The organism is Embleya sp. NPDC008237 (assembly GCF_042956465.1).
Classification (GTDB): Bacteria; Actinomycetota; Actinomycetes; order Streptomycetales; family Streptomycetaceae; genus Embleya.
The window spans coordinates 1-57,671 of the sequence record NZ_JBIBGL010000035.1; the positions used below are offsets into that span (position 1 = coordinate 1).

At 72.4% G+C, this 57,671-nt stretch carries 42 protein-coding genes and 2 pseudogenes (1 of these 44 running past the window's edge); 22 read left to right on the forward strand and 22 right to left on the reverse strand.

The genetic code is table 11. The annotated features are described in order from the left end of the window. From ACFZBU_RS46185 to ACFZBU_RS46195, 3 genes and pseudogenes are all read right to left on the reverse strand, one after another. A pseudogene (locus ACFZBU_RS46185) lies at positions 1-877 on the reverse strand (peptidase M28); the annotation flags it as partial. Positions 878-1,195: 318 nt separating this feature from the next. Beyond that, positions 1,196-2,833, reverse strand: a complete 1,638-nt coding sequence (locus tag ACFZBU_RS46190; RefSeq protein WP_391589842.1) for a CocE/NonD family hydrolase — start codon at positions 2,831-2,833, stop codon at positions 1,196-1,198. Positions 2,834-3,223: 390 nt separating this feature from the next. Further along, positions 3,224-4,264 carry a P1 family peptidase gene (locus tag ACFZBU_RS46195; protein ID WP_391589843.1) on the reverse strand — a complete coding sequence of 347 codons (1,041 nt, stop codon included), beginning with the start codon at positions 4,262-4,264 and terminating at the stop codon, positions 3,224-3,226. Positions 4,265-4,615: 351 nt separating this feature from the next. Here ACFZBU_RS46195 and ACFZBU_RS46200 point away from each other — a divergent pair, with 351 nt between their 5' ends. Further along, complete coding sequence (locus ACFZBU_RS46200; RefSeq protein WP_391589844.1) at positions 4,616-5,347, forward strand: spermidine synthase; 732 nt, start codon at positions 4,616-4,618, stop codon at positions 5,345-5,347. A 123-nt stretch (positions 5,348-5,470) separates the two neighbouring features. Here ACFZBU_RS46200 and ACFZBU_RS46205 read toward each other — a convergent pair whose 3' ends face one another. After that, a complete protein-coding gene (locus ACFZBU_RS46205; RefSeq protein ID WP_391589845.1) occupies positions 5,471-6,373 on the reverse strand; it encodes a serine hydrolase in 903 nt (300 codons plus the stop codon). A gap of 49 nt (positions 6,374-6,422) precedes the next feature. Further along, the gene (locus ACFZBU_RS46210; RefSeq protein ID WP_391589846.1) at positions 6,423-7,268 is read right to left on the reverse strand and encodes a M55 family metallopeptidase; all 846 of its coding nucleotides are present in this window, start codon (positions 7,266-7,268) and stop codon (positions 6,423-6,425) included. Positions 7,269-7,524: 256 nt separating this feature from the next. On the opposite strand from ACFZBU_RS46210, the gene ACFZBU_RS46215 reads away from it, so the two are divergent. The 7 genes from ACFZBU_RS46215 to ACFZBU_RS46245 all read left to right on the forward strand — a co-directional run bounded on the left by ACFZBU_RS46215 (position 7,525) and on the right by ACFZBU_RS46245 (position 17,241). Then, positions 7,525-9,000, forward strand: a complete 1,476-nt coding sequence (locus tag ACFZBU_RS46215) for a serine hydrolase domain-containing protein (protein WP_391589847.1) — start codon at positions 7,525-7,527, stop codon at positions 8,998-9,000. Continuing rightward, positions 8,997-10,568 carry an ABC transporter substrate-binding protein gene (locus ACFZBU_RS46220; RefSeq protein WP_391589848.1) on the forward strand — a complete coding sequence of 524 codons (1,572 nt, stop codon included), beginning with the start codon at positions 8,997-8,999 and terminating at the stop codon, positions 10,566-10,568. The genes ACFZBU_RS46215 and ACFZBU_RS46220 overlap by 4 nt, the downstream gene beginning before the upstream one ends. Beyond that, positions 10,565-11,566, forward strand: coding sequence for an ABC transporter permease (locus ACFZBU_RS46225; protein ID WP_391589849.1), 1,002 nt, complete (start codon positions 10,565-10,567; stop codon positions 11,564-11,566). The genes ACFZBU_RS46220 and ACFZBU_RS46225 overlap by 4 nt, the downstream gene beginning before the upstream one ends. Before the next feature lie 2 nt (positions 11,567-11,568). Continuing rightward, positions 11,569-13,425: a dipeptide/oligopeptide/nickel ABC transporter permease/ATP-binding protein gene (locus ACFZBU_RS46230; protein ID WP_391589850.1), complete on the forward strand. Its 1,857-nt coding sequence runs from the start codon at positions 11,569-11,571 to the stop codon at positions 13,423-13,425. Continuing rightward, positions 13,422-14,294, forward strand: coding sequence for an ABC transporter ATP-binding protein (locus ACFZBU_RS46235; RefSeq protein WP_391589851.1), 873 nt, complete (start codon positions 13,422-13,424; stop codon positions 14,292-14,294). The genes ACFZBU_RS46230 and ACFZBU_RS46235 overlap by 4 nt, the downstream gene beginning before the upstream one ends. Continuing rightward, complete coding sequence (locus ACFZBU_RS46240; RefSeq protein ID WP_391589852.1) at positions 14,291-15,220, forward strand: GNAT family N-acetyltransferase; 930 nt, start codon at positions 14,291-14,293, stop codon at positions 15,218-15,220. The genes ACFZBU_RS46235 and ACFZBU_RS46240 overlap by 4 nt, the downstream gene beginning before the upstream one ends. 353 nt (positions 15,221-15,573) lie before the next feature. Beyond that, on the forward strand, positions 15,574-17,241 hold the full coding sequence (locus tag ACFZBU_RS46245; RefSeq protein ID WP_391589853.1) for a PucR family transcriptional regulator: 1,668 nt from the start codon (positions 15,574-15,576) through the stop codon (positions 17,239-17,241). A gap of 106 nt (positions 17,242-17,347) precedes the next feature. Here ACFZBU_RS46245 and ACFZBU_RS46250 read toward each other — a convergent pair whose 3' ends face one another. From ACFZBU_RS46250 to ACFZBU_RS46280, 7 genes are all read right to left on the reverse strand, one after another. Beyond that, the gene (locus tag ACFZBU_RS46250) at positions 17,348-17,590 is read right to left on the reverse strand and encodes a LapA family protein (protein ID WP_391589854.1); all 243 of its coding nucleotides are present in this window, start codon (positions 17,588-17,590) and stop codon (positions 17,348-17,350) included. Between the two features lie 75 nt (positions 17,591-17,665). Beyond that, complete coding sequence (locus tag ACFZBU_RS46255; protein ID WP_391589855.1) at positions 17,666-18,478, reverse strand: SpoIIE family protein phosphatase; 813 nt, start codon at positions 18,476-18,478, stop codon at positions 17,666-17,668. Positions 18,479-18,856: 378 nt separating this feature from the next. Further along, positions 18,857-19,489, reverse strand: coding sequence for an AAA family ATPase (locus ACFZBU_RS46260; RefSeq protein ID WP_391589856.1), 633 nt, complete (start codon positions 19,487-19,489; stop codon positions 18,857-18,859). Between the two features lie 107 nt (positions 19,490-19,596). Next, positions 19,597-20,793, reverse strand: coding sequence for a type III PLP-dependent enzyme (locus ACFZBU_RS46265; protein ID WP_391589857.1), 1,197 nt, complete (start codon positions 20,791-20,793; stop codon positions 19,597-19,599). Next, complete coding sequence (locus ACFZBU_RS46270; protein WP_391589858.1) at positions 20,790-22,541, reverse strand: IucA/IucC family protein; 1,752 nt, start codon at positions 22,539-22,541, stop codon at positions 20,790-20,792. The genes ACFZBU_RS46265 and ACFZBU_RS46270 overlap by 4 nt, the downstream gene beginning before the upstream one ends. 78 nt (positions 22,542-22,619) lie before the next feature. Continuing rightward, positions 22,620-24,332 (reverse strand): IucA/IucC family protein, encoded by a 1,713-nt coding sequence (locus tag ACFZBU_RS46275; RefSeq protein ID WP_391589859.1) that lies wholly within the window; start codon positions 24,330-24,332, stop codon positions 22,620-22,622. Further along, positions 24,329-25,537: an acetyl-CoA carboxylase biotin carboxylase subunit family protein gene (locus tag ACFZBU_RS46280; RefSeq protein ID WP_391589860.1), complete on the reverse strand. Its 1,209-nt coding sequence runs from the start codon at positions 25,535-25,537 to the stop codon at positions 24,329-24,331. Before ACFZBU_RS46280 ends, ACFZBU_RS46275 begins: the two co-directional genes overlap by 4 nt. 390 nt (positions 25,538-25,927) lie before the next feature. On the opposite strand from ACFZBU_RS46280, the gene ACFZBU_RS46285 reads away from it, so the two are divergent. Then, a complete protein-coding gene (locus ACFZBU_RS46285; RefSeq protein ID WP_391589861.1) occupies positions 25,928-26,746 on the forward strand; it encodes a siderophore-interacting protein in 819 nt (272 codons plus the stop codon). Positions 26,747-26,830: 84 nt separating this feature from the next. Here the strand turns inward: ACFZBU_RS46285 and ACFZBU_RS46290 are convergent, their stop codons facing one another. Beyond that, positions 26,831-27,037 (reverse strand): hypothetical protein, encoded by a 207-nt coding sequence (locus ACFZBU_RS46290; protein WP_391589862.1) that lies wholly within the window; start codon positions 27,035-27,037, stop codon positions 26,831-26,833. A 403-nt stretch (positions 27,038-27,440) separates the two neighbouring features. Here ACFZBU_RS46290 and ACFZBU_RS46295 point away from each other — a divergent pair, with 403 nt between their 5' ends. Continuing rightward, positions 27,441-27,728, forward strand: a complete 288-nt coding sequence (locus tag ACFZBU_RS46295) for a hypothetical protein (protein ID WP_391589863.1) — start codon at positions 27,441-27,443, stop codon at positions 27,726-27,728. A gap of 76 nt (positions 27,729-27,804) precedes the next feature. Next, positions 27,805-28,755 carry a D-2-hydroxyacid dehydrogenase family protein gene (locus ACFZBU_RS46300; RefSeq protein ID WP_391589864.1) on the forward strand — a complete coding sequence of 317 codons (951 nt, stop codon included), beginning with the start codon at positions 27,805-27,807 and terminating at the stop codon, positions 28,753-28,755. A 75-nt stretch (positions 28,756-28,830) separates the two neighbouring features. Here the strand turns inward: ACFZBU_RS46300 and ACFZBU_RS46305 are convergent, their stop codons facing one another. From ACFZBU_RS46305 to ACFZBU_RS46320, 4 genes are all read right to left on the reverse strand, one after another. Further along, the gene (locus ACFZBU_RS46305) at positions 28,831-29,622 is read right to left on the reverse strand and encodes a class I SAM-dependent methyltransferase (RefSeq protein WP_391589865.1); all 792 of its coding nucleotides are present in this window, start codon (positions 29,620-29,622) and stop codon (positions 28,831-28,833) included. Positions 29,623-29,665: 43 nt separating this feature from the next. After that, on the reverse strand, positions 29,666-30,898 hold the full coding sequence (locus tag ACFZBU_RS46310) for an ABC transporter substrate-binding protein (protein ID WP_391589866.1): 1,233 nt from the start codon (positions 30,896-30,898) through the stop codon (positions 29,666-29,668). Between the two features lie 242 nt (positions 30,899-31,140). Continuing rightward, entirely contained in the window at positions 31,141-31,653 is a 513-nt protein-coding gene (locus ACFZBU_RS46315) for a hypothetical protein (RefSeq protein ID WP_391589867.1), read from the reverse strand. Continuing rightward, positions 31,650-34,298, reverse strand: a complete 2,649-nt coding sequence (locus ACFZBU_RS46320; protein ID WP_391589868.1) for a nitrate- and nitrite sensing domain-containing protein — start codon at positions 34,296-34,298, stop codon at positions 31,650-31,652. The genes ACFZBU_RS46315 and ACFZBU_RS46320 overlap by 4 nt, the downstream gene beginning before the upstream one ends. Before the next feature lie 1,195 nt (positions 34,299-35,493). Between ACFZBU_RS46320 and ACFZBU_RS46325 the strand changes: the two genes are divergently transcribed. Beyond that, the gene (locus ACFZBU_RS46325) at positions 35,494-35,988 is read left to right on the forward strand and encodes a DoxX family protein (protein ID WP_391589869.1); all 495 of its coding nucleotides are present in this window, start codon (positions 35,494-35,496) and stop codon (positions 35,986-35,988) included. A gap of 31 nt (positions 35,989-36,019) precedes the next feature. Here ACFZBU_RS46325 and ACFZBU_RS46330 read toward each other — a convergent pair whose 3' ends face one another. Continuing rightward, complete coding sequence (locus tag ACFZBU_RS46330; RefSeq protein WP_391589870.1) at positions 36,020-37,609, reverse strand: PucR family transcriptional regulator; 1,590 nt, start codon at positions 37,607-37,609, stop codon at positions 36,020-36,022. 353 nt (positions 37,610-37,962) lie between these two features. On the opposite strand from ACFZBU_RS46330, the gene ACFZBU_RS46335 reads away from it, so the two are divergent. The 6 genes and pseudogenes from ACFZBU_RS46335 (at position 37,963) to ACFZBU_RS46360 (ending at position 45,121) form a co-directional block, all read left to right on the forward strand. After that, positions 37,963-39,576 (forward strand): purine-cytosine permease family protein, encoded by a 1,614-nt coding sequence (locus ACFZBU_RS46335; protein ID WP_391589871.1) that lies wholly within the window; start codon positions 37,963-37,965, stop codon positions 39,574-39,576. A gap of 1 nt (position 39,577) precedes the next feature. Next, positions 39,578-40,861 carry a nitrilase-related carbon-nitrogen hydrolase gene (locus tag ACFZBU_RS46340; RefSeq protein ID WP_391589872.1) on the forward strand — a complete coding sequence of 428 codons (1,284 nt, stop codon included), beginning with the start codon at positions 39,578-39,580 and terminating at the stop codon, positions 40,859-40,861. Then, entirely contained in the window at positions 40,858-41,820 is a 963-nt protein-coding gene (speB, locus tag ACFZBU_RS46345) for an agmatinase (RefSeq protein ID WP_391589873.1), read from the forward strand. Before ACFZBU_RS46340 ends, speB begins: the two co-directional genes overlap by 4 nt. Positions 41,821-42,148: 328 nt before the next feature. Continuing rightward, positions 42,149-43,120, forward strand: coding sequence for an aldo/keto reductase (locus ACFZBU_RS46350; RefSeq protein WP_391589874.1), 972 nt, complete (start codon positions 42,149-42,151; stop codon positions 43,118-43,120). A gap of 631 nt (positions 43,121-43,751) precedes the next feature. After that, positions 43,752-44,006 (forward strand): annotated as a pseudogene (locus tag ACFZBU_RS46355) (NADP-dependent oxidoreductase); the annotation flags it as partial. Between the two features lie 275 nt (positions 44,007-44,281). After that, a complete protein-coding gene (locus ACFZBU_RS46360; RefSeq protein WP_391589875.1) occupies positions 44,282-45,121 on the forward strand; it encodes an SAM-dependent methyltransferase in 840 nt (279 codons plus the stop codon). Positions 45,122-45,244: 123 nt separating this feature from the next. Here the strand turns inward: ACFZBU_RS46360 and ACFZBU_RS46365 are convergent, their stop codons facing one another. Together ACFZBU_RS46365 and ACFZBU_RS46370 are read right to left on the reverse strand one after the other, a co-directional pair. Then, complete coding sequence (locus tag ACFZBU_RS46365; RefSeq protein ID WP_391589876.1) at positions 45,245-47,563, reverse strand: glycosyl hydrolase family 18 protein; 2,319 nt, start codon at positions 47,561-47,563, stop codon at positions 45,245-45,247. Between the two features lie 349 nt (positions 47,564-47,912). Beyond that, entirely contained in the window at positions 47,913-48,704 is a 792-nt protein-coding gene (locus tag ACFZBU_RS46370) for a dienelactone hydrolase family protein (protein WP_391589877.1), read from the reverse strand. 454 nt (positions 48,705-49,158) lie between these two features. Between ACFZBU_RS46370 and ACFZBU_RS46375 the strand changes: the two genes are divergently transcribed. Then, the gene (locus tag ACFZBU_RS46375) at positions 49,159-49,737 is read left to right on the forward strand and encodes a hypothetical protein (protein ID WP_391589878.1); all 579 of its coding nucleotides are present in this window, start codon (positions 49,159-49,161) and stop codon (positions 49,735-49,737) included. A gap of 191 nt (positions 49,738-49,928) precedes the next feature. Here ACFZBU_RS46375 and ACFZBU_RS46380 read toward each other — a convergent pair whose 3' ends face one another. Beyond that, a complete protein-coding gene (locus tag ACFZBU_RS46380; protein ID WP_391589879.1) occupies positions 49,929-51,101 on the reverse strand; it encodes a MalY/PatB family protein in 1,173 nt (390 codons plus the stop codon). A gap of 235 nt (positions 51,102-51,336) precedes the next feature. Here ACFZBU_RS46380 and ACFZBU_RS46385 point away from each other — a divergent pair, with 235 nt between their 5' ends. After that, on the forward strand, positions 51,337-53,892 hold the full coding sequence (locus ACFZBU_RS46385; protein WP_391589880.1) for a CRISPR-associated endonuclease Cas3'': 2,556 nt from the start codon (positions 51,337-51,339) through the stop codon (positions 53,890-53,892). Between the two features lie 173 nt (positions 53,893-54,065). Continuing rightward, a complete protein-coding gene (locus tag ACFZBU_RS46390; protein ID WP_391589881.1) occupies positions 54,066-55,298 on the forward strand; it encodes a styrene monooxygenase/indole monooxygenase family protein in 1,233 nt (410 codons plus the stop codon). 104 nt (positions 55,299-55,402) lie between these two features. Here ACFZBU_RS46390 and ACFZBU_RS46395 read toward each other — a convergent pair whose 3' ends face one another. Then, the gene (locus ACFZBU_RS46395; protein ID WP_391589882.1) at positions 55,403-56,932 is read right to left on the reverse strand and encodes a flavin-containing monooxygenase; all 1,530 of its coding nucleotides are present in this window, start codon (positions 56,930-56,932) and stop codon (positions 55,403-55,405) included. Positions 56,933-57,380: 448 nt separating this feature from the next. On the opposite strand from ACFZBU_RS46395, the gene ACFZBU_RS46400 reads away from it, so the two are divergent. Continuing rightward, a protein-coding gene (locus ACFZBU_RS46400) for a chitinase (RefSeq protein WP_391589883.1) crosses the window boundary here: on the forward strand, positions 57,381-57,671 show its start. It continues 807 nt past the right edge of the window; 291 of the gene's 1,098 nt are visible here — the first part of the coding sequence; the start codon lies at positions 57,381-57,383; its stop codon lies off the right edge, out of view.

The window sequence follows — 57,671 nt, forward strand, 5'->3', positions numbered from 1 at the left end:
TGACCGGCCAGCTCCCGCCGTTGCCGTTGTGGCCGTTGCGACCGAGCCAGTCGCGGAGCATGTTCCATTCCTTCTGCGCCGCCCACATGACGTCGGCGCAGCCGGTCTCCTTGCTGGACGCCTGGCCGTTGCCCCACGAGTCGCTGGACTTGGAGAACACCTGGCCGGTGCTGTAGTCCGCGCAGGTCAGACCGGGACGGTTCGGGTCGCGCAGCGAGTAGGTGCCGTTGTTGTTGGTGGTGTCGATGGCCAGCGGACTCGGGCCGTTCCATTGGCTGTTCGCGCTGCCGGCCTTGACGTCGTCGACGGTGTCGAGCACCGTGCCCGTGCTCGCATCGACGAAGACGTGCAAATGGCTGGGCGCGGACGTGGTGCGACCGGCCAGGACGGTTTCCCAGGCCAGGGTGCTCTTGCCGTCCTTGACCCGGACGACCAGGCGGTGCGATTCGACCTTGTCGACCGCGGCGAGCCTGGTCCTGGAGGTGGCCTCGGCCGCCGCGGCGTCGATCCGCGCCGTGGTGTTCGCCGAGATCCGGGTGCTGGTGGCGGATTGGGTCGCGCGGACGCGGCCCTGGCCGTCGGCGAGCACGACGGCGTCGCCGCCGACCACCGGGATGCCCCGGTAGGTGCGCTCGTAGGCGACGGAGTAGAGGCCGTTGACCCAGGGGGTCACCGCTTGGCGCTGGTACTCCTCGTCGGGACCCTTGGCGAGGGTGTCCAGACCACTGGCAGCGGCCCGGTCGGCGGCGGAGACCGCCAGGGCCTGCGAGCCGGAAGGGGAAGGCGGATCGGCGGAAGCCGACTGCGCGGTCGTGGAGACCGCCAACCCGGCGAGCACGGCCAGGACAGTCCCGGCCGTCACCGTTTTGCGATTCATCGAGGCTCCTTGAGTGGAAGGTAGACCTCGACCACGAATCCGGCTTCGCCATGCGTGTCCGCAAGGAGAGCGAACCGCCGACGAGCGTGGCCGCCGGGTTCGTGCCCGATCGGCAAACGCTCACACGGTCGGCCTGCCCCGTTCAATGCGCGTTCGAGCGGTCGGCAAAATCTGTCAAACTCCGTGTTGTGCACGAGAGTTGCCCAGGACGGAGAATACCGGGACAGGGAACCGCGCGACGGGGCTGCCCGGCGTGGGGCGCGACGACCGGAGCGTCGCACCGGCGCCGGGCAGCAGGCACGATCGACTACCGCATCGTCAACTCACCGGCAGTTCCAGGTAGGACGGGTCCTCCTCGGAGGGGGAGACGGTGATCGTGCCGCCCTCGACCGGCGCCGACCCGTAGAAGGGGTCGAACGTGTCCAGCACCAGCATCACCCGGTGGCCGGCCGCGACGTCGTAACCGGTGGCCTGAAGTGCGATGTCCAGGGCGACCGGCTGTCCGGCCGTGCCCTCGACGTCGGTGAACGGCGCGTGCGTGACGATGTTGGCCCTGCCGTCGGCGTCCACGTCGAAGAGGTGCGCGATCAGCGTGGGCGTCGGCCCCTGCGCCGTGTAGGTCAGATGCAGTCGGGGGACACCGCGCAGCTTCATGGCGACGGGCAACGGTGCCGTGCTCCAGACGCCCGCGTGCGCACGGTCGATCTCGTCGGTCGGGTAGACCTTGGGCAGGCCGGCCATCTCCGCGTAGCCGGAGAAGATGATCTTGTTCGCGACGGTGGCCGGCGTGTCCGCGCCGGACCGGAAGACCACGTCCGTGTCGAGTCCGGGCTTGTCGGCGAGCGTGCCGTCGCCGCCGTTCGAGGGGCCGGACAGGTAGAGCCGTTCGGTCCGTCCGGTGACCGCACCCCACGTGGGCTGCTCCTCGATCGGGCCCTTCCACATGATCTGCGTGACCACCTGGCCCTCGGTGTCGATGCCATTGGCAACGTCCTTGAGGTGGTGGTCGAACCACCGGTGCGCGTCCGCCCAGATCCGGTTCGGCAGCCCGATGATGCCCGGCGACTCCGGCCCGGAGTGGTCGCCGATGGACAGCAGGAGGCGCTTGGGGCCGGTCAGCGCGTTGAACATCTTCAGCGTCTGGTTGGTGGGGAACAGCGTCTCGTGCCACGCGTTCGCGTACAGGATCGGCACGCCGCGGCGGTTGATCTTGCCGACGTGGTGGTGCGGCGACCGCGGCAGCGCCCACTCCAGGGACGGGCGCACATCCGGGTTGGACAGGACGTCCTCGAACGCCTGCCGGGTGCGTTCGCTCAACCGGGCCTCGGCCGCGGCGCCCAACAGCGTGGAGACCGCGGCGAGATGCCGGGTGCCGTTCTCGTAGAACGCCTCGCCCAGGTCGCCCCACGTGCTCAGCGCCACCACCGCGTCCACCCGGATGTCCTCGGCGGCGACCAGTTGGCTGATGCCGGAGCCGTAGGAGTCGCCGAGGAAGCCGACGGCGCTGATCTCGCCCCGGGCCCGGCCCGCCACGAAGTCGATCGCCGCGCTGCCGTCCGCGATGTCCTCGGTGCCGGCCACCTCGACCTCGCCCTCGGACGCGCCGAACCCTCGTGCGGTGTAAGCCAGTACGTGGTAGCCCTTGAGGGCGAACAGGGTCGCCTGGACCACGTAGACGACCCAGCCCAGATTCACCCACGGCGACGGCATCACGATCAACGGCCTGGACCGGTCGTCCCGGTGCAGCCAGAGGCCGCCGTCCAGTCCGACACCCCCGTCGCCGGGCACGGTGACCCTGCTGAAGTCGGCCTGGGCCCGGGCCTCCTCGATTTCGGCCGCCCGGGCCGGGGCGAGGCGCCCGACCTGCCCGGTCTCCAATGCCTCGACGACCTGCGTCAAGGTCGCCTCGTCCAGTTCGGGGTACAGGCTGATCGGCTGCGGTTGCTGTGAACTCACGTCGGTCCCTTCCCACTTCATCGGATCGCGCGAACAACGCCGACACCCGCCGGTGATAGCGGTAGGTATCGACTCGTGAACACAGTGTCATTACGCGGTTCGTTCCGGTGGGAAAATGGGAGGAAAATCCGAAGTGGGAAACAGTCGTTCCGGTGCGCCGACCCCTCCGCTACCCTCGGCCGACCTGTCGGCATCGACGCGGCATGCGTGCGGTTCGCCAAGACCGGGGACCCGGGGTGGAGCCGTGGGATGTCCGGCGCCCGGTACGGATGTTCGACACCCCCGAGCCGAGGACGGTGTTCGCCCCACGCGAGGACGAACGCGCCCTCCGGCCCTGATCGGCGCCGCGCCCGTCCCGTCCGGCGCACCGGGCCGGGCGCACCGCGTCGCTCATCCGAGGGCGCGGCGGACGGCCGCGTGCGGCAGCGCGTACGCCCGGTGCCCCGCCGGGTCGTGGACCGTGTCCGCGGCCAACAGGGCGTCCAGGACCGCCTCTTCGACGGCGTCCATGGTCGCCGCGAACACCGTGTCGAGCAGCGCCGAGGGCAGCGGCGCGGCCGCGCCCGCCGGTGCGGTGGAAAAGGCCATCCCGTAGTCGCCGCTGCCGTGCGCGAACGCCGCGCCGACCCGGGCCAGGGCGAACACACCGCGGCCGGCGATCCGGGTCAGCTCGCGCGTGGAGCAGGGCAGGTCGGTGCAGACCACGACCACGCACGAACGCTCCTCGCGGGCCGGCCCGGCGGTCGGCAGGCCCAGCGAGGCGGGCCGCATCACCTGGCCGCCCAGGCGCAGTTCACCGGACATATCGGCCCGGACCAGGACGCCCACGGTCGCCTCGCCGGCATCCGTCGGCACCCGGCGCGACGCGGTGCCGATGCCCGCCTGGTAGCCCAGTGCGCAGGCACCGGTGCCGGCACCCACGTTGCCCTGCGGCACCGGGCCGGTCGAGGCGCCGGCGAGCGCGGCATGCACATGCGCCGCGGTCAGCGGTCGCGGGCCGGCCCGGGACGGCCCCATGTCGTCGATCCCGCCGAACACCGGATCGACCTGGATCGGCGCCGGTTCGGCCCGCCCCGGCAGCCGGGTCGCCGGGGGGTCGACCCGGAAGGCGGACGGCGTGGAAGTGAGCAACAACGGAGTCTCCAGTTCGCCGGGTTCGACCGGTCGGGTGGCTCCGACGAACCTTCCGTGGCCGCCGCCGGCGAACCGCCCGGCGCGCAGCGGGCCGTGCGTGTGCAGCGCGTCCGGCACGATCGCGGTCACCCCCGAGTACGGCCCCGCCTCGGCGTCGCACAGCGTGGTGTGGCCCACGCGGACGCCCGGCACGTCGGTGATCGCGTTCCATGTCCCCGGATCCAGTGGCCCCAGTGCGTGGCCGAAGTCGCGGATCCGCGGGCGCATCCCGGGGCGGTCGGTCGCGAGTGCGGTCATGGTCGGGCTCCAGAGGTCGGTTCCGCCGGCAATCGCATGGCGTCACTCTCCGCCTGCCCACCCCGAGCCGCACCGTCGCCGCCGACGAAAGATCGGCCCCGACTCCGTGGCCGCCACCAACCCGGTCACGGCTCCGCCGGGCCGCTCGAACGCCGCCCCTGCGCGCCGGACCGCCGGGATCCGCGCGGGTGTCCGGTCGCGAGCCCGGCCGCCCCGCCCGCCGGGAGTCGCGACACGACCGCTGCCGGGTCCCGCCACCCCTCGCGCCCGGCGGCGGCGGTGCCGTGCGCTCTATAGGCTGACCACCCACTGGCGCCGGAGAGCGGCACCGACACGGTTGAGGGTGCACGGATGAGCGCGCGTTTCGAGGAACTCGACTGGCGGCCGACGCCGATGGGCGAGATCAGCCTGCGCCGCAGGCGGGACCCGGCCACGGGCGAGGACGTGTACGAGGTCAAGCTCGGCGACGAGTTCCTGATGTCCAGCCTGTTCACCGCGGGCGAGATCGCCCTCACCCGACTCGGCTTGGCCGCGCTGCCCGATGCCGAACTCGACGTCGTGGTGGGCGGGCTCGGGCTCGGGTACACCGCAAAGGCGGCGCTGGACGATTCCCGCGTGCGCAGCCTGATCGTGATCGACGCGCTCGGCGAGGTGATCGACTGGCATCGGCGTGGCCTGGTGCCGCTGGGCGCCGCGCTGGCGGGCGATCCCCGCTGTCGGCTGGCTCGGGGCGACTTCTTCGCGTTGGCGGGTGATCCCCGGGGGTTGGATCCACAGGCACCGGGTCGGCGCTTCCACGCGATCCTGCTGGACGTGGACCACTCGCCGCGGCACGTGCTGCACCCCAGCCACGCCGCGCTCTACCGGCCCGCCGGACTGCGCGCGCTGGCCGATCGGCTGCACCCGGACGGCGTCTTCGCGCTCTGGTCGAACGACCCGCCGGATGCCGAGTTCGGCGCGGTGCTCGCCGAGGTGTTCGCGGACTCGGCCGCGCACGTGGTCGACTTCGACAATCCGCTCCAGGGCGGTACGGCGACCAACACCGTGTACGTGGCCCGCAGGGCGGGAGACCCCGCGTCCTGACCCGGCGGGACGGCAAGCCGGGTCGAGGACGCGGGGTCCCGGGCGTGTTCCCGAGCCCCCTCCGGAACACGCGCTGATGCCGTACCCGGCGACAGGGCACGGGTCGCCGGGTACGGCATCGGATCAGGCGCGCAGGTGGTCGATCGCGGCCCGCGCGGCCAGGCCGATCGCGGCGTCGGCGCGCGGGAGGCGGAAGCCCATCGACTCCGAGCGCAGGAACACGCCGACGGCGTAGCGCTTGCCGTCCGGGTATTCCACGACGCCGGCCTCGTTGCGCACACCCCACAGGGTGCCGGTCTTGCCGGAGACCCGGATCTCGTCCCCGAACGTGCAGGACAGTCGGTGCGGCCAGATCTGCCGGCCCATGATCTCGCGCACCTCGGCACACGCCTCGGCGGGGCCGGCCTCGTCGCGCCAGATGGCGGCGAGCAGCTTGGTGATCTCGCGCGGGGTGGTCGAGGCGGTGTGCAGGGGGTCGCGTACCGCCAGCGTGCGGAGCCGGTCCGGGGTGACCTGTGCGAGCTGCTCGTCGGCGTCCGCGGCGTCGCGGTCGATACCCAGGTCGCTCATCACGCTCGCGAACAGTTCCTTGCAGCCGGTGACCGAGGTGGCGTGGCAGCCCAACTCGTCCAGCGTCGCCCGCACGTTCTTGCGGCCGACCAGGCCGAGCACCACGTCGGTGGCCGCGTTGTCGCTCATCGTCATCATCATGTAGGCGAGGTCGCGCGCGCTCATCTCGACGTCGTGCATGCAGCCGTCGGTGCCGATGCCGTCGCCTTCCTTGTCGGCGGCGGTGACCAGGTGCCGCCCGGCCCGGTCCAGCCGGCCCGAGGCGGCCTGACGGGCGTACTCCAGGGCGATCGGGATCTTGAAGACCGAGGCCAGGACGACCGGGGTGTCGGCCCGGTAGTCGACCTCGTCGTCGCCGTCGAGGTCGCGTACGTGCAGGTAGCCGTCGACCTCGGCCGCGTCGAAGATGTCCCGGATGGTCTTGGCGGGCTCGATCGGCTCTTGGCCGGTGCTCATGTGCGCTCCGTGAATCGTCGGGTGGGCCCGCAGGGCCCGGTGGGGATGCTCAGCGCTTGCCCGTGTTCGGCAGGTGGTTGGCGGCGGAGTGCGCGGCCACCGAGTACCAGAGGTTGATCACGTCCATCAGCGTTTCGGGATCCGCCACGGTGCACTGCACCGTGAGCAGGTCCAGGCGTTCCGCGCCGGGCACCGAGGTGGCGAACTCGGCGGCCAGGGGGAGTTGGAAGCCCACCTCCAGCACCAGTTCCTCGGGCATCGGCAACGCGCGCAGCGAGGACGCGTTCGCGACCGCCAGGGCGGCCTTCTCCCGGATCAGGTCCCGGGCCAGGGAGGGGTGCATGGTGTCCGCCGCGGCCCATCCCTCGGCGGACTTGACCTGCGCGGTGACCACGCCGGGGAACGCCTGCTCGGCGACCGAGCACACGTGGTTGTCGCCGGTGACCAGCCCGATCGGCACGCTGTGCCGGGCCGCGAGCAGGGCGATGACCTCGGCCTCGGTGACGTGCCGGCCGTTCAGCTTCACCGAGGTGAAGTTGCCGGAGAAGGTGTGCGAGAGCACGCCCGGCTTGCCGGCCGCCGCGTGGTAGCCGACGAACAGGGCCACCGCGTGCTGCGGGCCCAGGCCGTGGGCCATGCACTGGGCCTTGGGCGAGCCGAGGATCATCCGGGCCCGGGGATCCAGATCCTCGGCGATCAGGTTGTCCATCGTGCCGTGGCTGTCGTTGATCAGTACACGCTCCGCGCCCGCCGCGAAGGCACCCTCGATCGCGGCGTTGGCCTCGCCGGTCATCAGGTGCTGGGCCCGGGGGTAGCCGGTGCCGCCGCGCCAGATCTGGTCGAGCGTGGCGATGCCCGCCACGCCCTCCATGTCGATCGAGATGTACACGTCCATCGGTTGCTCCCGCCTCGTCGCGTTGCCCGTGGCCGGCCCGATTCGCGCGCGTCCTCGGCAAACCGAAGCGGTCGGTGCGCGGACCGTCGGCGGCCTCTGCCGAGGATTGCCGGAAGGGGTACCGCTCGGCGTCGGTGATTCGGACAGGTTCATCGGCCGTTCTTCGTCCACGACGACGATTCGAGGCCTTCGGGCGCTGCCTACCGTGATCGTCCTCTGCGGCACTCGCCGCCGCCTTCCCAGGAGGTACCCCACGATGGGACGATCCGAGGTGCCCGGGCCCGCTGCCCGGACGCTGCCGACGCCCGAGTATCTAGCGACCCGACTCGGCGAGCTGGCCAAGCGTGGCAACATCCCCGGCGCGAGCGTCGCGGTACGGATGGGCGATGAGACGGTCACGGCCGCCACGGGTGTGCTCGACGTGGAGATCGGGTACCCCGCGACCCCGGAGTCGATCTTCCAGATCGGATCGATCACCAAGGTCTGGACGGCGACGCTGATCATGCAGCTCGTCGACGAGGGCGTGCTGGACCTGGACGCCCCGGTGCGCACGTACCTGCCGGACTTCAGGATCGTGGACGAGGCCGCCGCGCAGGTGGTGACGACGCGTCAGCTGTTGTGCCACACCGCCGGGTTCGAGGGCGACCTGTTCGACGACCACGGTCCCGGCGACGACGCGGTGGCCGAGCTGGTCGCGGGGCTGGCCCGGGACGCGGGCCAACTCTTCCCGCCCGGCGAGATGTTCTCGTACTGCAACACCGGCTTCGTGGTTCTCGGCCGGCTCGTCGAGGTGCTCACCGGGCAGACCTGGGAGGAGACGCTGCGCGAGCGGATCGCGGTGCCCCTGGGCTTGTCCCGGGTGGCCACCAACCCGAACGAGGCGATCCTGCACCGGGTGGCCATCGGGCACGGGGCCGGGCCGGACGGGACCCCCGTCCGGGTGCAGAAATGGGAGGGGCCGCGCTCCAACGCACCGGCCGGCTCGACCCTGACCACGACCGCGAGCGATCTGGTCGCCTTCGCCGCCGCGCACGTGGCGCGGGGACTGCTCCCGGACGGGACCCGCCTGCTGTCCGAGCAGTCCGCGCTGGCCATGCGCGAGCCGCAGGTCCAGGTGCCCGACATCGAGGCCGTGGGCACCGTGTGGGGACTGGGCTGGAACCTCTTCGACTGGGTCGGCGGCCCGGTGATCGGTCACGACGGCGGCGCCATCGGCCAGAGCGCGATCCTGCGGGTGGCCCCGGAGAGCGGCGTCTCGATCGCCATCCTCACCAACGGCGGCGACCTGACCGTGATGTACGACCTGGTCCGCGACGTGTTCGCGACGAGTGCGGACGTGGTGGTCCCGGAGCCCGCCACGCCCCCCGTCGAGCCGCCGGCGGTGGACTCGCGCTTCTTCGTCGGCCGGTACGCCTCACAGGCGATGGTTTTCGACGTGGCGGAGTCCGAGGAAGGATTGGTGCTCACCACGCGCAACATCGGCGCCGCCGCCGAGATGTCCGGCGGCGACCACGTCCGCACCACCGCACTGGTGGTCCGCGACGCCCGTACGTTGATCGAGGTCGAACCGCGCGGCGCGCGGCATGCCCAGTACGCCTTCCTCGGGGACGGCGAACGGGCCCGCTTCCTGCACATGAGCCGTGCCCTCCCGCGGATCGCGGCCGGCGAGTCGGCCGTCGCATCCGTCGCCGGGCACGACGCGGTCGAGTGTCCGGCCGGGGGCGCGAGATGAGACGCGCCCCGCGCGGGGCCGCGGCGGCCGTCGCGTTGGGCCTGTTCGCCGCCGGCTGCGGCGGCACCGCGGCCGATGGCGGCGCGGGCGACGGCGACACCGTCACGATCGCCATCGAAGGCGACCCCGGCAACATGAATCCGTTGACCACGCTGACCTCGTCGGCCGTCACCATGAACCGCTACTCCTACGACTCGCTGATCAACGTCGCGTCCGACGGGCGGATCGTCTCCGGCGTCGCCGAGAAATGGACCTCCGACGCGACCTCGGCGACCTTCACGATCCGACGCGACGTGATGTGCGACAGCGGCAGGGCACTGACCCCCTCCGACATCGCCGCCGAGTACGCCTACATCGCCGACCCGGCCAACAAGTCGCCGCTGTACGGCCTGATGGTGCCGCCCGGGACCGTTGCCACCGCCGACGACGCGGCCGGCACCCTGACGCTGAAGACCCCGGAGCCGGCCCCGTTCCTGGTTCGCGGCACCGCGATGTTGCGCGTGGTGTGCCCCACCGGCTTGCGATCGCCCGACGGCTTGAACCACGCGTCCGACGGCACCGGTCCCTACCGACTGAGCCAGGTCGTCCCGGGCGACCACTTCACCTTCACCAAGCGCGCCGGCTACGCCTGGGGGCCGGACGGCATCGGCAGCGCCGACCTGCCCGACCGGGTGGTCTTCAAGGTCGTCACCAACGAGTCCACCAGAGCGAACCTGCTGCTCGGCGGGCAGATCAACGTCGCACCCATCATGGGCGCCGACCGCACCCGACTGGCCGCGGCCGGCCTCAAGTCCAACATCCAGCGCGACCCCATGGGGATGCTGGTCTTCAACGAGGCCGCCAACCGGGTCACCGCCGACCCCCTGGTGCGCCGGGCGCTGATCCAGGCGCTCGACCTCAAGCAGATCGGTGCGGTGGCCACCGGCGGCAAGGGCCAACCCGCCACCCGCGTCGGTGTCACGATGGGGCCGCCCTGCACCGACGACGCGGTCACCCAGTACCTTCCGCCGCACGACGTGGCTCGGGCCGCGGACGCGCTGCGGACGGCGGGCTGGAAGAAGTCCGGCGGGCGCTGGACCAAGGACGGCAAACAGCTGTCGATCTCCATGCCCTACCCCGGCGTGTTCGGCAACCAGCTCATCGCCGCCGTCGAGCTGGCGGTCGAGCAGTGGAAATCGTTCGGCGTCAAGGTCAGCACCCAGCCGACCACCGCCGCGACGAATGCCACGATCCTGATGGGCGGTCAGTGGGAAGTCGCGTGGGCGCCACTCTCGGTGACCACACCCGACCAGGCCCTCCCGTTCTTCATGGGACCCCCTCCCCCGGAGGGGCTCAACTTCGGTTCGCTGGACAACCCCGAACACAAGCGTCTCGTGGCCCTCGCCATGGCCAAGCCGGACACCTCCGGCTGCCCCGAGTGGACCGCGGCCGAATCCGAGTTGATCAAACGTCTCGATGTGGTGACCTTCATGGACTCGATGACCCCCTATTTCGCTCGGGGCTACAACTTCCAACTCGACGGTGGCGGTCCCATTCCGACCACCCTGCGCAAGGTCGGTGGCCGATGAGCACCGCAGCCAGTACCGCAAACCCGGCCGGCCGGCTGATCGACTTCCGGCTCGGCCCCTGGACCTCCTTCTTCGTACGCCGCACCGGGCGCCTGTTGGTTTCGCTCGCCGCACTGGTCACCGCGGCCTTCGCGATGATCCACTTCGTCCCCGGCGACCCGGTCCGCGGCGCCCTGGGACTCAACGCCACGCCCGAGGCGGTCGCCGCCCGCAAGGAACAACTGGGCCTGGACGACTCGCTGATCGACCAGTACAAGCACTTCGTGAGCGGGCTCTTCCACGGCGACCTCGGCGAATCGATCACCGCCCGGGTCCCGGTGTCCCGGATGATCGGCGACCGACTGCCGGCGACCATGGAGATCGCGATCTACGCGTTCCTCCTGGTGATGCTGGTGGCCATCCCGCTGGGCATGGCCATGGCCGTGTGGACCCGCAACGGCCGGCGCCGGCGCGGCGAGTTCGCGTTCGCCTCCTCGACCGGGGCGATCGTGGCCATCCCGGAGTTCCTCCTCGCCGTCGGTCTCGCCTCGGTGTTCGGGGTCTCGCTCGGCTGGTTCCCGGTGGCGCTGCGCGAAGGGCCGGACTCCTACGTCCTGCCGGTGCTCGCACTGGCCATCACCCCGATCGCCGCGCTGTCGCGGATCGTTCGGGTCGAGGCGCTGCGCGTCTTCGAGACGGACTACATGCGCACCGCCCGGGCCAAGCGACTGCCGGGCCGACTGGTCTACCTGCGACACGCGCTGCCCAACCTGCTGACCTCCTCGCTCACCCTCGGCGGCCTGCTGCTCAGCGGCCTGCTGGCGGGCACCGTGCTGATCGAGAACGTCTTCGCGTGGCCCGGCCTGGGCATGACCATCGTCCAGGCGATCCTGCAGAAGGACTATCCCCTCGTCCAAGGCATCGTGCTCGTGTACGGAGCCGCCGCACTCACGATCAACTTCGTGGTCGACCTCGCCGTCGCCGCCGCCGATCCCCAGTCCACGATTCGCGGGAGCTGACGATGTCCCAGGCACCAAGACTCCGCCTCGCCCTGCGCACCCCACTGGGGATCACCGCGGCCGTCGCGAGCACGCTCATCCTCTTGACGGCGATCTTCGGACCCATGCTGCTCGGCGACACCGCCGACCGGATCGACACCGACGCGATCGGCCGACACAGCGGCACCGAGCACCTGTTCGGCACCGACGCGCTCGGTCGCGACATCGCCGCCCGAGTGGTGGTGGCGACCCGGCTCACGCTGGAACTGACCCTGTTCGCCACGCTCATCGCGGTCGTCGGCGGCCTGGTCCTGGGCGTCCTGCCGGCCGTCCTCGGCCGCCGCGCCGGGCGCCTGATCACCGCGGTGGTCAACCTGCTCGTCGCCTTCCCCAGCCTGCTGTTCGTGCTCTTCCTCGCGGTCATCTTCGGCGTCGGCACCTTCTCCGCCGCCTTCGCCATCGGCCTGGGCGCAGCCCCCAGTACCGCCCGACTCGTACAGAACCTGACCGCCTCGATCGCCGGCACCGACTACGTGGCCGCGGCGCGGATCCTCGGCGTCGGCCGCTTCCGGATCGTCGTCCGGCACATCCTGCCCAACATCGCCGAACCCGTCGCGCTGTTCGTCTCGACCGCCGCCGCCGGCATTCTGGTTGCCTTCTCCGGCCTGTCCTTCCTCGGCCTGGGCGTGCAGCCGCCCGACTACGACTGGGGACGCCTGCTCAACGAGCAGCTCGACCGGGTCATGGTGGACCCGATGTCGGCGGTCGGCCCGGGTGCCGCGATCGTGCTCACCGGCATCACCTTCGGCCTGATCGGCGAGGTGGTCGCCAAGGCGAACGCCGGCCGCACCGCGCCGCAACCCGAGATCAAGTCCGCCGAGGCGATCTCCGAGGCACCCGCCGAGGAGACCGCGTCCGGCCTGCTGAACATCGACCGCCTGCAAGTCCGTTTCCCCGGCCACACCGCCGTGCACGACGTCTGCCTCACCGTCGACGAGGGCGAAGCGGTCGGCATCGTCGGCGAATCCGGCTCGGGCAAGAGCCTGACCGCACTCGCCGCGGCCGGACTGGTCCCGCACCCCGGCCGGGTCAGCGCCCGGACGCTGCGCTTCGGTGACCGGGACCTGAACAAGCAGGCGCCCAAGGGCACTTCGATGGCCATGGTGTTCCAGGACCCGATGGCCTCGCTCAACCCCGCGCTCACCGTCGGCCGGCAACTCGCCGAGGTGGCCGAGGTGCACCACAACGCCGGGCGCGCGGCGGCCGTCTCCCGGGCCGTCTCCCGCCTGGGCGCGGTCGGCATCATCAACCCCGAACTGCGGGTCCGCAAGCGCCCGCACGAGTTCTCCGGCGGCATGCGCCAACGCGTAATGATCGCGATGGGCCTGATGGGTGAACCCCGCCTGATCATCGCCGACGAGCCCACCACGGCCCTGGACGTGACCGTGCAGGCCCAGGTGCTGGCCCTGCTCCGGGACGTGCGCACGGAATCGGGCGCCGCGCTGCTGCTCATCTCGCACGACATCGCCGTCGTCTCCCAGGTGTGCGACCGCGTCGTGGTCATGTACGCGGGTCGGATCGTGGAGGAACTCCCCGTCGGAGACCTCGCCGACGGCGTCGCCCACCCGTACTCGGCCGCGCTGATCGGCGCGGTGCCCAGCATGACCACCGACCGGGACATCCCGCTGGCGACCATCCCCGGCCGCCCGCCCGAGCCCGGCGACGAGAGCGTCGGCTGCCCGTTCGCGCCCCGCTGCGCCCGGGCCACCGACCGCTGCCGCACCGAGGAGCCGGTGCTGGAGCGGATCGGCCCCGGACGTCGCGTCGCGTGCTGGGACCCGATCACCACCGCCACCCACGAACTGGAGGAGGCACGATGAAAGCCGTGAGCACGGTGGATTCCGCCACCGCCGAAGCCGCCTCGGGCCCGGCTGCGAGCGCCACGTCCGGTTCGCTCGAACTGCGCAACATCACCGTGCGGTACGGACGCGGCCGCAACGCCTCGACCGCCGTGGACGACGTCTCCCTGGACGTGCCCGCGGGCAGCGTGGTCGGCCTGGTCGGCGGCTCCGGGTCGGGCAAGTCCACCCTGGGCCGGGCCGCGGTCGGGCTGGTGTCGATCGACTCGGGACAGGTTCTGGTGGACGGCGTCGACCAGGGCCGCAAGCCCGGGCGCAGGCCGATCCAGCTGGTCTTCCAGGACCCCTTCGCGTCGCTGAACCCGCGGCTGACCATCGGCGGCTCGGTCGCCGAGGCGCTGCCGCGCAGCGACCGTGCGACGCGGGCGAGCGAAGTTGCCCGTTACCTCGACCTGGTCGGCATCGACCCCGGCGTCGGCACCCGCCTGCCGCACGCGCTCTCCGGCGGCCAGCGCCAGCGTGTCGCACTGGCCCGCGCGCTCGCCGCCCGACCGGCCGTGCTGGTCGCCGACGAGGTCACCTCCGCCCTGGACGTCTCGGTCCAGGGCGCGGTACTCAACCTGATCCGCGACCTGCAACGCGAACTCGGCTTCGCGATGTTGTTCATCTCGCACAACCTGGCCGTCGTGCGCTACCTGGCGGACCGGATCGCGGTGATGGACCGAGGCGTGCTGGTCGAGTGCGGTCCGGCCGCGCAGGTCCTGGAGAACCCGGAACACGAATACACCCGGGCCCTGCTCTCCGGTGTGCCCACGATCGGCGAGCCGTTGCCCGAGCGGGCGGCGGTCGATTCCGCGACCGACGCGGAGACGGAGGCAACGGCCCGATGACGCCGACACCGGCGGGCGCGCGTACCGGCGGCGACCTGTACCGCGCCGACCGCGAACCCGAACCCGATTCCGGTGCACTTCGCGACCGCGCGGCCGAGGCGGCCGACCGCGCGGCTCGCGCGGCCCACGTCGAGATTCGCGAACTGCACACCCTGGGCGAGATGGCCGACGCGTGCGACCTGTTCCAACGCGTCTGGCAGCCCGACCCGACCAACCCGATGATCAACTCCGAGCTGATGACCGTGGTGTCACACGCCGGCGGCTACGTCGCGGGCACCTACGAGGGCGACCGGTTGATCGGCGCCGGTGTGGGCCTGCTCTCCACCGACGGCCTGCACTCGCACATCGCCGGCGTCGACGAACGCTCACGCGGACGCGAGGTGGGCTACGCGCTCAAGGTGTACCAGCGCGCATGGTGTCTGGAGCGCGGGATCACCCGGGTGACCTGGACGTTCGACCCCCTGGTCGGGCGCAACGCCTACTTCAACCTGGCCAAGCTCGGCGCGACACCCGCCGAGTACCTGGCCGACTTCTACGGGCCGATGTCCGACGCCATCAACGGCGACGACCTCTCCGATCGGCTGTTGGCCCGGTGGGACCTGAGCAGCGACCGGGTCGCGCTCGCCTGCGCCGGGGTACCGCAGCCGGTCGACACCGAGGATCTGGCGGGAGAGGTCGTGATCGGCCTGGACGCGGCCCCCGACGGGCGGCCGATCCAGGGCCGCACCGACGGGGACGTGGTGCTCGTGGCCGTGCCGCGGGACATCGAGGCGCTGCGCCGGGCCGACCCGTCGGCGGCGCGGGGGTGGCGGCTGGCGGTGCGCGAGGTGCTGGGCGGGCTGATGGCCCAGGGCCGGCAGGTGCGCGGCTTCGGCCGGGACGGACGGTACGTGCTCGACCGCGGACCGGAGGGGCGCCGACCGTGAGACTCGAGATCGTGCGGGATATGCCGTTCTTACCTGCCCATATCCACCCCAAGATCGTTTAGACTCCGCCCACGGGCCGGCCAAGACGACACGGCCGGCCCCCGGGCTCGACAGGCTCGACGGGGGACCTGTGTCGACGGATTGGATTCCCTTGTCGTGAACGTGTCGAGCAACGTGGATGTATCGGGTGGCATGAGCATGCCGAGCAGGACGAGCGTGCCACGCGGCACGGATGTGCCGGGCAGCGCGGATGCGCCGAGCGGTGGGCGCGTGCCCGGTGGGGTGGACGCGTCGGGCACCGGGCGCATATCCGTCCGGGGAGGCGCCCCCGCCCACGTGCCGGTGGGCAGCCGATGACCGGGCGTCCGCGCGCCGTCCTCGGGCGCATCATCGACGACCTCGGGTCGACCCTGTTCGCGGTGGCAGCCGGCACGCCGGACCCCGACCGCGAGATCACCGGCGTGCTCATCCACGACCCGCACGACGAACCCTCCCACCCGCCGGGCGCGGTGATCCTGGGCGTCGCGGTCTACGGATCCGCCGCCATCGCCACGCTGGTGCACCGCGCCGCCGGACTGGGCGCACCGGCCATCGTGGTCCGCGGCCCGATCGTGGTGGATGCCGAGGTCGAGGCGGCCGTGGCGAGCACCGGCGTGGTGATCCTGTCGCTCACCCCCGGCGCGTCCTGGTCGCAGGTCACCACCCTGCTGCGGGCACTGCTCGCGGTCGACGAGGTGGGCACCGCGCAGAGCGGTGAAACCCTCGACGGGGCGCCGGCCGGCGACCTGTTCGCGTTGGTCAACGCGATCGCCGCGCTGCTGGACGGACCGGTCACGGTGGAGGACCGCAGCGGGCGGGTGCTGGCCTTCTCCAGCCGCCAGGACGAGGCGGACGAACCCCGGATCGCCACCATCCTGGACCGGCAGGTGCCCGCGGAGATGTTGCGCGTCCTCGAGGAACGCGGCGCCTTCCATGCCCTCTACCGCAGCGAGGGACCGCTCTACCTGGTCGGCGTCTCCGACCTGCCCCGGGTGGCCATCGCGGTCCGGGCCGGGGACGAGATCCTCGGTTCGATCTGGGTCGTGGTGCGCGAGCCGCTGTCCGAAGAACTGGCCCGCTCGCTGACCGAGGCGGCCAAGGTGGTCGCACTGCACCTGCTGCGCCGCCGCGCCGGCGCGGACGTGGAGCGCAGACTGCGCACCGACCTGCTCGCCACCGTGCTCGAAGGCGGCCCCGCGGCGGTCGATGCGGCCGGCCGACTGGGCCTGGCCCACCAACCCGCGTGCGTGCTCGCACTCGCCGTGGTCGGCGACTCGGCACCGGCGGAGCGCAGCGCGGAGGAACACCGGATCGTCGACGCGCTGGCCCTGCACCTCGCGGCGGTCCACCCGCGCACCGCCACCGCACGACTGGGCGGCTTCACCTACGCGATCCTGCCCACCGAGTCGGATGCCAGGGCGGTCCGGCTCGCGGAGGAGTTCCTGGCCCGGATCGGCGGCCGGATCGACGCGGTGGTGGGCATCGGCCGGGTGGCCGCGCGCGAGGTGGACCTGCCCTCCTCACGTGCGGACGCGGATCGCGCACTGCGGGTGCTGCGCGCGGGCCGCTCGTCGCTGCGGGTGGCCCGACTGTGCGACGTGTACGTGTCCTCGCTGCTGGTCGACGTCGCCGACCGGGTCGCGGCCACCGACGACGCGCCGGCGGGCCCGGTCACCCGGCTGCGGGCCTACGACGCCGAACACGACACGCATCTCACCGAGACCCTCGCCGCGTGGCTGGACACCTTCGGCGACGTCACCGCGGCCGCGGCGGCCGTGCACGTGCACCCGAACACGTTCCGCTATCGACTGCGCCGACTGTCCGAGGTGGGCGCGATCGACCTCGCCGACGGGGATGCCCGCTTCGACGCGATGTTCCAGCTCCGACTGCACGGCGTGCATCCCAACGGCGCGCACCCCCGATCGAACGCGGCGGCCGGGCGCCTCGCCGCACCGACGGCGCTGCGCGGGCCGGGCGTCTGACGGCGCTGCGCGGGCCGGGGCGTACGGCGCGTTCCGCCGAGCCGCGGATCGGGCGCGTCGGCCGGTCGGCCACGGTCGCCGCTCACCGGCCGGCTGCGGGCGTCGCTCAGCGGGGTCGGCGGTTGCGGCCGACCAGCCATCCGATGAGGGCCCCGACCAGGAAGGCGCCGGCCAGCACGAACCACAGCGGCGCCTCCACCTTTGGGATCCAGAAGCGGATCTCGGTACTCCCGGTGTTGGCCAGGACGAACCAAACGCTCAGTACGATCACAACGACGATCACGATCAGCCGCACGGTGATCCACGAACCGTGCTCCGCCGTGCCGCGCCCGGGTGAGGTTTTCGCCATGTTCGAACGGTAGGACGGGGTGGGCGCGGGCGCGCTGTGGGCGGGCCGAACGGGTGGGCGGGCGGGGCGGTGTGCTCAGGCCTCGGGCGGCTCCGGTCGGCGCGGCTCGTCGGGCTGCGGTGGTGGCTCGGCTTCCAGCAGGAACAGTGCCGCATCGCCGGTGTAGGACGTGTCGAAATGCGCCTCGACGTCCACCACGAGCCGGTCCAGCGCGTCGGCGAAGTCGCCGTGCAGCCGATCGGGCGCGCGCTCGGCCAGCGGGTAGTTCCCGTCGCCGGTGTCGGACGTCTCGGCCGGGTCGTCGGTGTACAGCAGAACCCGCTCACCGAGGCCGACCGCGACCGCCAGCTCCGGCGGGCGCAGGCTGCCGGGGGCCAGCGCACCGATCGGCGGGGTGGCGAACGCCGGTTCGAGGCCGAGCACGCGGCGACCGACCACCAGGAGCGGGGTCGGGTAGCCGCGATTGATCAGGGTGAGCGAGCCGATGCCGGCCGGATCGCCGACGTGTTCGACCAGGAGCACCCGAACCAGGGCCCGATGGCCGCGGCGATGGTCGTCGCGCAGCGACAACGCGACTTGATGCGCGATCTCGGACAGGGTCGGCGTGCTCGGCGCCGCCGCGGCGAAGGCGGTGAGCACGTCCGCCACCCGATCGGGTGCGCACAGTGGGTCGCCGGCCACGTCGCCGAAGATCGCTCGGGTGCCGAGCGGGGTGTCCCGGACCTGGCCGAACCAGGCCCGCGGGCTCGCGGACGGCGGACCGGGGATCCGACGGGTGGCCACGCGCAGACCGGGCGCCTCGGCAAGGGTGGTCACACTCGGGTCCGGCCCGATGTCGAGGGCCGGCGACACACCGGAGGGGTCGGTCGATCCGGTGTCGGCATTCACGGGAACTCCTCGGCGGTGCTTCATGCCCACCAGCGTTCACCCCACCACCCCTCCTGAAACGAACCCCCATCCCGACACCGCCCCCCACACCGCCCGTCCGACCGCTCGCGTCCCGACCACTCACACCCCTCACCCCGCACCCTCGCCCTTGCTCTGCCGCGCCTCGCCTCACCCGGCACCCGCGCCCCGTCATCCCGCACCGCCGCGCCCCTGCCGCCGCGACCCGTGCCCGCCCACCCGCGCCCCACGTTCCGCGCGTCCATTGCGTGCCCCGCGCTCCGTGTGTGGGTTGCCGTTTGTGTTCGTGGCCTCCTGTCGCCTGCGCAGGACTGACCCGCGTCCGGCGGGCCTTCGCTCCGGCGGGATCCCCCGCGCGGATCAGAAGAACCGAATGTGCCGAACGCCGGTCCAGGCCCGGCGCAGCCGACCGCGCAGCGGACCGTCGGTGTTCGGGGCCAGGGCCAGGCCGGCCGAGTCGGCGATGCGATCGGCGACCCCGGCGACGTCGATGCGGTCGGTGTGGATGTGCTCGGCGAACTCCGGGGTCGCCAGCCGCTCCAGGCACAGGTCCAGCCTGGACACCGCGAAGGTCTCCCCACGCAGCGGCGCCGCCCTGCCGGCCACCACCCGCACCGCGTGCCCGAGGCCGCGCTCGCGCAGTCGCCGCAGGATCGTCTCGCGCTCGGCGAGCAGCGTGAAGTGCCGCACGTCGTGGCCGCGTTCACGCAGGCGTCCGACGGTCTCCCGGAAGTTGCCCGGCTCGATCACCGTCATCGGCGCGAGCACCGGGCCGTCCTGCCCGGTCAGCACCCGGTCCAGCACCTCGAACACGCCCTGCCGCCAGGCGGGCAGATCCTGGAAGTCGCCCCGCAGCGCCGGCGGCATCATCCGGTGCATGCCGAAGCCGACCTGTTCCGGATCGCAGATCACGCTGCCGGGCAACCGCCGGGACAATTCGTGTGCGGTCTGGGTCTTGCCGACCCCGAAGGGTCCGTTGATCCACAAAAGCATGCATCGACCCTACGAGTGCGACGACGGTTCCGGAGCCGGGCCGTGATCGCCCTCGCGAGCAACCGCTCCGGCAGGGCCGGCCGCCGCCCGTTTCGGGATCGCCGCGATCACAGGTAGTGGAAGGTCGGGTGCGGGTGCATCAGGAAGTCGTGGTGGGAGATGTTCCACGCGTAGGCACCCGCCAGCGCGAAGACCACCCGGTCGCCGACGCGGAGCCGGGCAACCGGTCGTCGGCGGGCGAACACGTCCTTGGGGGTGCACAGTTGACCGGTCAGGGTGACCTCGGTGTCGTGGATCTCCGGTCGCGGCCACGGGTAGGGCCACGGGCTCGTGATGGGCACGACCACGCACGGCTGGTCGTGGCCCTTGGCCGCCGGGGTGCGCAGGTGGTGGGTCCCGCCGCGCAGCACGGCGAACGTTCGGCCGTGGCTGTGCTTGAGGTCGAGCACCTCGGTGGCGTACCAGCCGCAGTACGCGGTCAGAGCCCGGCCGGGCTCGATTCGCACGGTGAGGTCCGGCCGGCCGGCCAGGAGACGGCCCAGACCGGCGCCGAAGCGGGGCCAGTCGAAGTGGGCGGCCGGATCCGCGTAGTCGACCGCCATCCCGCCGCCGATGTTCACCTCGGGCAGTGCGATCCGGTGTCGCAGCGCAGTCTCCCGCGTCCACAGGAGGATGCGTTCGGCGACCGCGAGCTGGGTGTCCGCGTCCAGGCCGCTGGCCAGGTGCGCGTGGATGCCGCGGATCCGTGCCCGACCTGCCTCCGGCCCGGCGAGCAGCCGCAGACAGGCCTCGACCTCGGGCGGATCCATGCCGAACGGGCCGGAATCGCCGCCCATCGTCAACGCCGCGCCGTGCAGCACCTCCGGCCCGAGCGGCAGGTTGACCCGCAGCAGCACGTCGACGTCGCGCTCGGGCCGGAACCGCTCGGCCAGTGCGATCAGTTGGTGCAGCTCGTGGCGGCTCTCCACATGGAAGCGCCCGACCCCCGCACGCAGCGCGGCGATCAGTTCGTCCACCGTCTTGCCCGGGCCGCCGAAGGCGAGCGGCACGGTGGGCAGATGGGCCAGCACGTGGGCGAGTTCGCCGCCGGAGGAGACCTCGTAGCCGCTCACGTCGGCGGCCACCGCGGCCAGGATCTCCGGCGCGGGATTGGCCTTGGCCGCGTAGTACAGCTCGACCCGGGCCGGCAACGCGGCGCGCACCGCCGCCACGTGCGCTCGCAGCGAGCCGAGGTCGTGGATGTAGGCGGGGAGTTCGGCGGCATCAAGGTTCGCCACCCGGGTCCGTACGGCAGGGGTGATCATCGGGCGCTCCGGGCGGGTGTGCGGCGGACCCCGTCGGGGCGGACCCCGCCGGGAATCGAGGCGGCCAGGGGTGAGGGGATGCGCAGATACCGCGCCTCGCGGTCGGCTCGCCGCTCCCAGCGGGCGAGCAGGTTGCCCTTGGCAGGCAGCGGACCGCCTGCGAGCAGCGCCCGCAGTGGTGCCGGTTCGCCGTGCTCGGCCGAGCAGTTCGCCAGCACCGTGCGCACCCGTGCCCACAGCCGGGCCTCCAGCTGCGGATGCAGATCGGTCAGCGCGGCGAGCATCTCGGCGATGTTGTTCACCAGCAGGCAGTAGGCCACCCGATCCCAGCCGCGCCGGGCGGTGTACGTCATGGGTTCGGCGACCGAGGGCGGCAGCGCGGCCAGGGTGGCGGCGTGCGGTCCGGGCAGCAGTTTGGTGCCCTCCATGTCGCGGATCAGCACCTGCCGGGGTCGGCCGGCTTCGTCGACCGCGAGCAGCACATTCTGCAGGTGCGGTTCCAGCACCACGCCGTGCGCGAAGTAGGCGGCCAGCACCGGCGGCACCAACAGCCGCAGGTAGTCGTCCCACCAGCGCAGCGCCGCGTGCGGTCCGGAGCCGGGCGGCAACCGGGAGACGTGGGCGGACCCGGTGGGATACTCGGCGGCCACGGCGCCGGCCAACAGCGCCGTCAGCCCCGGCCGCAACCGGGCGTCCAGGCCGTCCCGGACGATCACCCCGAACCCTTCGAGCAGGTCGGGCGCCACCGCCGCCGACACACTGCGGTACGCGGGCTCGCCGAGCATCGCGAAGTCCGGGTATCGGGCCGCCGATCGGGCCAGGATCGGGGCCAGCGCGCGGGTCAGCGCGACCGCCCCGGACAACTCGTAGGCGGCGTTCCTGCGCACACAGTTGGTGATCCGCACATTCAGCCCGAACTTGAGGAACACCCCCGCGCCGGCGAGCGTGCGCACCGACGCCGTCGGGGTGAACGGGTCGCCGCCCGGACCCAGGTCGAGCACGTCGCCGCCGGCCAACGCAGCGCGCAGGGAAGGGTGTTCGGCGAGGAGTTCGAACTGCCACGGGTGTGCGGGCAGCAGCGTGTATCCGGCCGGGACCGAGCCGAGTCGGTCCAGCACGGCGGTGTCGGCGGCGGATATCCGCTCCTGCGCGATCAGCTCGGTGCGGACCGCCAGATGCCGCAGGCGGAACGCGGCCCGGGCCTCGGGCGCGTAGGCCGCCCACGTCGCCGGGTCGGCGCCGCGAGCCTTGGGGGTGGGATGGAAGCGGTGCCCGAACAGCAGGGCCTGTTCCGATTCCAGGTAGCGCGAGGCGGGCCGGGCGGCCTCGCGGGCCAGGCCCGCCGCCACGCCGGCATGGCTGGAGGCCAGTTGGCCGAGGAACTCGTCGTTGCCGACGCCGGTGCGCAGACCCAGTTCGGTGTGGATGCGCTCGGCCAGCTCCGACCAGGTCAGCACGCACCAGGCGGACCCGCGCAGTTCGGCCGCCGGCCCGATGAACCGGTGGTCGCCCAGCAGCGAGGTGCGCCGCAGCCGGACCCGCAGCCACGTCCCCGAACGGGCCAGGTGCAGCCGAAGATGGCCGGCGTCGCCGGGCTCCACGAAGCTGCCTGCCTCCGGGCCGCACACCTCGCGGTGCAGGCAGTTGAGCAGGGTGTGCGCGACGGCGTCGTCGGCCGAGGGCAGCGCGGGCGGCGCGGGCGGGGCAGGGGCGGAGGTCGTGCGGGGTTGGGCCGACGGGAACGGCATGGGCGACTCCAGCGGTTCGAGGGCGGTGTCGGGACGTGCGGGGGATGCGCCGGTTCGAGGTGGGTGGGGCGGCGTTTGCTATCTCCGACTCGCCGCCCGGCGCAGATAGTTCGGCCCACTCGTGTAGTGCTTGTTGATGTCCGCCGCGCCCGAGCGCTGCTTGCTGAGCAGGGTGCCGGCGGTGATCATCGCCTTGACCGGCAAGCGCTCTTCGACCAACACCCGGCGGCGCAACGTCGGCTCCGCCAGCGCATCGAGCCGGTCGTACACCAGCCGCAGCAGCCGGTCGCGTTCCGGCGCGGGCAGCGCGAAGGCGATGGCGCCGGCGCACAGATGCACGGTGATCGTGACGAACACGTCGGCGAGCGGGCCCTCGTGCGTGGTGTACGTGCGTGCGTCGTCGAACCCGTCGTGCGGTAGCGGACAGCCGGCCGGAAACACCCGCGGGCCGTCGTTGTCCTTGAACAACAGGCGGACCGGGCGGCCCTCGGCCAACACCAGGGAGACGTTCTGCGGGTGTGACTCGAGCGCGATGCCGTACCGGTACAAGGTGGTCTGCCAGTCCAGCAGCAGGGTGAGATACGCGTCGAGCAGTGCGAACCGGTCGCCGCCGTGGAAGCGATCCGCGACCCGGTCCAGCACCAGGACTCCGTCCGGTCCCCTCGCGAGCAGCGCGGCGAGCGGCAGCACGAGGGCGTCGCCCAGGTGGGGCGGGTGGCGGCGCACCAGCACGGCCAGCAACTCGTGCCCCGCGTGCAGGTGGCTCTGTTCGTCGGCGAGCAACACCCGGTCCCGGAAGCGTGGTTCCCGGTGCAGCACCTCGGCCAGGAGCCGCTGCCCGGCGGCGCCGTCGACGAGCGAACCGGGCTTGATCGTGCGCCGGTTGCGCAGGCCGAGGGTGGCGATGGGCAGCGGGAGCTTGAGATGCACGGTGGGATCGTGCGTCACCGCGACGGTACGCATCGACAACGTCGGACGCACGTCCGGGTACTCCAGGGCGGTCCGCACCGCCGGTGCCGGGAGCCGGTCGAACGTCAACGGGTGTACGGGCAGGGCGAGATGGTCGGCGTCCAGGTCGGGGCGGCCGAGCTCGGCGGCGGTCGGCCACCAGGCGGGCAGCGTCCCGGTACGCGTCGTCTCGTCGAGCGGCAGCAGCGCCCAGCGCAGCCGGAAGCTCGGGTGGTGCTCGGGCGCGTATCGGCGCAGCGCCGCCGCGGCCAGACCGGAGCGGGCGCGGGCGGTCGGGTAGAGCGGATGATCGACGTGCGCGGCCAGCGTGTCCAGGGCCGGGCCGGCGTCGGGGCCGGTCCACGTGCTCGGGTCGGGGCCGTGGCGCTCGGCGAGCCGCGTGTGTACGGCCGAGCCGGTACGCGCGAGCAGCCTGCCCGCCCGGGCCGCCTGCCGGCACTCCTCGGCGAAGTCGTCGAAGCCGGACCGGTCCCGCGGGTCGGCCGCCTCGCGCAGCAGCGCGAGCAGATGATCGGTGTCGGTCACTCGGGTGCCGGTGCGCTCGCCCACCAGCAACGGCGCCCGGGCCGCGTACTCGCATTGGAAACCGTCGGCGCGCACCGGCAGCAGCCACGCGTCCGGGCCGGCGCGCAGGCTCAGCCGCAGCCACATGCCGTCCGGGCGGGACAGCGGCACGGCCGTGCTCCGCAGGCTCAGAACGTCCTCGCGCAGCACGGTGTCCAGGACCCGGCACAGCAGTTCGCCCTCGAACGGGTGTGCCGCCACGGGAGCGGGGCTGTCGCGGGCCCGGGGCACGGACGCGTCGCCGGCATGCCGGGTCACGGTGTGATGCTCCACTGCCGGTCGGTCAGGAATCCCTCGGCCGCGCGGTGCACGGCGTCCCGATCGTCGCCGAAGGTGCGCAGCACCCCGAGGTAGTCCCGGTTGGACCGGTGCAGTTCGTGCCGTTCGCCGATCGCGCGCAGCGGGTGGTAGTCGATCCGTACGCCACCGCCCGGGAGCGTGTCCTCGCGCCCCGGGGCCGCGGTGAGCACGCCGGCGCGGTCGGCGCACGGGTAGTCCACCCGGGCGTGCCGGCCCGTGCGGGCGCCCAGGTCCGCGGGCAGGTCGATGCCCAGGTGCACGCGCAGGATGTGCTCGAAGAGCGGGAGGCCGAGTACGTCCCGGAGCAGCAGGTCGCATCGGTCGCCGATGGCACGGTAGTTCACCTCGATGATCCGGGCCCGCCCGTCCTGGACCACGAATTCCGTGTGGCACGCGCCGAAGCCCACCCCCAGCGCGTCGAGCCGGCTCAGCACCCCGGCGGTGATCGCGGGCGGCGGTTCGGGCACCAGGTCCATGCGCGTCTCGATGAAGTACGGCGGCGGCGACAACCGGGTGTGGAAGCCGCCCAGGACCCGGACGCCGTGCCGGTCGCCGAGGGTCTCCAGGGTGTACAACTCGCCCGGCAGGAACTCCTCCACCAGCAAGGCCGCCGCCGGTCGGCGGGACCTGATCCCGGCGCAACACGCCAGCAGTTCCGCGTCGTTCGCGACCAGCACCACGTCCTCGCCCGCCACGCCCTCGCGCGGTTTGAGCACGCACGGATACGGCGGCGCGAGCGCGAGCAGGTCCGTCGCCGGTTGTTCGGGCGCCAGTTCGGCGGCCCACACCGTCTCCATGCCGGTGTCGGCGAGCCGGCGGCGCATCTGCGCCTTGTTCTTCGCCCGCAGGGCGGCGGTCCAGTCCTTGGCGGGGAGGCCGAAGTAGGTCGCCGCGAGGGCTGCTTGGACCTGGAGGTGGTCGCTGTTGGTGAACACCGCGTCCGGGCGGTGCGCGGCGCCGATCAGGTCGATCACGGAGCGGAAGTCGCGCACGTCGCAGTCCAGCACCTCGACCCGGGGGAGTGGGGCGCACAGTTCGCGGTGGGCTCCCGCGTGGGCGGGGTCGGCGAGCAGGGTGACGTCGAGCCCGAGGCGGCCGGCGGCGGGGAGGAACCCCTCGGTCACCGAGTCGGTGGGGTTGAGCGCGAGCAGGTACAGCCGCATGCGTGATCGGTCCCTCTCGGACACGTCGACCCGGGCACGGCGAACCGGACCATCGACCCGGAGCGTCGATCCGGATCCACGGCCCGGACCCGCAACAACTTAGGGTAGGCATACTTGCCGGCCAAATCCGGTCGGCCCCAGGGCTGTTCGGTCCCTCCCGACACGTCGCCGACGGCCATGGCGGGCGGGTCGTCCGACCGGCACCACGGGTGGGTCGACGAGGTGTACGCCAGGCGTGTCGCCCGATGCGCACCGCAGGCATGCGGTTAGGCTAACCTAACCCCGACATCGTCTCGGGTCGTCCGTGGTCGACCGTGTCCGAGAGGGCGAGTTCCAATCTCCACCGAACGTGAACGCCGCGCGCAGCTCTACCGGCCCTTCCAGCTCACCGTGGTCCGCAATACGCCGATCACCCGCAACGCCACCCGGATCACCCTCACCGGCCCGCGGTTGGCGGACTTCGTCCCGGGCGGTCCCGACCAACGGGTCAAGCTCTTCGTCCCGCGCGAGGGCCGACCCGCGTGCCGGATCACCCGGGACGACCTGACCTGGCGCGAGGCGTGGATTCGGATCCCCGAGGCCGACCGGCCGTACCAGCGCACCTACACCGTGCGGGCGCACCGGTCGGACCCGGTCGAGATCGACATCGACTTCGCGCTGCACAAGCCGGGCGGACCCGCCTGCCGCTGGGCTCGCTCGGCCCGCCCCGGCGACGCCATCGAACTGCTCGGGCCGACCGCCGAGCGCAACGGCGGCTACAGTTTCGAGCCGCCCGCCGGCCGTCGGCTGCTGCTCGCCGGCGACCACGCGGCGCTGCCCGCGATCGGGTCCATCGTCGAGTCGCTGCCCTCCGACGCACGCGGGCACGTCTTCGTCGAGGTGGCCTCGGAGGCGGACCGCCAACACCTGGCGGCGCCGCCCGGGGTGCGCGTCGACTGGATCCATCGCGACGACGCGCCCCACGCGGAGAACCGGCTCCTGGACGCGGTTCGGGAGGCCCACCTGCCGGTCGACCACGGCTACGCCTGGCTGGCCGGCGAGGCCGGTCGGGTGCGGGCGCTGCGCCGCCACCTCAAGGACGAGCGCGGCATGGACCACCGCTCGATCGCCTTCATGGGCTACTGGCGGGTCGGCCACACCGAGGAGACCGCACACACCGAACCGGCTCGCCCGGTCGCATCCGCGCGCCCGCTGCCGATCGCCCGCTGATCGGGACGTCGCCCGCCGACCGGCACCACGCCGGACCGCCGGCCGTCGATCGCCGAGGTGCGCGTCCTGCCCATCGCCGGCCGCTCACCGACCCCGCGTGGGCCCGGTGCGCTCGGCGCGCATCCGGCGGGCGATGACCATCAGGTCGATCCAGGCGATCACCGCGGTCACCGCGCAGACGATCGCCGCGACGATCCACAGGGTGCGTACCGCCTGGGTGACATCCGCGGTGGCCGCCAGCGCGCACAGTGCGCAGCCGATCACGAAGAACGGCAGTGCGATCCGGGACATGGCCCGACGGGCGGGGAGGTCACTGCGGGGGTGGGCCGCCTCGCTACCGGGAGGGCGCTTGGTCGGAGCGCGATGTCGCGCACTCATACCTTTCGCATACCCGACTGCGACGCCGGTACGCGGATCCCGCTTCGAGCGGCTTCGCGCGGACCGGTGCGCGGATTCGCCGGGCGTCGGCGCGGGTCGGGGTACGCGGTGCGGGGTGTCCGGGCGGGCCGGCGCACAGCCGGCGCACGGGGTCGGTGCACGGCTCGCCGGGCGTTTCCTGCGGGCCCTGAAAGGGTTGCGACCGGGTTTGCGCGGGCCGGTGCCCGGGAGGAGGGTGGAAGGGTACGCGACCGGGTCCCCACGAGCGCTCCGGGTGAGCGCCGAGCACGGTCCGTACCGGGATCAGGTGAGATCGATGCGCATGTTCCTCCAGGCACGGATGGACACCGAGATCGGCAACAAGGCGGTCGCGGACGGGTCGTTGGCCAAGATCATCCAGGGCGTCGTCGAGCGTCTGCACCCGGAGGCGGCCTACTTCACCGCCTTCGAAGGCGACCGTACGTGCATGCTCGTGTTCGACATGCAGGACTCGTCGCAACTGCCGAGCATCGCCGAGCCGTTCTTCGAACTGGGCGCCAAGCTGACCGTCAAGCCCGTGATGAACCTGGACGACCTGCAGAAGGGCCTGAGCGCCCTCGGCTGACCTGCCGGGTAGGGTCGACCGGACGGTCCGACCGGGTGATCCGCACTCCGGCGATCGCCGGATGCGGAGGTCACACGTGTTTCGGGTCGCGGTCATCGACGACTACCAAGGGCCCGGCGCCGCACTCGACTGCTGGCGGAAGCTGCCGGACGACACCGAGATCGCGTTCTTCCCCGACCACGTGAGCGACACCGACGCACTGGTCGAGCGACTGGAGCCGTTCGACGCGGTGATCGCGATGCGCGAACGCACCCCCTTCCCCGCGGAACTGCTCGCCCGACTGCCCGGGCTCCGGCTGCTGATCACCACCGGAACGCACAACGCAGCGATCGACGTCGAGGCGGCGCGTTCCCGAGGTGTCACCGTGTGCGGCACGCGTCTGCTGCCGCATCCGGCCGCGGAACTGACCTGGGCGCTGATTCTCGAACTGGCCCGGCGGACCGGCGCGGAGGAGGCGAGCCTGCGGGCCGGCGGCTGGCAGGCCGGGGTCGGCCTGGACCTCGCCGGATCCACCCTGGGCCTGATCGGTCTCGGCAAGCTGGGCGCGCGGGTGGCCACGATCGGCGCCGCGTTCGGGATGCGGGTGCTGGCCTGGAGCCAAAACCTCACCGCCGGCCAGGCCGCGGCGGTCGGCGGCGTGACGGCGGTGGACAAGGAAGAGCTGTTCCGCGAGGCCGACTTCGTCTCCGTGCACGTGCGCTACAGCGAGCGGACCAGGTCCCTGGTCGGCGCGCGCGAGCTGGCCCTGATGCGCCCCACCGCGTACCTGATCAACACTTCGCGCGCCCCGATCGTGGACCGGGTCGCACTGCTCGCCGCATTGCGCGAGGGCCGGATCGCCGGCGCCGCGCTGGACGTGCACCCGGTGGAGCCGATCCCCGCCGACGACCCGATCCTGACCGCCCCGAACACCATCCTCACGCCGCACATCGGCTACGCGACCCAGGGCAACTACACCCTCGCCTACACCGACGCGGTCGAGGACATCATCGCGTTCCTCGCCGGCGAGCCGATCCGCGAACTGTAGCCCGCCGAGGGCGGCGTCGGCCGGGCCCGGTCCTCGGTCGCCCCGCAGGCGGGGCGGCCGAGGACCGACGTCGCGTCAGCGTGTGTCGCGCTTGGCTCCGATAGTGGAGATCAGCCGCCAGCCGTTGGTGACCAGACCCGGTTGGGCGGCGACCTCCTGGAAGCGGTCCAGGAGGTCCTCGTCCATGCCCAGCTCGATCAGTTGCCCGCGGAGCTGGCGGGCGTTGCACGCGTAGAGGCGGTGTGCGAGGCCGGGACCGGCGCAGTCCGCGTCGGTGCGGGTGACCCGCACGTCGGTCAGGCCCGCCTCGACGAAGGCGTCCTTGGTCGCCGCCGCCCACTCCAGGTCCGCGCCGCGGCTGCGCAGGACGGCGAGCACGCCCGCCACGACCTCGGTGAACACCTTCTCGTCCGCGGGGTCGGCGCAGGCCAGCACGCGCGGCGGCTCGGGGCAGTACCAGTCCTCGATCACCAGGACGCCGCCGGGCTCCAGCACGTCGACCAGGCGCGGCAGGATGTCCCGGCGCTCGGGTATGTGCAGCAGGACCAGTCGCCCGTGGATGCCCCGGTAGGGGCGGCGCGGCAGTTCGTCGGTGCGCAGGTCCAGCGGGAAGGTGCGGATCGGCGCGCCGTCGGCGGGCGCCGGGATCGCGCGCGCGTCGAGATCGGTGGCGTGCACGACGCCGGTCGGGCCGATCCGGCGGGACAACTCGCGGGCGATGCTGCCCAGGCCGTGGCCGATCTCCAGCCATTCCTGGCCGGTGGGGTCGTCGAGCGAGTCCAGCACCATGCGGGTGCTGGGGTCGAGCAGGTCCTGCAGGGTCTCCAACTGGAAGGTGATGTCGTCGGCTTCGGCGAACGCGTACAAGAGCAACTCCTCGGGTCTGGACGATATGTTCGGGGCGGACGAATCAGCCGCCGAGGACGGCGAGTTGCTCGACGGCCACGTTGGCCCGCTTGGGCCCGTCGTTGCGCACCTCGAAGCGGTACCACTGCTGTACCGGCGAGTGGGTGGCCGGGTTCAGCTGCATGACTCCGCGTGGACTGTCGATCTGGCCGACGTTGCCCAGCGCGGCGTTCACCGCCTCGGGTGTGAGCGTCTTCTTCTCGGCGCGGACCGCGGCGATGGCGGTGTCCAGCGAGCGGGCGATGTCCCACGCGGCGACCGCGTAGATGGTCGGGCTGCGGTCCGGGTGGCGCTGCTGCCAGGCGGCCACGAAGGCCCGGTTCGCCGGGTTGTCCAGATCCGCACCGTAGGTGGCGAACGTGGTGATGCCCGCCGCGGCGTCGGCCTGTGCGTCGAGTTGGCGGCCCTCGGTGAGCGGCCCGCTGCCGTACAGCGGGAGCTTGGCGGCCTCGGAGTTCTTGTACTGCTTGACGAAGTCGACCGCCGCGGTACCCGCGTAGAACGCGTAGACGGCCTTGGCGCCGCTCTGCGCGATCTTGTTCAGGTAGGGCAGGAAGTTCTGGGTGCCCGGGAACGGGGTGAAGGTGGTCTTCCCCTCCGGGTTGGCCAGCGTGCCGCCGGCCTTGGTGAACGACTCGGTGAAGCCCCTGAGTTGGTCCCAGCCGCCCTGGTAGTCCGGGCCGATCGCATAGACCGGGCCGTTGACGTGTTCCTTGACCCAGGGGCCGGCGGCGGCCCCGGCCTCGTAGGACTGGGTGTTGAACGACCAGACGTGCGCGGTGAGTTTGGGATCGGGGAACTCGGGCCGACCGGCCACGCCCATCAGCGCCGTGTTGTTGGCGGCCGCCATCGGCAGCACACCGGCCACGCTGCCGCCGCTGACGATGCCGGTGATGGCCAACACGTTCTGCTGCTTGACCAGTTCGGTCGCAGCGGGGACCGCGGTCGGCGGACCCGCGCCCTCGTCGCGCACCACGATGTCCGCCTTGAGCCCGCCGAGCTTGCCGCCGTGTGTGTCGCGGTACAGCTCCAGGCCGGCGCGGGTGTCCTCACCCACCGCGGCGTACGGGCCGGTCGAGGGGGTGAGCAGGCCGATCTTGGCGACGGCGTCGGATCCCTTGCCCTTGTCGTCGCCGGCCGCACTGCCCGAGCACGCCGACAACACCAGGAGTAAGCCGGTGGCGATGGCCAGGGGGGTGCGGGTGCTGCGGATCCGTCTACGGGTGCTGCTGCGCATGTCCGTCTCTCTCTCGGCAGGTTCGGCGATTCGGGTACGAACTCCGGATGGGACTGCCGGCTGGGTCGCGCGACGACGCGGAGCGCGCTCTCGGGAACGGGATCTCGGGAACGTGGTCTCGGGGCGCGCGGAAGCCGGGCGGGGCGGATGCGCCGGGGCGGCCGGTGGGCCGGGCGCGCGAATACTCCGGACGACCGGGTCGGGTTGCCGGGTCGTCCGGGAGGACAGCCGGGTGTACGGGGTCAGAAGACCCGGCTGGGAGCCGGCATGCGGGCGGGCTGCGGCTGGAGACCGCGACCGCGCGCCAGCGGGGTCAGGGAGGGGCCCACGCGCTCCATCAGCGCGTGCATCGCCCGGATCAGGTTGCCGACGTCGGCATTCCACGTGGTCGCCACGATCAGCGCCGAGGGGTGTACCTGTCCGTCCGGGCCCGGGCTGGTGTTGCCCATGGTGAGCAGCAGGCCGTGCTCGGCCTGCGACATCAGCACGCTGACCGGACCCAGGCCCATCAGGTCGGCGCTGTAGTCCTGCATCAGCAGAGCTCCGGGCGCACTGGAGGCGATCTTCTCGGCGTTCGCGATCCACGCCGCCTGCGCGGCCTCGTCGGTGCGGATCCGACCGGGCAGCGCGGCCTGGGCGACCAGCAGCGAGTCGCCGCTGGCGGCGACCGCGTGCAGGACGTCGGGGGCGTGGTCGTGCACGAACTGGCGCATGAAGTCGTCGAGCACGCTCTGGTCGACGGCGGGCTCGGTCATGGGGATTCCTTGGGGGTCCGGGTGAAGGGCAGGTCGCGGGCGCCGCGCCCGAACGAGGCGGCGGCGGCGCTGGCCTGCGCGATGTCACGGGTGGGTGGGGCGGTACGACGGAAGTGGGCCGCCTGCGCGGTGCGGCGTTCGCGGCGGGGGAGGCCCTGCGCGGTCAACTCGGGCGCGTAGTCGGCGGGCAGCGGGCCGCCGATGATCGGGCCGGTGACGCTCGGATCGCCGCCGCCGGCGTAAGGGGCGCTGCCGTTGGCGGCGTTGCCGTTCCCGCCCGGGCCGGTTGCGCCGACGCCGTTCGTGCCCGCGCCGTTTGCGCCGACGCCGGTTGCGCCGATGCCGTTCGCGGTGGCGCCGTTCAGGCCGGATCCCAGGGCGATCGGGCGGGCGGGACCGGCCTGTGCCGCGAGCGGCCGGGCGACGTGCTCCACCCGGCGTCGGTGCCGGCCCACCGACGCGATGATCGTGTGCGGCAGCACGATCTCGGCCACCGTGCCGCCGTCCTCGCCCGGTTGCAGTTCCACCTCGATGGCCAGCGGACGAGCCTGGAGGGCGACCACGGTCAGGCCGGTCTGGCGCAGCGAGGGCAGCGCGTCCACGTCGGCGCGGAGCCGCCGGTTGAGCAACTCCGGTTCGCGATGGCCCACTCCCTGGTCGCGCACCCGCACCAGGACGCCCGCCTCGGTGCGTTCGGCGGTGATCTCCACCTCGTGCCGACCGGAGAAGCGAGCCGCGTTGTCGACGATCTCGCCGATGATCTGGGTCACCGCGCCGACCGTGTCGCCCGCGAGCGTGACCGACGTGGGAATGCCCTTGAACGCGATGTCGGGCAGTCGCTCGTAGTTGGTCACCCGCTGGGCGCCGGCGCGGACCACCTCGTACAGCGGGGTGTCCGGCCACAACCGGTTCGGCGGTTGCCCGCTGAGTACCGCGATCGAGTCGGCGAGCCGCTTGGTGCCCTCGTTGCCGTGGTCCACCTCGAACACGGTGCCCAGCTGATCCACCGTCAGGTTGGAGGCCTGGAGCCGGTCCAGGGCGCTGCTGACCCGGCTGGTCTGCACCCGGATCCGCCGGGCGACGTCGCCGAGCGCGTCGTTGTACTCGCGCTGGGCCAGCACCAGCGATGCGCTGTGTTCGACCGTGCTGTAGGCGAGTTGGGTCAGCGCCCGCGCCAGGTCGGCGATCTCGTCCGCACCACGCTCGCGGTCCGGCTCCGTGCCGAGCATCTTGACCGCGTACGCCCGGCCGCTCTCGTGCGGGGCCAGCGCGTCGCGGCGGCGCAGGTCGGCCTCGACCGCGGGCAGCGTCTTCTGGGTCATCACGGTGACCCGCTCGGCCAGGGTCTGCAACCGGCGGTGCAGCAGTCGGCCGAGCCAGGCCGCAGCCGCCGCGGCGGCGAGCACCGCGCCGATGAGCACCGCACCCTGGACGCCGGCCAGCCACCACCGGTCGTCGGTCAGGTCGGCCACCTCGCGGGCGACGTCAGCGTCCGCCCGCTGCTCCACCGACCACAGCCGGTCGGCGCGTTCGGCCAGGGCGGCCCGCCAGACGTCGGCTTCGAGCGTGGCGCGGCCGAGTGCGTCCTCGGTCTGGGCGACCCGGATCATCTCGGGACCGGCCAGCGCCCGGGCGAGCCGGTCCCGCCAACTCGTGGGCGCGGTCACCGCGAAGGCCTCCAGGGCCTGATCGTGTGCGGCGCGGGCGGTGGAGGCCGCCTTGAGTACCGGGCCACCCAGCGGGCCGGCGCCCAACGAGCGCAGTACGGTGACCTGTTCCTGGCCCAGCGCGGCACGGGCCTGGGCCAGTGCGGTGATCGCGCGCAGTCGGCCGGCGGTGCCGGTGGACACGCCCGGGTCCAGCGCGACCCGGGCGCGCAGGTCCACGGTGGTGCCGATCCAGGCCCAGTAGCGCACCGCCGCCGCGGAGGTGGCCACGCCCCGCTGGTCGACCTGGGTGCGCAGGCCCGGGAGGCCGCGCAGCGCGGTGTCCACGGCGGCCAGCGCGTCGCGTTCGCCGGTGGAGACGGGTTCCAGGTCGCGGCGGCGGTCCTGGTAGCGGCGTACGGCGGCCTCGCTCGCGTCGATCGCGGTGCGGTAGTCGGCGCTGGTGATCGGCCCGGGACCACGGGAGAGCAGGGTCACCGCGGCGGCACTCTCCGCCTGGAGCCGGCGACCCACCTCGCCTGCGTCGGCCGAGACGCCGACCAGATCGTGTGCGTGGTCGGCGGCCTGGGCCTGCTCGACCAAGGTCAGGATCGCGGATCCGGCGAAGAACACCATGCCTGCGGAGGGCACCACGACCATGAGGGTGATCAGGCCGCGCACCCGGGGGCGGATCCGGGCGGCGAGCCGGATGCGAAACGGCGGACGCGGCACGGAGGTTGCGGCTGTGGGGCCTGGGCTCGGGGCGTCCATGGCGGGGTGGGTCGGGCCTGGGTGCGCGGAGCCGGGGTTCGTGCGGCCCGGGTTGGTGGGGCCGGGGTTGGTGGGGCCGGGGTTGGTGGGGCCCGCGCCGTCGGGGCCGGGGGCGGTGCTCGTGTGGCGGGTGCCCGTCGGACCGGGGCCGAGGTTCGGGTCGGGGCCGGCGCCGGGGCCGATGTCCGCGGGGCCGGTGCTTCGGGAGCGGAAGGGACGTATCTTCATCCGCGTTCGCTCCCGGGACCGGGTCGGCGGGTTCGGGCGCAGGCGAACAGGCGCTGTCCGGAGGCGGGTTGCGCGCGGGTGCCCACCGGGGGGTGCGGGCGGGTGCTCGCAGCGGTTCGCGCGGGCCGGCCGGCGCGCGCGGGGAGGTGTCGCCCGCGGCGACCGGATCGGGCCGCGTCGGCGACGTGAGGGTGACGGCGAAGTAATCGCAACACGGGCTGGGATCCCTGAACGATGGTCGGTGGGAGGGGAGATGCGACGGCGGTGGACCCGAGGGGCGGTCCACTACGTGGGGCGGACGCGGTCGATCGGGCGCGTGGTCGGAGGTCGGTCTCCGTGCCGGCCTCGGCCCGGGTCGATGCCGGCCGCGCCCGGGTCGGGCGGTCCGAAGGCGATCGGTGCGGCCGGTAGCGGCACTTCCGCTTCCGTTTGGGAGACGGTCCGATCGCCTTGCGCCGGTTGCCGATGCGAACCGGTTCGGGGTCTCGACCGGCGGCCGTCCGTCCGGGCGTCATGGCCGACCGGGGGCGGAGCGAATCGGCTAGCCCGTGTGCGGGAACCGGCTCATTCGGGGTGAACTTCCGCCCGAGCCAACGGCGTTCGCGTCCCGAAACGGCGTCCTCGGACAGCGCGCCGACCGTTCCGGGATCGTTCGGCCGCGAGCCTTCGACGCAAAAACGCCCATGAACGGATCACTCCTCGCAAGGGGGTGCGGGGTCGACCAGGAAACGCCCGATCGCGGGTAGGGCAACTGTTCGCATCGGTGCGCACACACACTGTCCCTGCGAATCCACCGAACGTCAAACGAAACTTGGCTGTCGTTGCGACCCTGTTGCAACTCTCACTTCGAGTTCCGGCACCACGATCGGCACTTGATCGGCACTTGATCGGCGCACGGTCGGCGCCCGATCGGCATCGCGGCCGGCACCGCGGCCGCACTCGGTCGCCACCGCGCGCGGCACTCGGTCGGTGCCCGATCGGTACTCGGCCGTCAGTCGGTCGTCGGTCAGTCGGCGCTTGGTCGCCACTCGTCGTCGGTCGGTCGGCGAAGGGTGCTCGGTTCGCCCGATGGTGTCCACTCGGGCCGCTTGCCACTTTGTGCCGGTTGCGGAGCGCGCCATTGTCCGTTCGCGGAAGGGCTGTCGAAACTGGTCTGGACCAATCTCCCGCACTCCGTCCCCCCAGGAGCCGTCCGATGTCACCCGTTCCGCACGCCGTCATCGAATCCGCCAAGCCCCATGTACTGGGCCTGTTCCGTATCGTCGTCGGGCTGCTCTTCACCTGCCACGGCACCGCCTCGTTGTTCGGCTTCCCGGACAGCGGACGGGGCACCCTCTCCGCCGGCACCTGGCCCGGCTGGTACGCGGCCGTCATTCAACTCGTGGGTGGCGGCCTGGTGTTGCTCGGCCTGGGCACCCGGGCAGCCGCGTTCGTGTCGTCCGGTTCGATGGCCTACGCCTACTTCACCGAGCACCAGAAGCTCGACCTGTGGCCGATCCAGAACGGCGGTGAGGCATCCGTGATGTTCTGCTGGTCGCTGCTGCTGATCGTGGTGTTCGGCTCGGGCAGCTTCGCGCTGGAGCGGCTGTTGGTGCGTGGCGGCGCCGACACCTCGGCCGCACCGACGCCGTCGACCCCGTCGTCCGAGTCCGGGCCGGCCTCGCACAGGGTGCGCAGGGTCGTCGGTTAGCGATGGGACGGCGCCCGAGGACGGCGCACGATCAGCTCGGACTGTCGCGGCGGATGCGGGCCGCCAGCCACAGATCGAAGCGATCGTCGCCGTCCTCCGGGCGCCGGCCGGTCAGGCGCATCGCCTTGTCCACGCGATTGCGCACGGTATGCCGATGCACGTCCAGGCGGCGACTCGTCTCGTCCCAGGAGCCGCCGGTCTCCAACCACGTGGCCAGCGTCGCGGCCAACTCGCCGCCCGGATCGGCCGCGTCGATCGGTCCCAGCACCGCGTCCGCGTAGCCGGCGAGCGTGCGGGCGTCGGCCAGGCCCAGCAACAGTCTGCTCGCGGCACCGTGCCGGGCCTCCACCGGTTGCCCGGCGGCCCGGCTCACCGCGAGCAGGCCGCGTGCCTGGCGGATCGAGGACCCGGCCGCCTCCGGGCCGGTCGCCGGACCGATGCCCGCCGGCCGACCGGGCGCGAACCGGCCCAGCATGGCCCGTACGTCCAGCTCCGCACCCGACACCGCCTCCACCGCACCGCCCGCCACCCGGACCAGACCGCCGGGCAGGGCCAAGGCCAGGTCGGCGGCGAGCTCGGCGAGGTCGGCCTGCGCGGTGTCCGCGCCCGCCGGGTCCACCCGCGCCGGATCGGCGGCCGGGCCCACCACCACCCCCCGCACCTCGTCCGCCGCCAGTCCCGCGGCGGCCAGCACGTCACGCGCCTGCTCGGCGGTGGTGGACGGGGCGAGCAACCGGCCGAGCAGCGCGGCCCGCCGCCGGCGGCCCGGCTCGTCGGCCAGGTGCCGGCGCTCCAACTCCAGGGACAACAGCGACACCAGCCCGGACACCAGCAGCCGGGCGGCCGACTCGACCGGACCGGCCAGTACCAGCAGCCCGCGCAGCCGTCGGGCACCCAGGGGCTGCACCTCCAGCCGCACCCCCTCCGCGTCGCTGCTGCTCCCGCTGCCGTGCAGACCCCGCGCGGCCACCCGGCGGATCAGGTCGGCGCTCGCCGCCAACAGCGCCACCGCGTCCGCCGAGCCGTCGGCTCCCGGCGCCTCGGGCGGCCCGGCCAGACTGTCCGCGACCAACCGGCCCACCGGGTCCGCGACGATCGCATCCACCCCGGTCGCCGCCCGCCAGGCGCGCAGCGTGGCCAGCACCCCGTTGCCGGAGGCGGCGGCGCTGGTCAACCGGCGCTGCGCCTCGAACGCGTGCTCCAGGGCCAACCGCTGCCGGGCGGCCCTGGCCTCGAACACGGCCTTGGTGACCGCGATGAAGGGCACCTCGTCGGGAACGGTGAGCAGGGGCAGGCCGGCCGCCCGGGCGGCCCGGATCAGCGGTCGCGGCGCCCGCTGGTGCGGCAGCTCCCGGCCCAGGCCCAGCACCAGGGCACATGCGCCCGCGCCCGCGACGTCGCGCACGTACGCGGCGCAATCCGCATCGGTCATCGGCAGCAGCAGGCCGATCGTCATCAGCAGCTCGCCACCCTGGAGCCAGTGGCCCGGGGTGAGCAGCTCGGACACGTGTGCGGCCTCGACCCGCCGATCCAGAAGCTCGGCCCCGGAGACGACCGCCAGGTGCAGGTCGGGCAGGGCGACCAGGTCGGCGATCCGCAACACGCCGGAGAAATCGGGCATCGTGGATCGAGCGGGGGACGCGGTGGCGGGGGGAGTGGTCGGCGGGGGTGTGGGCGAAGCGGGTGTGGGCGAAGCGGGTGTGGGCGAAGCGGGTGTGGGCGAAGCGGGTGTTGACGACGTCGGTGGCGTGGGCGACGGGGGCATGGACATAGTGTCCACCCATCCGGATCAGATTCGACATGATATCGATCGTTTACGGTTGTTAACCGGGCGTACCTTCAAGCGTCACACCACAGACCACGCGTCGTCCTACCGACCACGCGTCGTCCCACCGACCGTCGTCCCCGGCGCGTCGACCGCGCCGCGCAGGACACCGGGCCGGCCGCGTGGGACACCGGACCGCAGGAGAGCCCATGGACGCCACCAGGCCACCGCGCGCCGCCCCCGCCACCGGCGGCTCCGCCGCCCGCTCCACCGTCGGCGCCGCAGCGCCCGGCCCGGTCACCGCCGGTCTGCGACCCGATGCCGCCGGCCGCGCCGATGCCGCCGGCCGCGCCGATGCCGCCGGCCGTGCCGACGCCGGGCGTGCCGACGCCGCCGGGCGCGCGGGCGGCGTGGCCATCGAGACCCGGTCGATCGACTACGTCCCGGCTCGGGAGCGGCACGGCAAGGTGTGGCACCAGGGGCCCTTCTGGTTCACCGGCAACTTCGTGCTCACCACGATGGTCACCGGCTTCATCGGCCCCGCCCTCGGCCTGGGCCTGGGCTGGTCGGTGCTGGCCGTGGTGCTCGGCGCGTGCTTCGGCACGTTCCTCATGGCCTTCCATGCCAACCAGGGCCCGCGGATGGGCCTGCCGCAGATGATCCAGTCCCGCGCCCAGTTCGGCATCCGCGGTGCGATCGTCCCGTTCGTCTCCGTCGTGTTCGTCTACGTCGGCTTCAACGTCTTCAACGTGGTGCTGGCCACCGAGGGCCTCCAGACCGTGCTGCCCGGCGGCTCGACGCTGTGGTATGCGGTGCTGATCTCGATCGCCATCGTGCTCGCGGTGGTCGGCCACGACCTGCTGCACCTGGTCCAGCGCTGGCTGACGTACGCGCTGATCGCCGTTTTCGGCGTGCTCAGCATCGGCGCCATGGTCAACCTCGACGTGGCCACGCCCGCGGGCGGCGGCGGCATGTCCTGGACCGCGTTCCTGGTGGTCTTCTCCGGCGCGGCCGGCTACCAGATCAGCTACGCCGTCTACGTCTCCGACTACTCCCGCTACCTGCCCGCCGACGTACCCGCCCGCAAGGTGATCTGGTGGACGTACGCGGGCGCCGCCGGCTCCGCCGCCTGGCTCATGTCGCTGGGCGCACTGCTCGCATCGGCGCTGCCGGACCCGGACGCGATCGGCGCGGTTCGTCGGGTGGGCAACGACATCGTGCCCGGCTTCGGCACGTTCGCCGTGCTGGTCTCCTCTCTCGCGCTGATCAGCATCATGGCGGTGAACGCGTACGGCGCGATGCTCACCACGACCAGCGCGATCGACGCCTTCCGCCCGGTGCGGCCGACGGTGCGGGTCCGGGTGGCCGGGATCGTGGCGATCGAGGCGATCGTCTTCGTGGTCGCGATCGTGCTCCCGGACGACTACCTGGGCAGCTTCAACGACTTCGTGCTCATGATGCTGTACTTCCTCATTCCGTGGACCGCGGTCAATTTGGTCGACTTCTACCTGGTTCGTCGCGGCCACTACGCGGTGACCGCGATCTTCGACCCGCGCGGCATCTACGGCCGCTGGTCCTGGCGCGGTCTGACCGCCTACACGGTCGGCTTCGCGGCGATGATCCCGTTCTTCAAGACGAGCTTCTTCACCGGCCCGGTGGCCGACGCGCTCGACGGCGCGGACGTGTCCTTCGTGGTCGGCCTGCTGGTCGGCGGCGCGCTGTACGCGTGGCTGTGCCGTGACCTGGACCTGACTGCCGAACGCGCCGCGGAGCGCGCGAGTGAGGCCGAACTCGAAGGCGCGGACGCGCCGTTGGGGGTGTGACGTGACGGAGACCCTGGTCGCCTGCGCGCAACTCGCGCTGTCCGTGGGCGACGTGGCGGGCAATCGCCGAGCCGCGCTGGCCGCGATCGAACGCGCCGCGGCGGCCGGTGCGGACGTGCTGGTGCTGCCCGAACTGGTCAACAGCGGCTACGTGTTGCGCGACGCAGCCGAGGCGGCGGCGCTCGCCGAGCCGGTGGACGGGCCGACCGTGACCGGTTGGGTCGAGGCGGCCCGGCGGCACGACCTGATCGTGGTCGGCGGCTTCGCCGAGCGGGACGCCGACGGGGCGATCCGCAACTCGGCGGTGCTGGTCGACCCGAGCGGGGTACGCGCCTGCTACCGCAAGGTGCATCTGTGGGGCCGGGAGGCGGAACTGTTCGTCCCGGGCCGCGAGTTGCCGCCCGTGGTGGAGACCGCCAAGGGTCGGATCGCGGTGCTGGTCTGCTACGACGTGGAGTTCCCCGAATGGGTGCGCACCGCGACGCTGCGCGACGCGGATCTGCTGTGCGCGCCGGTGAACTGGCCGTACGCCCCCAGGCCCGCCGGCGAGCGGCCCGCGGAGGACATCCGGGTGCAGGCCGACGCCGCGGTGAACCGGGTCTTCATCGCCGCGTGCGACCGGGCCGGCCCCGAACGCGGCACCTCGTGGGTCGGCGGCTCGATCATCGTCGACCCGGACGGCTTCCCGCTCGCCGGCCCGCCCGCCGAGGACGCCGAACACCTGCTGCTCGCCCGCTGCCGGCTCACCGACGCCCGGGACAAGCGAATCGGCGCACACAACGATGTGTTCGCCGACCGCAGACCCGAGCTGTACGGGTCGATCCTGACTCCCACGGCCGACCGGGGTGCGGCTTCGGGCGATCGCGCGGGCGTGCCTTCGGGCGATCGCATGGGCGTGGCTTCGGGCGATCGCGCGGGCCTGCCTTCGGACGGTCGCATGGGCGTGGCTTCGGGCGATCGCGCGGGCCTGCCTTCGGACGGTTGCATGGGCGTGGCTTCGGGCGATCGGGCTGCTGTCGCCGCCTCGGATGGCCGCGCCGGCGTCGTCTCGGACGGCGCCGTGGACGCGGACGCGCGTACGGCCGAGGGTTCGAACGACGCCGGGGGCTCGAACGACGCCGCGGGCTCGAATGACCTTGCCGCCGCTGCGCCGCACGACCGTGCCGTCACCGTTGCGCCGCACGACCGTGCCGTCGCTGCCTCGGACGACCGCACCGCCTCTGCCTCGGATGAGCGCACCGCCACAGTTTCGAACGACCGCACCACCGAAAGGACCGAGCGATGACCGGCGCTCCTCAGGGCCCCATCGACGCCACGCGCGTACCGCGCTTCGCGGGACCCGCGACGTTCGCGCGCCTGCCGCGCGCCGACGAGGTCGAGCACGTGGACGTCGCGGTGGTCGGAGTCCCGTTCGACAGCGGCGTCAGCTACCGACCCGGCGCTCGATTCGGCCCCGCGCACGTACGCGCCTCCTCCAAGCTGCTGCGGCCCTACAACCCGGCCCTGGACGTCTCGCCGTTCGCCGAGCAGCAGGTCGCCGACGCGGGCGACATCGCGGTCAACCCGTTCGACATCGGCGCCGCCATCGCGGACCTGGAGCAGGCCGCGCGCGCGTTCTCGGCGCGCGGCACCCGGCTGTTGACCATCGGCGGCGACCACACCATCGCGCTGCCGTTGCTGCGCGCGGTGGCCGCCGAGCACGGCCCGGTCGCGGTGGTGCACTTCGACGCGCACCTGGACACGTGGGACACCTACTTCGGCGAGCCGTACACCCACGGCACGCCGTTCCGCCGGGCGTCGGAGGAGGGTCTGCTCGACCCGACCCGCTGCCTGCACGTGGGCATCCGCGGACCCCTGTACGGCCCCGACGACCTACGCGAGGACGGCGTGTTGGGCTTCCAGGTCGTGCACAGCGACGACTACCAGGACGCCACCGTGGCCTCCGTCGTGGAACGCATGCGCCGCCGGCTGGGCACCGGACCGGTGTACGTCTCGGTCGACATCGACGTGCTCGACCCGGCCCACGCACCCGGCACCGGCACTCCGGAGGCGGGTGGCCTGACCAGCCGCGAACTGCTCAACACGCTACGCGGACTGGTCGGCCTGGACGTCGTCGGCGCGGACATCGTCGAGGTCGCGCCCGCCTACGACCACGCCGAACTGACCGGCATCGCCGCCGCGCACGTGGGTTACGAATTGTTGTCCGTCCTCGCCCGCAACCGCCGCGACGGCCTGCCGGCCTGACCGGACGCACCCTCGGGCCGGCCCCTGCGCGAGATGCGCGGACGGCCCAAGCGCGGCGACCGCTCACGGGGGCGGTCGCCGTGCGGGATATCTTCGTGATCGTCGCTGCGCGGAGCGGCGGGCGCGGCGGGCGGGCGCCGTTGCGCGGGCTGCCGGGCTGCCGGGCTGCCGGGCGGCTGAGTGGTCGGGCGGTCGCGCCGTCGCATGGTTCGCACGGCCCGCGTGATTCGCGCGATTCGCGCGGCCGGTGTACGGCGAACTGCCGGTGCCCGGCGGGGCGGCACGAAGGTTCGAGGCTTGCAAAGGTGCGGGAAAGGGACGGCACGGGATGAAGTACGTAAAGCTCGGCAACACGGGGTTGGACGTCTCGCGGATCAGTCTCGGCTGCATGAGCTACGGCGTGCCGGAGCGCGGCACGCACCCCTGGACGTTGCCCGAGGAGGCGGCCCGGCCGCTGATCCGGCAGGCCGTCGAGGCCGGGATCAACTTCTTCGACACGGCGAACGTCTACTCGGACGGCACCAGCGAGGAGATCGTCGGCCGCGCGCTGGGCGAATTCGCCCGACGCGACGAGATCGTGATCGCCACCAAGCTCAACGGCCGGATGCGGCCCGGACCCAACGCGGCCGGCCTGTCCCGCAAGGCCGTGATGACCGAGATCGACAATTCGCTGCGCCGGCTCGGCACCGACTACGTGGACCTGTACCAGATCCACCGCTGGGACACCGCGACCCCGATCGAGGAGACACTCGAAGCGCTGCACGACGTGGTCAAGGCGGGCAAGGCCCGCTACATCGGGGCTTCGTCGATGTACGCATGGCAGTTCGCCAAGGCCCAGTACACCGCCGAGCGACACGGCTGGACGAAATTCGTCTCGATGCAGAATCACCTCAACCTGCTCTATCGCGAGGAGGAGCGGGAGATGTTGCCGCTGTGCGTCGACCAAGGGGTGGGTGTCATCCCGTGGAGCCCGCTGGCCCGAGGCCGGCTCACCCGCGACTGGGGCGCGGACAGCGCGCGCAGCGAGACCGACGAGTTCGGAAAGACCCTGTACGGCGAGGCGGACCGGCCGATCGTCGAGGCGGTCGCCACGATCGCCGAGGAACGCGGCGTATCGCGCGCCCAGGTGGCCCTCGCCTGGCTCGCGACGCGCCCCGGCGTGACCGCGCCGATCATCGGTGCCGGCAAGCCGACCCACATCGAGGACGCGGTGGCGGCGCTGTCACTGACCCTGACCGAAGCCGAGATCGACCAACTCGAACGTCCCTACACCCCCCGCCCGGTCGCAGGCTTCGCCTGACCGAAGCGACGGCGCCGCGGGCAGGCACAACCCCCGCGGCCCCGCCGCTCTGGGACGTGTGCGGCTCCTCCGCGTCCACCGCTCGCGGGTGCGTGCGCTGCTCGCGTCCGCGTTCACTGCTCGCGTCCGCGTTCACTGCTCGCGTCCGCGTTCGCTGCTCTGGGCGCGTGCCGTGCTCGCGGTGTGTTGCGCTGCTCTCGTCGGTGTCGGCCGCTCTCGGGTGTGTGCGGTGCTCTCGTCGGTGTCGGCCGCTCTCGGGTGTGTGCGGTGCTCTCGTCGGTGTCGGCCGCTCTCGGGTGTGTGCGGTGCTCTCGTCCGTGTCTGCCGCTCTCGGGCGCGTGCGCTGCTCGCGTCCGAATTGGCTGCTCTGGGGCGCATTGCCCTGCTCGCGTGCGTGTCGGCTGCTCTCGGGTGTGAGCGGTGCTCTCAGGTGTGTCCGCCGCTCTGGGGCGCGTGCGGTGCTCTCGTTCGCGTCCGCTGCTCTGGATGCGTGCGGTGCTCTCGTTCGCGTCCGCTGCTCTGGATGCGTGCGGTGCTCTCGTTCGCGTCCGCTGCTCTGGGCGCGCTGCCGCTAGCCAAGCGTCCTGTCTGCTGCTCTCGGGTGTGTGCAGTGCTCTCGGATATGTGCGCTGCTCTCGTGGGCGACCGCGACCCTGCCCCCGTGCCGGGGGGCGCCGACTACGCCAACGTGCGTCGCCCGCCCGGGTGTGCATCCGGCCACCGCGGAGGACGACTCCACGCTCCTCGCCGAAGCGGCTGGACTCGGACGGCAAGGCCGCTACACACCACGCGGCGAGCGGAACGGACCTACTCGCCCCAACGGACCGCAGAAGTGCACGCATACGCCGAGTGCGGACACACGCGGGGGAAGATCGTGGTCTGCATCCGAGCCCGTTCCACCGGTTCGGGGCCGCCCGCGGCTTCGGCCGCGGTGCCTGCGCTCGTGGGGGATTCGCGGGTCGGTCCGGTGTCGAGCTGTGAGCGGAACTGCGTTGTGTGGCAACGGATATGGGAGCGACGGGCTCGGGTTGCGGCCGGTGTTGTAACAGTCGCGGTACGGAGTCGGTGGTGGGGCGGATGTCGGCGGGTGCGGCCGATACTCTCCTGTGCGCGGGCCGTCCCGTGGGGGTGACGTAGCGTCGGATCCGGTCGGGGGGAAGCGTGTCGGACGAGTGGCAGGTGCCGTCGAACGCCGAGGGCGACGACTGGTCGGAGGGCCCCCCGATCGACGTGGGGGTGCCCAGTGTCGCGCGGGTCTACGACGCGATCCTGGGTGGCAAGGACCACTTCGCGGTGGATCGGGCGATCGCCGACAAGGCGATGGCGGCGATGCCCAATGCCCGGGTCGGCGCCGGTCTGAACCGGGCGGTCCTGGAGCGCGGTGTGCGGTACATGGCCGAGTGCGGCATCGATCAGTTTCTCGACCTGGGTTCGGGGCTGCCGACCGTACGCAATACCCACGAGGTGGCCCAGGAACGCAATCCCGAGGCGCGGGTCGTCTACGTCGACAACGATCCGATCGTGCTCGCGCACGGGCGTGCGCTGCTCGCCGAGAACGACCGTACCCGCGTGGTGACCGCCGACGTGCGGGATGCCCGGGACGTGCTGTCCCGGCCGGACGTCGTCGAACTCCTGGACCTGAAGCGGCCCGTGGGCCTGCTCCTGGTCGCCGTGCTGCACCACCTCGCGGACGAGGACGACCCGGCGGGGGTGGTCCGGGCCTACCGCGAGGCGTTGGCCCCCGGGAGCTTCGTGTTCATCACGCACTTCAGCGATGCCACGCCCGAGGGACGCGAGTTGGAGCGGTTGTTCCTGTCCACCCTGGGCAGCGGGCGGTTTCGCAGCCGGGAAACGATCGAGAGCTTCTTCGAGGGCACCGAACCGGTGGAGCCGGGCGTGGTCTTCCTGCCGCACTGGCGCCCGGATGCGCCGGTGGCGGACGACTCGACGTACGCGGGCCTGACCATGATCGGTGGGCTGGGCCGCGTGCCGGACGCCTGACCGGTCGCGCCCCCGGCGCGGTCGAGACGGCCGTACCGCCGTCCGGTGTGGACCGGGCGGCGGTACGGGGAGTACGGGGGTGCGGTGGGCGGTCTCCTTCCTGCGGTGGCGGAGACCGTCGGGCTATTTGAGTCCGTTGTCGAGTGCGGTGATCAGGGCCCCGTTCGAGGTGTCGCCGGACATCTCCCAGATCATCGCGCCGAGTAGGTTCTTGGATTTGAGGTAGGCCGTCTTGCGGGCGATCGACCAGGCGTCGTCGAAGGTCCACCACTGGCCGCCGGCCCCGGTGTATCCGTAGGTCGACACGGATTGTTCGTCGTGGTAGACGGTCAGGTTGGGCACACTGGCGAGCAGGTTCGAATAGCCCCTTGTTCCCGCCTCCTCGGGGAACTGGCCCGGCGCCGCCCCGCCCGCAGCCTGCCATTCGCCGTGTGCGCCGCCGTCGGCGACGGCCTGCCAACCTCGGCCGTAGAACGGGAAGCCGATGGTGAGCTTGCGCGGATTGACGCCGGCGTCGGTGTAGATCTTCACCGCGTCGTCGATGCTGAAGTGGGTCGGATACGGGTCCTGGGCGTCGGTGTACAGGTTGGCCTGGTCACCGGTGCGGTTGGGCTCCCACGAGTTGTCGCTGCCCGCGCCGTGGAAGTCGTAGCCCTGGACGTTGGCCACGTCCAGGTAGTCGAAGATCTTCGAGGTGTCCCAGCCCTGGTTCACCTTGACCGGGTCGGCCGGGGTGAACGCGGTGAGCAGCTTGCGCGGCCCGGGAGTTGCGTCGAGCTGCTTGCGGAACTCGGCGAGCAGCAGGGTCAGGTTCTGCTTGTCGTTGACGTTGTAGTGGTTACCGGCGTGGCCGTCGGGCGAGCCGGGCCACTCCCAGTCCACGTCGATGCCGTCGAAGATGCCCGCGCCGGTGCCCGGTCCGCCCGCGCCGTTGTAGGCGGGCAGGTCGCCCTTGATCCAGATGTCGATGCAGGACTTGACCAGCTTCTGCCGGGACGCCTCGGTGGCCGCCGCGTCCGAGAAGAACTTGGAGTAGGTCCAGCCGCCGAGCGAGACGACCACCTTCAAGTGCGGGTACTTCGCCTTGAGTTGCTTGAGCTGGTTGAAGTTGCCGCGGAGCTTGGCCCAGCCGTCGTCGGCCACCCCGTTCACCGACTGCGCGGCGGACATGGGCCGGGCGTAGTCGGCGTCCGCGTCGCCCGCGCCGGTGCCCTGGTCGGGATCCTGCGGGTTGGCGGTGGTGCCCTTGGTGACGCCGGCCATGCAGGTCAGGTTGACCGGATCGATGTTCTCGAACGCGTAGTTGATCACGTCGAGCTTGGCCGCCGAGCCGGAGGTGTCCAGGTTCTTGACGAAGTACTGCCGGCCGTAGATGCCCCACTGCACGAAGTAGCCGACCCGCAGGTTCTTGCCGGTGCCGGCGATGTCGTCGGTGGTGACGTCGAGTGCGGTGGAGGCGGGCGAGGCGTTGTCCGCCGCGTCCCGGGCCTTCACGGTGAAGGTGTACTTGGTGACGGGGGACAGGGCCTCGATCGTGGCCGCGGTGGTGCCCGCGGGGACGGTCTTGGCCAGGGTGCCGTTGCGATAGACGTCGTACGCGGCCACGCCGACGTTGTCGGTCGAGGCGGTCCAGGCCAGCGCGACCGTGGAGGAGGTCTTGCCGGTGCTGCGCAGGGCGCCCGGCGCGGTCGGCGGGGTCGGATCGCTCGCCGGGTCCACGGTGGTCACCGTGGCGGGTGGGCCGAGCGGGCCGAGGTTGCCCCGGGTGTCCTTGGCCCGGACCGCGTAGGTGTACGCGGTGGCCGGGGTGAGGCCGGTGAGGGTGGCCGAGGCGGTCGGTACGCTGGCGACGGTGGCGCCGCCCGAGACCACCTCGTAGCCGGCCACCGGGTAGTCGCCGCCGGTCGCGGCGGTCCAGCCGAGCGCGATCGAGTGGGCGGTCACGGTGGTGGCGTGCGGGGCGCCGGGTGCGGAGGGCGGTACGTCGGGCGAGCCGTCGCACTTGTCGCCGTTGACGGTGCAGTGCGTGGGCGGCCCGGCCGGGCCGTTGCCGACGAACCAGTAGCTGAACGGGTCGGTGCTGCCGCCCGCCGCGACGGTCCCGTTGTAGTAGGCGTTCTTGACCGAGACATGGCTGCCGGTCACCGTGGCGTCGCCGTAGTAGTTGCCGGTCACGGTGACGCCGGCAGGCAGGTCGAACTCCAGTTGCCAGCCGGTCACCGCGGCGGTGCCGCCGTTGTGGACGACGTAAGTGCCCTTCCACCACGAGCCGTTGTCCTGGATGGAGAACGTCGCGGTGAGCTTCCCGGCGGCCTGTGCGGCGCCGGCGTTCAGGCCGGTGAGTACGGCCAGGGGCAGGACGAGGACGGCGAGCAGGGCGAGGGCCCGGCTCCGGAAACCGTTGTGGAATCTGCTGCGGAATCTGCGCTTGTGAGGGGACATGGCTCTCTCCCTGTGTGCGTGGAACAGGGCGGTACGGAACCGTGCACGCGCGCGCCTCACCGGGGTGATCACGGTCGGCGAATGGGGACATCGACCGCGACCAGGAAGCAGTCGCTTGGCGAATTGGTCTGGACCAAAACGCCTATTGGAAGGTAATTGGTCTGGACCAAAACGTCAACAGTTCGATGTTCGCCGGCCCGCCGGGCACACTCGGAACGTGCCGCGGACTCGGAGCGCGGACTCGGAACGCGGACTCGGAGCGCGGACTCGGAACGCGGGCCGATTCGCGTGTGAACCGGGAAGTTCGGCCCGCGCCCCGGTGCCTCCCGCGGGGTACCTCCCGCCGGGCTCAGGCGGCGGGTCGATTCGCGTGTGGGGCCAGGAAGTTCAGCACCCGATGCCAGGCATCGGCGCAGGCCGCCGCGAACCGCGACTCGTCGGCGCCGAGTTCGAAGAAGCCGTGCGGTGCGTCCGGGTACGTGACGAACTCGTGCGGGCAGTCGGCGTCGGTCAGCGCCGCGTCGAACTCGGCGACGGCCTCCGCCGGGATGTACGGGTCCGCCCCGCCCCACAACCCGAGTACGGGAGCGGTGAGTTCGGCGGCGAGGCGGGTCGGTCCCGGTGCACCTTCGAGGGTGCCGGGGAATCCGTAGAAACCGATCGCTCCGGCGGTGCCGAATCGCGGCGCGGCGGTACGGAACGCCTGGCGTCCGCCGAAGCAGAACCCGAGTGTGACGATTGCCCGCGCGCCTTCGGTGCGAAGTCGATCCGCTGCCGCGATGATGTCCGCGTCGAGGCCGGCCGCGGTCAGTCGGGTCAGGTGCGGCATGAGGTTCTCGATTGTGGCGAAATCCGCGGTGCGGTCGCCGTATTCGGCGCCCGCCGTACGGCCGAAATAGTCCGGGGTGAGTGCGGTATGGCCCTGTTCGGCGAGTCGGCCGCACACCGCCGTATAGAAGCCGGACAGGCCCCGATTGTCGGGAAGTACCACGACCCCGACCCCCGACGGCCGTTCCGGGACGGCCAGGAAGGCGCCGAACTCGGTGCCGTCGGCCGAGGTCAGCGTCAGTGGGCCGGCCGCGGCCGGCTCGGTTGCCGTACGTCCGTGGGTGGGTGGGACGGCGTCGAATTCATGGCACACGGGATTCCTCGCAGATCTCGTCGGGAGGGGAACGCCGGCGGTTCGCGTGCGGTCGGCACGGTCCGCGATCGAAAGGCGTTCGTCCGGACGATATTAGCGAGAAATCCAATGGCTTTTCGCCATCATATCGGATCCGGGTTAATTCCAAAAGATATCCCGCGCAAAATCGCAGTCAATTCATATCGGGCAACGACGGTCGGGTGCGGCGGAGTTCGCCCCGAATCGGATGCGGCGGAGCTTGCCCGGAATCGGATGCGGCTGTGCGGCTCGGATGCGCGGCCTCTTCGGTCCGGTGGGCCCGGTGGGCCCGATGGGGTGCGCGGTCGCGGTGCACCTCACCGCACCGACCGGGTTGCACCAGGCCGCGCGCCGCGCCCGTCCCCCGCGAGCCGGGTGGTTGGACTACCGTGCTGTTCTGCGGGGTGGGCGGATCATCGAGAACGGAAGCGGATCGTTGAGCGAGGAAGAACCGAATCGACCGGCGGACTCCGACACGCCGGATGCGCGGATCCGGGCCGCACACGAACTGCGCACCGAACCGCACCCCGACCGGGCCGGACATCCCGACCGGGCCGGACATCCCGACCGGGCAGGGCATCCCGACCGGGCCGGCGACCCCGACGCCGACGCCGAACCGGACATCGCGCCGGTACTCGCGTGGTGTACGTGCCTGCTGTGGCGCTCCCGCCTGCCATGGCCCGCGCACGAGCACCGGCGCGCGTTCGACGAGCACCTCGCCCAGGTCCGGCACGCCGCGTCGATCCTGCCCGCCGGCCTGCTCGACGGCCGCTTCGCGTGTCTGCCGTGCGCGGACGAGGACGCCGCGCTCGCGGTCGCGGAGACCTGGATAGACCTGGGCAGCGCACGCAGCCGGCTGTTCCTGGACGGCAGCGTCGTGGTCATCGCCTTCGCCGACGTGCAGTTCCCCACCGAGGTCGCGCTGTGGGCGCTGCGCCACGATTACGCCGACGCGTCCGCCGTCCACCTCCTGCATGCCCTGGAGCACGCGGCACGGCCACGCCCACCACAGTGACCGCGCCCCCGCCGCGGTGAAGCACCCACCGCAGCCGGGCAGGGCCGGCGCACCGACCGCGCGCCCACCGAACCGACCGCGCGCCCACCGCGCCCACCGCACCGACCGCGCGGCCTCGGCACCGCCGGCCGAGCAGACCGCCCCGCCGCACCCCGCCGCACCCCGCCGCACCCGCGACGATCGCCCGCGGATCAGATCGAGGCGGCCATCCGCCGGACCGCCTCGGCGACGATGTCGGGGTGGGTGGCCAGATTGAATCGGGCGTGTCCCGCACCGCCGGTGCCGAAGCCGGTGCCGCAGGTCAGCGCGACCCGGCCCCGGTCGAGGAAGTGTGTCGCCGGGCTGTCGCCCAGGCCCAGTTCGCGGCAGTCCAGCCAGGCCAGATAGGTGCTCTCGGCCGGGGTGTAGCGCACGCTCGGCAACTGCTCGGCGAGCAGTCGGGCCAGCAGCCGCCGGTTCTCGGCGAGCCCGGCCAGGAGCGCGTCCAGCCACGCCGCGCCGTCGCGCAGGGCCGCGGTGTGCGCGATCACCCCGACGTGGCTGGGGCCGTCCGCCACCTCCACGGGCAGCCGGGCCAGGTCGTCGGCGGCCCCCGGGCCGGCCACGGCGAGGGCGGCCTTGAGGCCGGCCAGGTTCCAGCCCTTGGACGCGGACATCAGCGACAGGCCGTTCGCGGCGCCGGGTACGCGCAGGTAGGGCACGAACACGTCCGGCGGGGCGAGCGGCGCGTGGATCTCGTCCACCACCACGCGCACCCCGTACTCGGCGGCCAGCGCGGCCACGGCGGCCAGTTCCGCCTCGGTATGCACGGTGCCGGTCGGGTTGTGCGGGCTGCACAGCAGGTAGGCGACCCGCTCGCCGGTCGCGGTCGTGGTGCGGAACGCGGTCTCCAGGACGTCGAGGTCGATCCGGTGATCCGCGCCGAGCGGGGCTTCGACGATCTGCCGGTCCATGTGCGTGACGAACATGAAGAATGGCGGGTACACCGGAGAGTTGACGATCACCCGGCCGCCGGGGTCGGTGACCAGCTTGAGCATCTCCACCACGCCGAGCATCACGTCCGGCACGATCGCGGTGCGCTCCACCGCGAGGGTGTGCCAGTTCCAGCGCTTGGCCGCGAAGTCGGCCAGAGCCCGGGCGTAGCCGGTGCCCGAGGCGTAGCCGGTGTCGCCCAGGCGGACCGCGTCGATGATCGCCCGGGCGATCGGCTCGGCCAGCGGGACGTCCATCTCGGCCACCCACACCGGGAGCACGTCCTCCGGGTAGGCCCGCCACTTCTCGCTGGTGCGTTGCCGCAGCACGTCGAGCGAAAGCGCGCGCAACGGGTTGACGTTCTCGGATATGTGCTCCGGCAGACTCTCCATGACTCCCACCATAGGCGACGGATCCGGCGCGCTCGGGGGACGCCGCGGCGGTCCCGGGAGAGTTCGCACCGGGCGGATTCGCCCGGTTCGCCCGGCTGTCACGGCCCGGCGCAGGCCCGGGCGCGGATCGTATCCGCGCGGTCGGATCGGGGGATATGCCGGCCGATGGCGGTACGGGCCGGCAGGATGCTCGGTGTCCGGCTGCGTGCCGGGCGTCGGGGTGCGGGGGTACCGGATGGCCGAGCGTTCGTTCGTCGAATTCGTGCGTACGGCGACGGGATCGCCGCCGTATGCGTACCAGGAGACGCTGGCCCGGGACGAGTTGCCGCAGGTGTTGTGCGCGCCGACCGGCTGTGGGAAGACGGTCGCGGCCGTACTGCCCTGGTTGTGGCGGCGGTTGGCGCATCCCAAGCGCGCGGTGCGCCGGGCCACGCCCGGCCGGTTGGTCTACGTGCTGCCGCTGCGTTCGTCGACCGAGTACACCCATCGCCTCGTCGTCGAGTGGATCCAGCGGCTCGGCCACGGCGCCGACGTGGACGTGCACGTGCTGTCCGCCGGCGCCGAACGCGAGGCGGACGACTGGCAGGTGCGGCCAGCACGGCCGGCCGTCCTCGTCGGCACCCAGGACGTGGTGTTGTCCCGGCTGCTGATGCGCGGGCACGGCGAAGGTCGGGCGTCCTGGCCGCTGTCCTTCGGATTGCTGCACGCCGGTACCCAGTTCGTCTTCGACGAGCCGCACCTGATGGGGCCGGGGCTGGAGACCTCGGCCCAACTCCAGGGCCTGCGCGACGAATTGGGGACGGTGGGTGGCTCGGCGACGATGTGGATGTCGGCGCTCGCCGATCCGACCCGACTGGGCACCCCCGACCATCCGACGGTCGCCCGGGTGGTGAACGCGCTCGACCTGCCGATCGGCGCCGAGCTGGCCCGGCGGCTGGATGCGGCGCGCACCGTCGAGTTCGCCGCCATGCCCACCGACGCCGAGTCCTACCCGGCCGCGGTGGCGGCCGAACTGCTGCGCCGACACCGTCCCGGAACGCGCACGCTCGCGATCGTGAACACGGACGAACGGGCCTGCGCCATCCGGGCAGCGCTGGAGCGAATGTTGCCCGGCCGGGCAGCCGCGCCCGAACTGCTGGGCCTGCACGCGTTGCTTCGCCCGCCCGAACGCGCCGCCCTGGTCGAACGATCGACCCGGGAGCCGGGTGCGCCAGGACAGATCGTGGTGGCCACCCAGGTCGTGGAGGTCGGCGTCGAGATCACCGCGCGGGTGCTGCTCACCGAGGTGGCCGCGTGGCCGGCCCTGGTACAGCGGGCCGGGCGATGCAACCGGGACGGCCGCGAGCCGGACGCGCGACTGCTGTGGGTGTGGCCGCCGACCGACGGGTCCACCGGGACGCACCACGCGCCGTACTCGGAGCCGGAACTGCGCCGGGCGGCACGGGCGCTGATCGGCCTGGAGGGGTGCGCGGTGACCGGTACCCGATTGGCCCGGACGCCGATGGGCACCGACACCCCGGTGCGGCACGTGTTGCGGCGGGCGGACCTGTTGCGGCTGTTCGACACCCTGCCGGGCGTCGAGTCCGAGGCGGTCGAGGGTGCCGAAGAGGTGGCCCGATGGACCCGCGACGATGCCGATCCGCACGTTGCGGTGACCTGGCGACACTGGCCGAACGGCCGCCCCGAGGAACGCGAACCGTACCCGCGCCGGGTGGAGATGTGCCCGGCGCCGGCGACCGAGGTGGCCGTCGCGTGGGCCCGACGGCCGGACCGGTGGTGGACCTTCGATCGGGCCGGCGGCTGCCGGCCGTTGACCGCGAACGACCTTCGGCCCGGGGCGGTGGTGCTGGCCGACGCCGCGGTCGGTTGCTACGACGTGGCGTCGGGCTGGGGGGTGCGGCACGCCGGCCCGGTGCCGGTCGTCCCGCTCGACGAGGCGCCGAGCGCGGCCGAGGCGCCGACGCCGGCGTGCGGGCAGGGCTGGGTCGACCTGCCCCGACACCTGGCCGACGTCGAGCGTGATGTGCGGGTGGTGGCCCTGGAGTTGGCCGAGACCGGCTTCGTGATCCCCGGGCACCTGGTCGAGTCGGCGGCCGTCGCCGGGCGGTACCACGACCTGGGCAAGGCGCACGACGCGTTCCAGGCGATGTTGTGCGACGACTGCCCACCGGGCGCCGAACCCCCGGGCCCGGGCCCCTGGGCGAAATCGGGTCACGACCGGGGTCGGCACTCGCGCGCGCACTTCCGCCACGAACTGGTCTCCGCACTCGCCCTTTTGCACCCGGACGTGCACCTGCTGCACGACGCGGCCGACGCCGAACTGATCACGTACCTGGTCGCCGCGCACCACGGGCAGGTCCGGGTGTCGGTGCGGCCCATGCCGGACGAGGCCGGGCGGGCCGTGCCACGGGTGCTCGGCGTCGAGGCGGGGGACCGGTTGGGCCCGGTGGAGTTGCCCGGCGACCGGTGGGTGCCGGCGATCGTGCTGGATCCGACGGTGCTCTTCGCCGACGGCGGCGGGGACGGCCTCCGCGGTCGAACCGCAGCCGATCCGGGGACCGGCGTCGCGCCCGGCGACCGAGCAACCGGCCCGGCCGGCGCGCGGGTCGGCCCCCGGCTCGGCCCCCGGACCGGCATGGCGGGCCCGCCGACGGCCTGGACCGAGCGGGTACTGCGGCTGCGCGACGCGCCGGGCATGGGGCCCTTCCGACTCGCCTTCCTGGAAGCCCTGGTCCGGATCGCCGACCGCCGCGCCAGTCGTTCCTACCTGCTCCCGACTCCGCAACCCTGACCGACCCGCCGACCGCACTTCGCCGCCTGCCCTGCGCGCCTGTCCTGCGCCGCGCCGCAATCGGCCAGGCGGTGGCGGCGGTCCCGGCCGCGGCGGTACAGAGGGCTCCCGCCGACCGGCACGATGCGTGGTCATAGCATGCATTCGACCGTGAACCGGAAGGAGCGTCATCCGTGCGCAGGATCCTCGTCGTCGGTGCCGGCCACTCCGGGCTTCAGCTCGCGCTGGGGCTCCAGGACCGTGGCTACGACGTCACCGTGATGACCGAGCGGACGCCGGAGGAGATCCGGGCCGGCCGGGTCAGTTCGACGCAGATGATGTTCCCCTCGCAACTGGCCCTGGAGGCCGCCCAGGGGCTGGACCTGTGGGACGAGCAGGTGCCCAAGCTGCCGCAGACCGGATTCACCATCCCCGGGCCGGACGGCGTGCCGTTCGTGGACTGGCTCGGCGACATGGGCGGGTCCGAGTCGGTCGACCAGCGGGTGAAGATGTCCGCGTGGCTGGACCTGTTCGCCCGCCGGGGCGGCCACGTGGTGTTGCACCCGGTCTCGGTCGGCGACATCGACTGGTACAGCCGGCACTACGACCTGGTGATCGTCGCGGCGGGCAAGGGCGAACTGGTCACCATGTTCGACCGCGACCACGAGCGCTCGGTGCACACCGTGCCGCAGCGGCACCTGGCCGTGTCCTACGTGCACGGCGTCACGCCCCGCCCGGAGGTCGGCCGGCAGGCGGTCCATCTGAACGTGATTCCCGGCTTGGGCGAGTTGTACTACCTGCCCGGGCTCACCCTGTCCGGGCCGTGCGAGATCATCCTGGTCGAGGCGATACCGGGCGGGCCGTTCGACCGCTTCACCGGTGTCCGCGATCCGCTGGAACACTGGGGGTCCACCCTGGAGTTGATCCGCACCCACGCGCCCTGGGACTACGAGCGCACCCGGGCGGCCGAGTTGACCGACGCGCTGGGCGTGCTCAGCGGCGCGTTCACCCCCGTGGTGCGCCGCCCGGTCGCCGAACTGCCTTCGGGCGGGCTTGCCTTGGGCATCGCCGACGTGGTGGTGGCGAACGACCCGATCACCGGCCAGGGCGCGAACAGCGCGGCCCGTGCGGCGGCGGTGTACCTGGCCGCGATCGTCGAGCACGGCGACAAGCCGTTCGACCGGGACTGGATGCAGGAGACCTTCGAGCGATTCTGGGCGTACGCCCGGCACTCGGTGAAGTTCACCACCGCGCTGCTCGCGCCGCCGCCCGAGCACGTGGTGCGGCTCCTCGCGGCCGGCAACGAGCATCAGGAGGTCGCCGACCGGGTGGCCCGGGCCATCGACACACCGGCCGACTTCGAGAACTTCCTGTACGAGCCGGAGCGGACGAACGCCTACCTGAGCGAGGTCGCCGCGCGGGCCTGACCGGCTCGCGAGCGCACGGCCGCCGACCACCCGTTCATTCGGGCCCGATTCAGTCGGTGCCGCCGGCCACCGGACTCGGCCGGTCCGTTTCGTCCGGGCCCGACTCAGTCGGTCCCGCTCGGTACCGGACTCGGCCGGTCCGATCTGCGCCCGAAGCGCATTCCCCGGTCCCGGAGGGAGCCGTGTCGGAGCATCAGCACGTCGCGCGGATAGTTCTGGTGCAGCCGCCAAGGGGTGGTCGGCCCCTGTTTGGGCAACAACGCGGTACCGCGCTGTACATAGCCGGACTTGAGGTCGATCAGCGGCTCCAGCGGCGCGTCGGCCGCGGGGGCCTGCGGCGTGCACACCTGGTAGCCGTGTGCGTCCATGTGGTTCAGCAGTCGGCATACGTACTCGCCGACCAGGTCGCACTTGAGCGTCCAGGACGCGTTGGAATAGCCGATCGTGAGCGCGAAGTTGGGCACCCCGGAGAGCATCATGCCCTTGTAGGCCACCGTCCGGGACGGTTCGACCGGTGTCCCGTCCACACGCAGCGTCATGCCGCCGAGGGCGAGCAGGTTCAGCCCGGTCGCGGACACCACGATGTCGGCGGGCAGTTCGGCGCCGGACTCCAGGAGCACGCCGGTCCGGGTGAAGCCGGCGATCGTGTCGGTGACGATCGAGGCGCGCTCGCCGTGCAGGGCGGTGAACAGGTCGCCGTCGGGGACGAAGCACATGCGCTGGTCCCACGGGTCGTAGCGGGGCGCGAAGTGGGTGTCCACGTCGTAGCCTTCGGGCAGTCGGCGGATCGCCCGCCTGCGCAGCAGCGACTTCATCAGCGCGGGCGCTCGGCGTGAGACGTGGAAGGCGAGCATGGCCATGCCGATGTTCTTGGCCCGGATCAGCGAATACGCCGTCCGGTCCGGCAACACCCGGCGCAGCCGCGCGGCCAGCGCGTCGCGCGCGGGCAGCGCCATCACGTAGCCGGGCGAGCGCTGGAGCATGGTCACGTGCGCGGCCGTGCGGGCCAGCGCGGGGACCAGGGTGACGGCGGTCGCGCCGCTGCCGATCACCACGATCCTTCGGTCGGCGTGGTCCAGATCCTCGGGCCACGCCTGGGGGTGCACCACCGGGCCGGCGAAGTTCTCGATGCCGGGGAACTCGGGTGTGTAGCCCTGGTCGTAGCGGAAGTAGCCGGTGCATCCGAACAGGAACGAGCAGGTCAGTTCCACGCTTTCGGCGTCGCCGCCGGCCGGGTCCGTGGCAGGCTCGGTGCCCGAGGGCGTACGAAGGGCCCGGACGGTCCAGCGGGCCGTCTCGGCGGACCACTCGGCCTCGACCACCCGGTGGCCGAAGCGCACCATCCGGTCCACGCCGTGCTCGCGTGCGGTGTCGCGGATGTAGTCCCGGATCGCCGCGCCTTCGGCGATCGACTCGGCGGCGGTCCACGGTCGGAACGAGTAGCCCAGGGTGTGCATGTCCGAGTCCGAGCGGATCCCGGGATAGCGGAACAGGTCCCAGGTTCCGCCGATCGCGTCGCGGCCCTCCAGGATCAGCACCGACTTGCCCGGTGCACGCTGCCGCAGGTGACAGGCGGCGCCGATGCCGGAGAGGCCGGCGCCGACGATCAGGACGTCGACGTGTTCCGAGGCCATGCCAGTCCCCATTTCGCGATCGGACGCGTGCGGGTCGTCCGAGACCGGACCATGCGTACGACACCCGGGGTCGGCCGGCGCACACGCCTACCGGGTAGTGGTGGCCCGGTCACCGTATCGACGTGTTGTCGAAGTGGTCAACACTGTGTCGACTCGGTCGACGCACGGTAGCGTTCGAGAGTGACCGACACCCCTGCCGACGATGGGAGTGCGCAACACCCCGGTGGACTCGACTTCGACCTCGGAGGGGCTGTCTTCGGGCCCGGCGGCATTTGCCGGACTTTGCCAGTGGTCCAGACCTATTGACCGTAAGGTCTGGACCACTTTACGGTCGTGGCAATCGCACCACGTGAATCTCCGGGCCCGTCCCCGCCCGGGAGGCAGGCGTGCCACGCAGGACGTTCCTTCCGTGCCCGGTCGTGCTCGAAGTGCCGAAAGGGAATCGAGCATGATGGGTCGCACGTCACGCCTTCTGGGGGCCGCCCTCGCGGTCGCCTTCACCGTTGCCGGGTCGGTCGCGGCCGCACCGAACAACGCCGACACGAACCGTACTTCGCCTTCGACGAAGCGCGCGAGCGCGCCGGTGGGCAGCACCTGCGCGGTCAAGTCGAAGCCCGCGGGCAAGGTGCTCCAGGGCTACTGGGAGAACTGGGACGGTGCGGTGAACGGTGTGCACCCGCCGTTCGGCTGGACCCCGATCACCGACTCGCGGATCGCCGCACACGGCTACAACGTGCTC

Bases quoted from the DNA above. Each gene is read 5' to 3' on its own strand.
- ACFZBU_RS46195 (WP_391589843.1), bottom strand. From the start codon at position 4,264: ATGACCGCACTCGCGACCGACCGCCCCGGGATGCGCCCGCGGATCCGC.
- ACFZBU_RS46200 (WP_391589844.1), top strand. From the start codon at position 4,616: ATGAGCGCGCGTTTCGAGGAACTCGACTGGCGGCCGACGCCGATGGGC.
- ACFZBU_RS46205 (WP_391589845.1), bottom strand. From the start codon at position 6,373: ATGAGCACCGGCCAAGAGCCGATCGAGCCCGCCAAGACCATCCGGGAC.
- ACFZBU_RS46210 (WP_391589846.1), bottom strand. From the start codon at position 7,268: ATGGACGTGTACATCTCGATCGACATGGAGGGCGTGGCGGGCATCGCC.
- ACFZBU_RS46215 (WP_391589847.1), top strand. From the start codon at position 7,525: ATGGGACGATCCGAGGTGCCCGGGCCCGCTGCCCGGACGCTGCCGACG.
- ACFZBU_RS46220 (WP_391589848.1), top strand. From the start codon at position 8,997: ATGAGACGCGCCCCGCGCGGGGCCGCGGCGGCCGTCGCGTTGGGCCTG.
- ACFZBU_RS46225 (WP_391589849.1), top strand. From the start codon at position 10,565: ATGAGCACCGCAGCCAGTACCGCAAACCCGGCCGGCCGGCTGATCGAC.
- ACFZBU_RS46230 (WP_391589850.1), top strand. From the start codon at position 11,569: ATGTCCCAGGCACCAAGACTCCGCCTCGCCCTGCGCACCCCACTGGGG.
- ACFZBU_RS46235 (WP_391589851.1), top strand. From the start codon at position 13,422: ATGAAAGCCGTGAGCACGGTGGATTCCGCCACCGCCGAAGCCGCCTCG.
- ACFZBU_RS46240 (WP_391589852.1), top strand. From the start codon at position 14,291: ATGACGCCGACACCGGCGGGCGCGCGTACCGGCGGCGACCTGTACCGC.
- ACFZBU_RS46245 (WP_391589853.1), top strand. From the start codon at position 15,574: ATGACCGGGCGTCCGCGCGCCGTCCTCGGGCGCATCATCGACGACCTC.
- ACFZBU_RS46250 (WP_391589854.1), bottom strand. From the start codon at position 17,590: ATGGCGAAAACCTCACCCGGGCGCGGCACGGCGGAGCACGGTTCGTGG.
- ACFZBU_RS46260 (WP_391589856.1), bottom strand. From the start codon at position 19,489: ATGCTTTTGTGGATCAACGGACCCTTCGGGGTCGGCAAGACCCAGACC.
- ACFZBU_RS46265 (WP_391589857.1), bottom strand. From the start codon at position 20,793: ATGATCACCCCTGCCGTACGGACCCGGGTGGCGAACCTTGATGCCGCC.
- ACFZBU_RS46270 (WP_391589858.1), bottom strand. From the start codon at position 22,541: ATGCCGTTCCCGTCGGCCCAACCCCGCACGACCTCCGCCCCTGCCCCG.
- ACFZBU_RS46280 (WP_391589860.1), bottom strand. From the start codon at position 25,537: ATGCGGCTGTACCTGCTCGCGCTCAACCCCACCGACTCGGTGACCGAG.
- ACFZBU_RS46290 (WP_391589862.1), bottom strand. From the start codon at position 27,037: ATGTCCCGGATCGCACTGCCGTTCTTCGTGATCGGCTGCGCACTGTGC.
- ACFZBU_RS46295 (WP_391589863.1), top strand. From the start codon at position 27,441: ATGCGCATGTTCCTCCAGGCACGGATGGACACCGAGATCGGCAACAAG.
- ACFZBU_RS46310 (WP_391589866.1), bottom strand. From the start codon at position 30,898: ATGCGCAGCAGCACCCGTAGACGGATCCGCAGCACCCGCACCCCCCTG.
- ACFZBU_RS46315 (WP_391589867.1), bottom strand. From the start codon at position 31,653: ATGACCGAGCCCGCCGTCGACCAGAGCGTGCTCGACGACTTCATGCGC.
- ACFZBU_RS46320 (WP_391589868.1), bottom strand. From the start codon at position 34,298: ATGAAGATACGTCCCTTCCGCTCCCGAAGCACCGGCCCCGCGGACATC.
- ACFZBU_RS46325 (WP_391589869.1), top strand. From the start codon at position 35,494: ATGTCACCCGTTCCGCACGCCGTCATCGAATCCGCCAAGCCCCATGTA.
- ACFZBU_RS46330 (WP_391589870.1), bottom strand. From the start codon at position 37,609: ATGCCCGATTTCTCCGGCGTGTTGCGGATCGCCGACCTGGTCGCCCTG.
- ACFZBU_RS46335 (WP_391589871.1), top strand. From the start codon at position 37,963: ATGGACGCCACCAGGCCACCGCGCGCCGCCCCCGCCACCGGCGGCTCC.
- speB (WP_391589873.1), top strand. From the start codon at position 40,858: ATGACCGGCGCTCCTCAGGGCCCCATCGACGCCACGCGCGTACCGCGC.
- ACFZBU_RS46350 (WP_391589874.1), top strand. From the start codon at position 42,149: ATGAAGTACGTAAAGCTCGGCAACACGGGGTTGGACGTCTCGCGGATC.
- ACFZBU_RS46365 (WP_391589876.1), bottom strand. From the start codon at position 47,563: ATGTCCCCTCACAAGCGCAGATTCCGCAGCAGATTCCACAACGGTTTC.
- ACFZBU_RS46380 (WP_391589879.1), bottom strand. From the start codon at position 51,101: ATGGAGAGTCTGCCGGAGCACATATCCGAGAACGTCAACCCGTTGCGC.
- ACFZBU_RS46385 (WP_391589880.1), top strand. From the start codon at position 51,337: ATGGCCGAGCGTTCGTTCGTCGAATTCGTGCGTACGGCGACGGGATCG.
- ACFZBU_RS46395 (WP_391589882.1), bottom strand. From the start codon at position 56,932: ATGGCCTCGGAACACGTCGACGTCCTGATCGTCGGCGCCGGCCTCTCC.